This is a genomic window from Rugamonas sp. GW822-FHT03B10, assembly GCF_058801745.1.
Genome location: NZ_JBXANP010000002.1, coordinates 205996 through 262835, shown reverse-complemented (window position 1 = coordinate 262835; position 56840 = coordinate 205996). Strand labels below are relative to the sequence as shown.

The 56840-nt window shown below is 68.3% G+C and carries 48 protein-coding genes, 2 tRNA genes and 1 pseudogene (2 of these 51 only partly in view); 22 read left to right on the top strand and 29 right to left on the bottom strand.

What is annotated here, in order from left to right:
* From rpoD to ybiB, 6 genes are all read right to left on the bottom strand, one after another.
* On the bottom strand, positions 1-98 hold the beginning of the coding sequence (gene rpoD, locus AC1RQG_RS04405; protein WP_493128681.1) for an RNA polymerase sigma factor RpoD. Its footprint begins 2149 nt before the window's first position; the window shows 98 of its 2247 coding nt (coding positions 1-98); its start codon is at positions 96-98; its stop codon lies off the left edge, out of view.
* 493 nt (positions 99-591) lie between these two features.
* Entirely contained in the window at positions 592-2388 is a 1797-nt protein-coding gene (gene dnaG, locus AC1RQG_RS04400) for a DNA primase (protein ID WP_493128679.1), read from the bottom strand.
* Positions 2389-2481: 93 nt separating this feature from the next.
* Positions 2482-2931 (bottom strand): GatB/YqeY domain-containing protein, encoded by a 450-nt coding sequence (locus AC1RQG_RS04395; protein ID WP_493128677.1) that lies wholly within the window; start codon positions 2929-2931, stop codon positions 2482-2484.
* A 161-nt stretch (positions 2932-3092) separates the two neighbouring features.
* Positions 3093-3305, bottom strand: coding sequence for a 30S ribosomal protein S21 (rpsU, locus tag AC1RQG_RS04390; RefSeq protein WP_008451879.1), 213 nt, complete (start codon positions 3303-3305; stop codon positions 3093-3095).
* 185 nt (positions 3306-3490) lie between these two features.
* Positions 3491-4702, bottom strand: coding sequence for a BaiN/RdsA family NAD(P)/FAD-dependent oxidoreductase (locus tag AC1RQG_RS04385; protein ID WP_493128675.1), 1212 nt, complete (start codon positions 4700-4702; stop codon positions 3491-3493).
* A gap of 65 nt (positions 4703-4767) precedes the next feature.
* Complete coding sequence (gene ybiB, locus AC1RQG_RS04380) at positions 4768-5754, bottom strand: DNA-binding protein YbiB (RefSeq protein ID WP_493128673.1); 987 nt, start codon at positions 5752-5754, stop codon at positions 4768-4770.
* 105 nt (positions 5755-5859) lie between these two features.
* Here ybiB and AC1RQG_RS04375 point away from each other — a divergent pair, with 105 nt between their 5' ends.
* Together AC1RQG_RS04375 and tsaD are read left to right on the top strand one after the other, a co-directional pair.
* Positions 5860-6918 (top strand): 3-deoxy-7-phosphoheptulonate synthase, encoded by a 1059-nt coding sequence (locus AC1RQG_RS04375; protein ID WP_493128671.1) that lies wholly within the window; start codon positions 5860-5862, stop codon positions 6916-6918.
* 179 nt (positions 6919-7097) lie between these two features.
* The gene (gene tsaD / locus AC1RQG_RS04370; protein WP_493128669.1) at positions 7098-8138 is read left to right on the top strand and encodes a tRNA (adenosine(37)-N6)-threonylcarbamoyltransferase complex transferase subunit TsaD; all 1041 of its coding nucleotides are present in this window, start codon (positions 7098-7100) and stop codon (positions 8136-8138) included.
* Between the two features lie 22 nt (positions 8139-8160).
* Here tsaD and AC1RQG_RS04365 read toward each other — a convergent pair.
* The 5 genes and pseudogenes from AC1RQG_RS04365 to ybaK form a co-directional block, all read right to left on the bottom strand.
* Positions 8161-9448 (bottom strand): annotated as a pseudogene (locus AC1RQG_RS04365) (metal-dependent hydrolase).
* Between the two features lie 99 nt (positions 9449-9547).
* Positions 9548-10591, bottom strand: coding sequence for a GGDEF domain-containing protein (locus AC1RQG_RS04360; protein ID WP_493128667.1), 1044 nt, complete (start codon positions 10589-10591; stop codon positions 9548-9550).
* Positions 10592-10727: 136 nt separating this feature from the next.
* A complete protein-coding gene (locus tag AC1RQG_RS04355) occupies positions 10728-11375 on the bottom strand; it encodes a DsbA family oxidoreductase (RefSeq protein ID WP_493128665.1) in 648 nt (215 codons plus the stop codon).
* Positions 11376-11498: 123 nt separating this feature from the next.
* The gene (plsY, locus tag AC1RQG_RS04350; RefSeq protein ID WP_493128663.1) at positions 11499-12128 is read right to left on the bottom strand and encodes a glycerol-3-phosphate 1-O-acyltransferase PlsY; all 630 of its coding nucleotides are present in this window, start codon (positions 12126-12128) and stop codon (positions 11499-11501) included.
* A gap of 214 nt (positions 12129-12342) precedes the next feature.
* Positions 12343-12834, bottom strand: coding sequence for a Cys-tRNA(Pro) deacylase (gene ybaK / locus AC1RQG_RS04345; RefSeq protein WP_493128661.1), 492 nt, complete (start codon positions 12832-12834; stop codon positions 12343-12345).
* 39 nt (positions 12835-12873) lie between these two features.
* Here ybaK and AC1RQG_RS04340 point away from each other — a divergent pair, with 39 nt between their 5' ends.
* Positions 12874-13914, top strand: a complete 1041-nt coding sequence (locus AC1RQG_RS04340) for an endonuclease/exonuclease/phosphatase family protein (RefSeq protein ID WP_493128659.1) — start codon at positions 12874-12876, stop codon at positions 13912-13914.
* Here the strand turns inward: AC1RQG_RS04340 and AC1RQG_RS04335 are convergent.
* Complete coding sequence (locus AC1RQG_RS04335) at positions 13884-16337, bottom strand: sensor domain-containing protein (protein WP_493128657.1); 2454 nt, start codon at positions 16335-16337, stop codon at positions 13884-13886. The genes AC1RQG_RS04340 and AC1RQG_RS04335 overlap by 31 nt on opposite strands.
* Before the next feature lie 497 nt (positions 16338-16834).
* On the opposite strand from AC1RQG_RS04335, the gene AC1RQG_RS04330 reads away from it, so the two are divergent.
* Together AC1RQG_RS04330 and AC1RQG_RS04325 are read left to right on the top strand one after the other, a co-directional pair.
* A complete protein-coding gene (locus AC1RQG_RS04330; RefSeq protein WP_493128655.1) occupies positions 16835-18046 on the top strand; it encodes an efflux RND transporter periplasmic adaptor subunit in 1212 nt (403 codons plus the stop codon).
* A 3-nt stretch (positions 18047-18049) separates the two neighbouring features.
* Positions 18050-21178, top strand: a complete 3129-nt coding sequence (locus AC1RQG_RS04325; protein WP_493128653.1) for an efflux RND transporter permease subunit — start codon at positions 18050-18052, stop codon at positions 21176-21178.
* A 181-nt stretch (positions 21179-21359) separates the two neighbouring features.
* Here the strand turns inward: AC1RQG_RS04325 and AC1RQG_RS04320 are convergent, their stop codons facing one another.
* The 6 genes from AC1RQG_RS04320 to AC1RQG_RS04295 form a co-directional block, all read right to left on the bottom strand.
* A complete protein-coding gene (locus AC1RQG_RS04320; RefSeq protein ID WP_493129281.1) occupies positions 21360-21548 on the bottom strand; it encodes a hypothetical protein in 189 nt (62 codons plus the stop codon).
* Between the two features lie 73 nt (positions 21549-21621).
* Positions 21622-22524 (bottom strand): site-specific tyrosine recombinase XerD, encoded by a 903-nt coding sequence (gene xerD / locus AC1RQG_RS04315; protein WP_493128651.1) that lies wholly within the window; start codon positions 22522-22524, stop codon positions 21622-21624.
* Positions 22500-23021, bottom strand: coding sequence for a methylated-DNA--[protein]-cysteine S-methyltransferase (locus AC1RQG_RS04310; protein ID WP_493128649.1), 522 nt, complete (start codon positions 23019-23021; stop codon positions 22500-22502). The genes xerD and AC1RQG_RS04310 overlap by 25 nt, the downstream gene beginning before the upstream one ends.
* 392 nt (positions 23022-23413) lie before the next feature.
* Positions 23414-24694, bottom strand: a complete 1281-nt coding sequence (locus AC1RQG_RS04305; protein WP_493128647.1) for a TRAP transporter large permease — start codon at positions 24692-24694, stop codon at positions 23414-23416.
* Positions 24691-25257, bottom strand: a complete 567-nt coding sequence (locus AC1RQG_RS04300) for a TRAP transporter small permease (RefSeq protein WP_493128644.1) — start codon at positions 25255-25257, stop codon at positions 24691-24693. Before AC1RQG_RS04300 ends, AC1RQG_RS04305 begins: the two co-directional genes overlap by 4 nt.
* Before the next feature lie 107 nt (positions 25258-25364).
* Positions 25365-26351, bottom strand: coding sequence for a TRAP transporter substrate-binding protein (locus AC1RQG_RS04295; RefSeq protein ID WP_493128642.1), 987 nt, complete (start codon positions 26349-26351; stop codon positions 25365-25367).
* A 136-nt stretch (positions 26352-26487) separates the two neighbouring features.
* On the opposite strand from AC1RQG_RS04295, the gene AC1RQG_RS04290 reads away from it, so the two are divergent.
* On the top strand, positions 26488-28500 hold the full coding sequence (locus tag AC1RQG_RS04290) for a sensor histidine kinase (protein WP_493128640.1): 2013 nt from the start codon (positions 26488-26490) through the stop codon (positions 28498-28500).
* Positions 28501-28503: 3 nt separating this feature from the next.
* Entirely contained in the window at positions 28504-29091 is a 588-nt protein-coding gene (locus tag AC1RQG_RS04285; RefSeq protein ID WP_493128638.1) for a response regulator transcription factor, read from the top strand.
* A 20-nt stretch (positions 29092-29111) separates the two neighbouring features.
* Here the strand turns inward: AC1RQG_RS04285 and queG are convergent, their stop codons facing one another.
* Positions 29112-30212: a tRNA epoxyqueuosine(34) reductase QueG gene (gene queG, locus AC1RQG_RS04280; protein WP_493128637.1), complete on the bottom strand. Its 1101-nt coding sequence runs from the start codon at positions 30210-30212 to the stop codon at positions 29112-29114.
* Positions 30213-30334: 122 nt separating this feature from the next.
* Here queG and tsaE point away from each other — a divergent pair, with 122 nt between their 5' ends.
* Genes tsaE through AC1RQG_RS04265 form a run of 3 tightly spaced genes read left to right on the top strand, consistent with a single transcriptional unit; the run spans position 30335 to position 33119 of the window.
* Positions 30335-30820 (top strand): tRNA (adenosine(37)-N6)-threonylcarbamoyltransferase complex ATPase subunit type 1 TsaE, encoded by a 486-nt coding sequence (gene tsaE, locus AC1RQG_RS04275; protein ID WP_493128635.1) that lies wholly within the window; start codon positions 30335-30337, stop codon positions 30818-30820.
* Positions 30784-32256: an N-acetylmuramoyl-L-alanine amidase gene (locus AC1RQG_RS04270; RefSeq protein ID WP_493128633.1), complete on the top strand. Its 1473-nt coding sequence runs from the start codon at positions 30784-30786 to the stop codon at positions 32254-32256. The genes tsaE and AC1RQG_RS04270 overlap by 37 nt, the downstream gene beginning before the upstream one ends.
* Before the next feature lie 23 nt (positions 32257-32279).
* The gene (locus tag AC1RQG_RS04265; protein ID WP_493128631.1) at positions 32280-33119 is read left to right on the top strand and encodes a D-hexose-6-phosphate mutarotase; all 840 of its coding nucleotides are present in this window, start codon (positions 32280-32282) and stop codon (positions 33117-33119) included.
* Positions 33120-33146: 27 nt separating this feature from the next.
* Here AC1RQG_RS04265 and AC1RQG_RS04260 read toward each other — a convergent pair whose 3' ends face one another.
* Both AC1RQG_RS04260 and AC1RQG_RS04255 read right to left on the bottom strand, forming a co-directional pair.
* A complete protein-coding gene (locus AC1RQG_RS04260) occupies positions 33147-34223 on the bottom strand; it encodes a carbonic anhydrase (protein ID WP_493128630.1) in 1077 nt (358 codons plus the stop codon).
* A gap of 137 nt (positions 34224-34360) precedes the next feature.
* Positions 34361-35005 carry a VTT domain-containing protein gene (locus AC1RQG_RS04255; RefSeq protein ID WP_493128628.1) on the bottom strand — a complete coding sequence of 215 codons (645 nt, stop codon included), beginning with the start codon at positions 35003-35005 and terminating at the stop codon, positions 34361-34363.
* Positions 35006-35192: 187 nt separating this feature from the next.
* Here AC1RQG_RS04255 and AC1RQG_RS04250 point away from each other — a divergent pair, with 187 nt between their 5' ends.
* The 7 genes from AC1RQG_RS04250 (at position 35193) to AC1RQG_RS04220 (ending at position 42185) form a co-directional block, all read left to right on the top strand.
* Positions 35193-36125 (top strand): peptidylprolyl isomerase, encoded by a 933-nt coding sequence (locus tag AC1RQG_RS04250; protein WP_493128626.1) that lies wholly within the window; start codon positions 35193-35195, stop codon positions 36123-36125.
* Between the two features lie 33 nt (positions 36126-36158).
* Positions 36159-38126 (top strand): DNA mismatch repair endonuclease MutL, encoded by a 1968-nt coding sequence (gene mutL, locus AC1RQG_RS04245; protein WP_493128624.1) that lies wholly within the window; start codon positions 36159-36161, stop codon positions 38124-38126.
* Positions 38127-38167: 41 nt separating this feature from the next.
* Complete coding sequence (gene miaA, locus AC1RQG_RS04240) at positions 38168-39124, top strand: tRNA (adenosine(37)-N6)-dimethylallyltransferase MiaA (protein WP_493128622.1); 957 nt, start codon at positions 38168-38170, stop codon at positions 39122-39124.
* A gap of 124 nt (positions 39125-39248) precedes the next feature.
* A tRNA-Met gene (locus AC1RQG_RS04235) sits at positions 39249-39325 on the top strand.
* 47 nt (positions 39326-39372) lie between these two features.
* A tRNA-Met gene (locus AC1RQG_RS04230) sits at positions 39373-39446 on the top strand.
* A 130-nt stretch (positions 39447-39576) separates the two neighbouring features.
* Entirely contained in the window at positions 39577-39939 is a 363-nt protein-coding gene (locus AC1RQG_RS04225; protein WP_493128620.1) for a hypothetical protein, read from the top strand.
* Positions 39940-40028: 89 nt separating this feature from the next.
* The gene (locus AC1RQG_RS04220; RefSeq protein WP_493128618.1) at positions 40029-42185 is read left to right on the top strand and encodes a TonB-dependent receptor plug domain-containing protein; all 2157 of its coding nucleotides are present in this window, start codon (positions 40029-40031) and stop codon (positions 42183-42185) included.
* Between the two features lie 66 nt (positions 42186-42251).
* On the opposite strand, the gene AC1RQG_RS04215 is transcribed toward AC1RQG_RS04220, so the two are convergent.
* From AC1RQG_RS04215 to AC1RQG_RS04190, 6 genes are all read right to left on the bottom strand, one after another.
* Positions 42252-42776, bottom strand: coding sequence for a TPR end-of-group domain-containing protein (locus tag AC1RQG_RS04215; RefSeq protein ID WP_493128616.1), 525 nt, complete (start codon positions 42774-42776; stop codon positions 42252-42254).
* Between the two features lie 65 nt (positions 42777-42841).
* Complete coding sequence (gene pcaC / locus AC1RQG_RS04210) at positions 42842-43225, bottom strand: 4-carboxymuconolactone decarboxylase (protein WP_493128614.1); 384 nt, start codon at positions 43223-43225, stop codon at positions 42842-42844.
* A gap of 37 nt (positions 43226-43262) precedes the next feature.
* Positions 43263-44045 carry a 3-hydroxybutyrate dehydrogenase gene (locus AC1RQG_RS04205; protein ID WP_493128612.1) on the bottom strand — a complete coding sequence of 261 codons (783 nt, stop codon included), beginning with the start codon at positions 44043-44045 and terminating at the stop codon, positions 43263-43265.
* Between the two features lie 20 nt (positions 44046-44065).
* Positions 44066-45451, bottom strand: coding sequence for a GntP family permease (locus tag AC1RQG_RS04200; protein ID WP_493128611.1), 1386 nt, complete (start codon positions 45449-45451; stop codon positions 44066-44068).
* 577 nt (positions 45452-46028) lie between these two features.
* Positions 46029-47594: a sigma-54 interaction domain-containing protein gene (locus AC1RQG_RS04195; protein ID WP_493128609.1), complete on the bottom strand. Its 1566-nt coding sequence runs from the start codon at positions 47592-47594 to the stop codon at positions 46029-46031.
* Between the two features lie 17 nt (positions 47595-47611).
* Positions 47612-48649: a helix-turn-helix transcriptional regulator gene (locus AC1RQG_RS04190; RefSeq protein WP_493128607.1), complete on the bottom strand. Its 1038-nt coding sequence runs from the start codon at positions 48647-48649 to the stop codon at positions 47612-47614.
* A gap of 101 nt (positions 48650-48750) precedes the next feature.
* Here AC1RQG_RS04190 and AC1RQG_RS04185 point away from each other — a divergent pair, with 101 nt between their 5' ends.
* On the top strand, positions 48751-49572 hold the full coding sequence (locus AC1RQG_RS04185; protein ID WP_493128605.1) for an alpha/beta fold hydrolase: 822 nt from the start codon (positions 48751-48753) through the stop codon (positions 49570-49572).
* Here AC1RQG_RS04185 and AC1RQG_RS04180 read toward each other — a convergent pair.
* On the bottom strand, positions 49535-50311 hold the full coding sequence (locus tag AC1RQG_RS04180) for a hypothetical protein (protein WP_493128603.1): 777 nt from the start codon (positions 50309-50311) through the stop codon (positions 49535-49537). The two genes, AC1RQG_RS04185 and AC1RQG_RS04180, sit on opposite strands and share 38 nt — an antisense overlap.
* Before the next feature lie 153 nt (positions 50312-50464).
* The gene (locus AC1RQG_RS04175) at positions 50465-51616 is read right to left on the bottom strand and encodes a zinc-binding dehydrogenase (protein WP_493128602.1); all 1152 of its coding nucleotides are present in this window, start codon (positions 51614-51616) and stop codon (positions 50465-50467) included.
* A gap of 245 nt (positions 51617-51861) precedes the next feature.
* Between AC1RQG_RS04175 and AC1RQG_RS04170 the strand changes: the two genes are divergently transcribed.
* The 4 genes in view from AC1RQG_RS04170 to AC1RQG_RS04155 are tightly spaced (at most 56 nt apart) and all read left to right on the top strand, a layout consistent with a single transcriptional unit that may run on beyond the window.
* The gene (locus tag AC1RQG_RS04170) at positions 51862-52698 is read left to right on the top strand and encodes an SDR family NAD(P)-dependent oxidoreductase (RefSeq protein ID WP_493128600.1); all 837 of its coding nucleotides are present in this window, start codon (positions 51862-51864) and stop codon (positions 52696-52698) included.
* A 35-nt stretch (positions 52699-52733) separates the two neighbouring features.
* The gene (locus AC1RQG_RS04165; protein WP_493128598.1) at positions 52734-53450 is read left to right on the top strand and encodes a hypothetical protein; all 717 of its coding nucleotides are present in this window, start codon (positions 52734-52736) and stop codon (positions 53448-53450) included.
* Positions 53451-53506: 56 nt separating this feature from the next.
* Positions 53507-54541, top strand: coding sequence for an AraC family transcriptional regulator (locus AC1RQG_RS04160; protein ID WP_493128596.1), 1035 nt, complete (start codon positions 53507-53509; stop codon positions 54539-54541).
* A 55-nt stretch (positions 54542-54596) separates the two neighbouring features.
* Positions 54597-56840: the 5' portion of a sulfatase family protein gene (locus AC1RQG_RS04155; RefSeq protein WP_493128594.1), read on the top strand. Its footprint extends 174 nt past the window's final position; the window shows 2244 of its 2418 coding nt (coding positions 1-2244); it begins with the start codon at positions 54597-54599; the stop codon falls past the right edge of the window.

Below are 56840 nucleotides of genomic sequence, written 5' to 3'. Positions count from 1 at the left end.
GCGACGCGCGCTTCCGGCTTGTCCGTCGCTTTCGCAGACTTGGCGGTCACTTTGCTGGGCTTTGCAGCCGCTTTGGATTCAGGTTTCTTGGTTGGCACAGGCGCTTTCGATTACACAACGACTTGCTTATTTAGGATAAAGTTCTTGCGGCCCTTGTGGAGCCTCTGTCTTCGAACTTGCCGACCACACAAGTCCGACAATACTGCGACTTACTTACACCTTGTTGGGCACGATCCGCGTCCACAACAGATTCCCTGCCGACGACCGGGACGGCCGTTTTCGGCAGAAATTCTACTGCATTTGACATGCGTGTGGGGGCTGGAGCCATGACTGGTTCACGGGCGAACGGAACATTCGCCATCGGCCGCACGTTGATGCGCCGGTTCAACCAAAGCCGGCCCTGGCCGCCGACGCTGCCTTACCGCGCCGATCAAGAGCCTAACTTGCTAAAAAACAAACACACTCTGAACTGAAAAACGATGCCAAAATAGACAACACTTAGCGTTTTATTATAGCACGCACATTTTCAATTTCCAGAGGGCAGGCGCCCGCCCCACCCGCTGTCACATCATGGCCGGCCCCGGCAAGCGCCTAGCGGTGCGACAACTCCGCTTCTGCCTCGCGCAACAACTGATCTTGCTTCGAGGTAATCTCGCGGTAGCGCACGCCGAGCTCGTCGGACGACAGGCCGGCCGCCAGCAAATCATGCAACTCCTGCTTCAAGGCGTCGTTCTTGACCTGGCGGATGGCGCCACGCAGGAACAACCGCACCGCGTCGAAATCGGACTCGGGCTCCTTGACGATCTCGGCGATGATCGCGTCGTACTCGTCGCCCTGCGACTTCAGATGTTGCGCAAAAGCAGCAAAACCACCGTTCGGGCCCATCGCCTGCGCCTGCGCCACGAGCTGGGCCAGCCGTTCGGCCGGTTCCGCGCCGAAATAGTTGAACGCGGCCAGCGCGTCGGCGTCGATGTCGAGCGCCAGCGGCGGGTGCGCCACCAGCAGGCGCACGATCTGCAATTCCAGGCCCACCGGCACCGGCCGGCCGCTGCGCGGCGGCGCCTGGCGCGCCACGGCCACCGGCTTGGCCAGCTCGAACAAGGCCTCGATCTCGGACGGCGTGCTTTGCGTCAACTGGGCCAGCGCGCGCACGATCTGCAAGCGCAAGGCCGACGGCGCCATCGCCTGCAGCAGCGGCTTGGCGTCGAACTGGGCGCGGGCCCGGCCTTCCGGTCCGTTCAAATCATGCTCGCCGACCACTTCCTTGATCAGGAACTGCGACAGCGGCATCGCCTCGTGGATCTCCTGCTCGAACGCCTCGGCGCCGTGCGCGCGCACATAGCTGTCCGGATCATGCTCGGTGGGCAGGAACAGGAACTTGATGGTCTTGTTGTCCGACACGTGGGGTAGGCACGCCTCCAGCGCGCGGCGGGCGGCCCGGCGGCCGGCCTTGTCGCCGTCGAAACTGAAGATCACATTGTCCGTTTGCCGCAACAGTTTCTGCACGTGGTTGGTGGTGCAAGCCGTGCCCAGCGTGGCCACCGCCTGCGGGAAGCCCATCTGGGCCAGCGCCACCACGTCCATATACCCTTCCGTCACCAGCACGTAGCCGGCGTCGCGGATGGCCTGGCGCGCCTCGAACAAGCCATACAACTCGAAGCCCTTCGAAAATAATGGCGTTTCCGGCGAATTCAAGTATTTCGGTTCACCATGGTCGAGCACGCGGCCGCCGAAGGCGATCACCTGGCCCTTGGTGTTCTTGATGGGGAACATGATGCGCTCGCGGAAGCGGTCGTAGCGCTTGCGGTTGCCGCCGTCCTCGTCCACCTTGTCGATCACCAGGCCCGATTCGGCCAGCACCACGGCCTCGTAGTCGGGGAACACGGCGCGCAGGTTGTCCCAGCCGGCCGGCGCGTAGCCGAGGCCGAAGCGGGCCGCGATCTCGCCCGTCAGCCCGCGGTTCTTCAGGTAGGCGATGGCGTTGGTGGCGCCGCGCAACTGGGCGCGGTAGAAGTCGCAGGCGCGCGTCATGGCGTCCGTCAGGGCCATGCTGTGGGCCTGCATCTGGGCCCGCTGGGCCGGCGGGATCTTGTCGTCCTGCTCGGGCACCACCATGCCCACGTTCTGCGCCAGTTCCTTGACGGCGTCCACGAAGCCCATGCCCGAATATTCGATCAGGAAGCCGATCGAGGTGCCGTGGGCGCCGCAGCCGAAGCAGTGGTAGAACTGCTTGGTGGGGCTGACCGTGAAGCTGGGCGACTTTTCACTGTGGAACGGGCACAGGCCCATGAAGTTGGCGCCGCCTTTTTTCAGCTGCACATAGCGTCCCACGATGTCGACGATGTCGACCCGGTTCAGCAAATCGGAAATGAAAGATTGCGGTATCACGTGCTGGCGCGGCCTTGTTTGGGATCAGACTATACCGCCGCGCCCGGCCCGGCCTTGCGGCGGCTCAAGGTGCGGCGGCGAACTTCTCAACTATTACGCGGGGCTCAAGGCCTTCTTCACCAACGCCGAAACCACCGTCATGTCGGCGCGGCCAGCCAGCTTGGGCTTGACGATGCCCATCACCTTGCCCATGTCCTGCGGACCGGCGGCGCCCGAGGCGGCCACGGCGGCGGCCACTTCGGCCGCGATCTCCTCGTCCGACAGGCCGGCCGGCATGTAGGCCGACAGCACGGCCAGTTCCACCTTCTCGATGTCGGCCAGGTCGGCGCGACCGCCGGCTTCGAACTGGGTGATCGAATCCTTGCGCTGCTTGATCATCTTTTCCACGATGGCGATGGTCTGGGCGTCGTCCAGCTCGATGCGCTCGTCCACTTCCTTGCGCTTGATCTCGGCGATCAGCAGGCGGATGGTGTTGAGCTTGCCGGTTTCCTTGGCGCGCATGGCGGCCTTCATATCTTCGGTGATTTGTGCTTTCAAGCTCATGGCGGACTTCCTATCAAAATAAACAGTTTATAAATGAGAAAACCCGCTGCGGCGAACCGGAGCGGGTAAGCGACTCATCTGGACTAACGGCATCCAAACGCTGCACAACATGGCCCGAGGCGACATAAGCCGCACTGCCGGGGCCAGCTGCCAGAACAGTCTTAGAACAGTTTCTTAGGCAGTTGTTGGCTGCGGATGCGCTTGTAGTGACGCTTCACGGCAGCAGCCAGCTTGCGCTTGCGCTCAGCCGTTGGCTTTTCGTAGAACTCGCGTGCGCGCAGTTCGGTCAGCAGACCGGTTTTTTCGATGGTGCGTTTGAAGCGACGCATTGCGACTTCGAACGGCTCGTTTTCTTTAAGGCGAATAGTGGTCATGTAAAAATTCAAACCGTTGAGGTTATAGGAAGAAAGAGACTATAGCAGCTTTTATCCAAAAATGGAAGATGCATGGCCGCCAAAGCGGCCAGCCATGCGGCTTTCAGTCAACAAAACTTAGGCCGGAGTGCAATCTTTCCCGCACCTCAAGGCCAACTGCCGCTACTTCAAGGTCGATCAGTATATCAGACTGCCTGCCCGGCCGCCACACCGGAAGCCCAAGCCCATTGGAAATTGTAGCCACCCAGCCAACCCGTCACGTCCACCGTCTCGCCCACGAAGTACAGGCCCGGCACCTTGGTGGCCATCATGGTCTGCTGCGACAGTTCGCGCGTGTCCACGCCGCCGCGCGTCACCTCGGCCTTGCGGTAGCCTTCCGAGCCGTCCGGCACCAACGTCCACTGGTTGATGGCCTGGCCCAGCCGGCGCAACTGGGCGTCCGGCAGGTCGGCCAGGCGCGCGTCCAGCGCGAAGCCGTGGGCCAGCAGCAAGCCCTCGGCCAGACGGGTGGGCAGCCATTGGGACAGCACGTTGCCCAGCTGTTTCTTGATCGTGCCCTTGCCCTCGATCAGGGCCTGGGCCAGATCCATCTCCGGCAGCAGGTTGATGACGATGGGCGTGCCCGGCTGCCAGTAGCTGGAAATCTGCAGGATGGCCGGGCCGGACAGGCCGCGGTGGGTGAACAGCAAATCCTCGCGGAAGCGCCCGCCCGTCTGGTTGCGGCCCTTGAAGCTGCCCGTCTCCACGTCCACTTCCAGCGCGATGCCGGCCAGCGGCACGAACGGCTTCCAGGCCGCCTCGTCGAACGTGAGCGGCACCAGCGCGGGGCGCGGCTCGACCAGCTTCAGGTCGAACTGGCGCGCGATGCGGTGGCCGAAGTCGGTCGCGCCGATCTTGGGGATGGACAGGCCGCCCGTGGCCACCACCACGCTGGCCGCCTCGATGTCGCCGCTGTCCGTTTGCAGCAGGAAGCGGCCATCCGGCTGGCGCTCGACGCCGGCCACCTTGCACGGCATGCGCCACTCGACGCCGCCGGCCGCGCATTCGTCCTTGAGCATCTGGATGATCTGCTCGGCCGAGTCGTCGCAGAACAGCTGGCCCTTGTGCTTCTCGTGGTAGCCGATGCGGTGCTTCTTCACCAGCGCCAGGAAGTCCTGGGCCGTGTAGCGCGACAGCGCGCTTTTGCAGAAGTGAGGATTGTCGGACAGGAAGTGCTGCGGGCCGGCGTGCAGGTTGGTGAAGTTGCAGCGGCCGCCGCCGGAGATGCGGATCTTTTCGGCCAGCCGGGTCGCATGGTCGAGCAGCACCACGCGCCGGCCGCGCTGGGCCGCCACGGCCGCGCACATCATGCCGGCCGCGCCCGCGCCGATTACCGCCACATCAAACTGTTTCGCCATGTTCTTCCCGGTCCCGCGTCATCACAAAGGCGTGATTGTACTGTGTGCGGACGGCGCGGCGTGGATCAGGCCAGTGGTTCGCTCGCGTGCTGGCGCGAGCGCAGCGTGCGCGACACCAGCAGAATCTGCGCCACCTGCTCGGCGATCGACGGCGGCACCGGCACCTCGCCGCGCAGCACGGAGGCGATCCAGGCGGCCGTGGTGGCGGCGTCCTTCTCCTCGGGCAGCGCGGGCAGTTCCTGCACCAGCGTCTGTTTGGGCACCAGCATGGTGCGCAGGCCGCCGTGGAACCAGTCGATCTGCTGGGCCTTGTTGGCGTTGGCCACCGTCTCGCCTTCCGTGCCGCGCATCAGGAAGGCGTCGCCGCGCTCGTGCAGGGCGGCCGTGGTGAAGTACTCGCCCAGCATCTCCAGGTATTCCGGGTGCGTGTACGACACCAGCCGCAGCGCCGGCTCGGCGAACGGCTGCATGATCTTGACCAGCGTGTGGGTCGAGTTGCGCACGCCCAGCACGGCGCGCAGCGCCAGCATGCGCGCCAGCTTGGGCGCCAGCGCGTCGATGGTGATGAAGGCGGCGCGGCCCTGCGCCATGGCCTCCTCGGCCTCGGCGGGGTCCTGCGCCGCGGTCACGCCCAGCGCCTCGAACACCTCGGCCGTGGCCACGCGGCCGGCGTCGCGCGCCACGCCGTGCACCAGCACCGGCACGCCCTCGCGCGCCAGCAGCATGGCCAGCAGCGCCGTCAGGTTGGCCATCTTGCGGGCGCCGTTGTAGCTGGGGATGAGCACGGGCGCGTACGGGCCGGTCGGCGCGGCCAGCGGCGCGAACGAGGCCTCGGCCGCGTCCAGGAAGCCGGCGATCTCCTCCACCGACTCGCCCTTGATGCGCATGGCCAGCAGGATGGCGCCCAGCTCAAGGTCGGACACGCGGCCGTCGAGCATGGCCTGGTACAGGTCGTGGGCGTCCTCGCGCGTCATGCTGCGGGCGCCGTTTTTGCCGCGGCCTATCTCCTTGATGAAGCGGGCGGCTGGAAAGGGGGTGTCGGGTGTCGTCATGGCCGATAGCTTACACGGAATTGACGCGGCGCAGCGACGCCGGCCCGTTCGCGCCATTTCAGCTACACTATGGCTCCCCCGGAAAAACCACAGCAGAGAACCACCATGATCTCCCCAGATATCGAAAACATCAACATCACCTCGTTCGGCCCCATGCCGTCGCCGGAAGCCCTGCACGCCAAGCTGCCGCTGACCGACCTGGCCTCGGACACGGTGATGAAGGGCCGCGAGGCGCTGCGCAACATCATCGACCGCAAGGACAAGCGCCTGTTCGTGGTGGTCGGCCCGTGCTCGATCCACGACCCGGTGGCCGGCCTCGATTACGCGCGCCGCCTGAAGGCGCTGCAGGAGGAGGTGGCCGACACCATGCTGCTGGTGATGCGCGTGTATTTCGAAAAGCCGCGCACCACCACCGGCTGGAAGGGTTACATCAACGATCCGGACATGGATGATTCGTTCCGCGTGGACGTGGGCATGGAGAAGGCCCGCCGCTTCCTGCTCGACGTGTGCGAAATGGGCCTGCCCACGGCCACCGAGGCGCTCGACCCGATCTCGCCCCAGTACCTGGGCGACCTGATCGCGTGGACCGCCATCGGCGCGCGCACCACGGAATCGCAGACCCACCGCGAGATGTCGTCGGGCCTGTCCACGCCGGTGGGCTTCAAGAACGGCACCGACGGCGACATCGGCATCGCCATCAACGCCATCCTGTCGTCGGCCCATCCGCACTCCTTCCTGGGCATCAACAGCCAGGGCAACGTGGCCATCGTGCGCACGCGCGGCAACGCCTACGGCCACGTGGTGCTGCGCGGCGGCGACGGCCGTCCCAACTACGACTCGGTGTCGATCGCCATCGCCGAGCAGGCCCTGGCCAAGGCCAAGCTGCCGGCCAACCTGGTGGTGGACTGCTCGCACGCCAACAGCTACAAGAAGCCGGAACTGCAACCGCTGGTGATGGCCGACGTGATCCACCAGATCGTCCAGGGCAACAAGTCGCTGGTGGGCGTGATGATCGAATCGAACATCGTGGCCGGCAACCAGAAGATCCCGGCCGACCTGAGCGAGCTGAAATACGGCTGCTCGGTGACGGACGCCTGCATCGACTGGGACACCACGGCCAGGATGCTGCGCGACGCGGCGGCCCAGCTGCGCCACCGCCCGTAAGAAGTCCGGCGCAGGCACGCCAGTCCTGCGCGCAACGGCACGCCGACGTCCGGGCGTCCGGGCACCCCGCCCTCGGCCCCGGCCCCGCCCCGGCGCCAGCCCGGCGCCCGCCGCCGCGCAGCCCGGCGCGGGCGCTTTCCTTTACAATGGCGGATTACCTGTTCACATCCGCACTCTTCATGATCGTTCTCGGCGTCGAATCCTCCTGTGACGAAACCGGCCTTGCGCTGTACGACACGCAACGCGGCCTGCTGTCGCACGCCCTCCATTCCCAGGTGGCCATGCACGAGGAATACGGCGGCGTGGTGCCGGAACTGGCCTCGCGCGACCATATCCGGCGCGCCATCCCGCTGCTGCAGAAGGCGCTGGACGGCGCCGGCGTCGCCATGGCCGACATCGACGCCATCGCCTACACCCAGGGCCCCGGCCTGGCCGGCGCGCTGCTGGTCGGCTCCTCCATCGCCTGCAGCCTGGGCCTGGCGCTGGACAAGCCGGTGCTGGGCGTGCACCACCTGGAAGGCCATCTGCTGTCGCCGCTGCTGGCCTCGCAGCCACCGGAATTCCCGTTCGTGGCGCTGCTGGTGTCGGGCGGCCACACGCAGCTGATGCGGGTCGACGGCGTAGGCCAGTACACGCTGCTGGGCGAAACGCTGGACGACGCGGCCGGCGAAGCGTTCGACAAGTCGGCCAAGCTGCTGGGCCTCGGCTATCCGGGCGGCCCCGCCATTTCGCGCCTGGCCGAATTCGGCGACCCGCTGGCCTACACGCTGCCGCGCCCGATGATGCACACCAAGGACTTCAACTTCAGCTTCTCGGGCCTGAAGACGGCCGTGCTGACGGTGGTGAAGAACCACCAGCAGCAGGTGCTCGCCAACATCTGCGAGCAGGACAAGGCCAACATCGCGCGCGGCTTCGTGGACGCCATCGTCGACGTGCTCACGGCCAAATGCGTGAAGGCGCTCAAGCACACGGGCCTGAAGCGGCTGGTGATCGCCGGCGGCGTCGGCGCCAACGCGCAACTGCGCGCCTCGCTCAACGAGGCGGCCGCGAAGAAGCGCTTCAAGGTCTACTATCCCGAGCTGGAATTTTGCACCGACAACGGCGCCATGATCGCCTTCGCCGGCGCCATGCGCCTGCAGATCAATCCGCAGGCGGCCCAGCGCGACTACTCGTTCAACGTGCGGCCACGCTGGCCGCTGGAAGAACTGCGCGTCATCTGAGCCCGTTCCGTTTCACGCGCCGCTAGCGCGCCGCCGATGGCACGCCGCGCTGGCCGACCGTCAACGCGGCCGGCGCCGGCGCGGCCAGCAGATCGGCGCGCGGATCATCCCAGCCGGGCACACCGCGCGGACAGGCGCTGCCGCGCAATGCGCCGAAACGCAGCGTGGTGAAATTGCCGCGCGGGGTCGCGGCGAAGCGGTAATCGGACGCCTCGCCCGCCGCCATCGCCAGGGCCGGCGCGCGCGCGAACCGCAGCCAGGCGTTGACGTGGCAATCGTCGCGCTGCAAGCGGCGCAGCGCTTGCAGGCTGGCCGTCACCTCGCTGATCTCGACGATGGCCGGCGCCAGCGCCACCCGCGCGCCATCGTCCACCAGCCGGCGCGGACAGGCCAGCGGCGCCAGCCAACCGGGCGCCAGGCTGGTCACGCCGCGCCGCATGCGGTAGCTGCCGGCCGCCTCATCGCTTTCCACCGACACGAAGTTCCAGCATAAGGGCTGCGACGGATAAGCTGTCATCGCCACGTCCAGCACGCGCGCGGCCGGGTCGGTCCGTTGCAGCGCGGCGCGGATGCGCTGGCCACCCACGTGCGAGGCCACGCCCTGCCCCGCCACATACACGCCGCACAGGCCCAGCGCCAGCAGCAGCGCGGCGCGGCCACGCGCGCCGGCCCGCCGCTGCGCGGCCCCCAGCAACGCGCCCGTGCCCAGCAGGGCCGCGCATGACGCCGCGCCCAGATAGCCCTGGGCCGTGAAGAACAACAGCGCGCACACCGGCACGGCCAGCGCCGCCACGCGCGCGCGCCGCGTGGCCAGCATCATGGCCAGCGGCGCGCCGATTGCTATCCAGTACAGCGGCTCGACGATGAATACCATGTCGCCATAGAACCAGCGGCCGTCGAACGGATAGAACGGATGCAGGCCATAGGAATTGGTGTAGTCGAGCAGCAGGTGCAGACCGAGGCCGGCGGCGATGCTGGCCGCCAGTCCCCGTCGCGCGGGCGCGCTGGAACGCAGCAGGGCGCGCGCGGCCGGCCAGCACAGCCACACCAAGGCCGCCAGCGCCAGCGCTTGCGGCAACGCGTACAGCAGCGTGTGTGTGGCCACGGTGGTTGAGCAGATAGCCCAGCGGATCGGGCAGCTGCCCGGACAGGAACAGGTCGAGGTCCGGGAAATTGCTGGCCAGCGCGCACGCGGTCAGCAGTAGGCGGCGCCGTGTGCGGGCCAGCGCGGCATCGGTCTCGGGCGGCAGGCTGCGCTCCAGCAGTTCGCCCACGCCCAGGCCGACGACGGTGTGTGTGATGTTATCCATGCACGGCATCTTACCGGATGCCGGATGGGGGCGCCGGGGGCCGCCGCCAAGCAGGGCGGCGCCTCAAATGCCGCCGGCCGCGCAGGCCGCGCAGGCAGCTCAGTAGGCGATCTGGTTGCGGCCCGACTGCTTGGCCCGCAGCAGGGCGGCGCCGGCCTGGCGCAGCAGGCTGTCGCCGTCCGCGATCTCCATGTGGTCGAACGCGCCCACGCCCACGCTGGCCGTCATCGGCAGCAGGCGCGTGGCGACCAGGTGCTGCTGCGCCTCGATCTTGATGCGCAGGTTCTCGGCCAGCTTGCAGGCGCCGTCGAACGGCGTGTTGGGCAGCACGATGCAGATTTCCTCGCCGCCGTAGCGGGCCGCGATGTCGATCACGCGCACGCTCTCGCGCAGCATGCGGCCCACGCTGGCCAGCATCTGGTCGCCCACGGCGGGGCCGTAGTTGTCGTTGACCTGGCGGAAGTGGTCGAGGTCTATCATCAACGCCGACAGCGGCGCGCGGAAGCGCTTGGCGCGCGCCGCCTCGAACTTGAGGCGCTGCAGCAGTGAGCGGCGGTTGTGCAGGCCGGTCAGCTCGTCCGTGACGGTCAGCTGCTCCAGCTCGCGCATCGATTGCGTGAGCGCCTTGTCCTTGGCGCGCAACTCGATCAGGGCCATGGCCTGGCGCGCCAGCCGCGCCAGCACCTGGCGCTGCTCCTCGCCCAGGCGGCCCGGCACCGAGTCCATCACGCACAGCGTGCCGATGGCGAAACCATCGGACGACGTCAGCGCCACGCTGCTGTACATGCGCATGAACGGCGCGTTGACGGTGAGCGGCATGTGGGCCGTGCGGTAGTCCGCTTGCAGGTCGGGGATTTCGGTGGCGCTGTCGCCGAGGATGGCCAGCGAGCAGTAGCAATCGGTGCGCGGCAGCGCGGCCAGCTCCATGCCCGTGTGGGCCTTGATCCAGACGCGCTCGGCGTCAACCAGGGAAATGAAGGAATACGGTACGTTGCATAGCCTGGCAGCGAGCTCGGTGAGGAAGTTGAATTCCTCGCTGGCGGGGGTGTCAAGGATGTTGTAACGATGCAAGGCGGCCAGGCGGAACTGGTCGGTCAGTGGTCTCGCCGTGGGCAAGACGTGGATTTTTTCTGCGGCCAGCATAAGACCCCCAAAGCAACACTATCGACGCCGACGCCGGGATAGCCGGCATGGCTGACCCGGGCCTTTTGTTACTTTGACAGTTTATCCCAAAACCGGGGCCACGAGCGGGTTCGTGACCCACGGTCAACAGCAAATTTTAAGCCTCCGTCATGATCTGCCGCAGCGCGCGCTCGAACACCTCGACCGGCTGGCCGCCCGAGATCAGGTGGCGCTGGTTGATGATGATGGCCGGCACGGAATTGATGCCGTGGCGCGCGAAGAATTGCTCGCGCTCACGCACCTCGTCCGCGTATTGATTGCTTTCGAGAATCTCCGACGCCGTGGCCGGGTCCAGTCCCGCCTCGCCGGCCAGCTGCACCAGCACGTCGTGCGCGCTGGGATCGAGGCCGCGGCTGAAATAGCCTTCCAGCAAGGCCAGCTTCAGTTCCTTCTGGCGCCCCTGCAGCTCGGCCCAGTGCAGCAGGCGGTGGGCGTCGAAGGTGTTGTAGATGCGGCTGCGCTGGTCGAGCGCGAAGTCGAAGCCCACCTCGGCCCCGCGCGCGCGGATGGCGGCCCGGGTCTGGGCTTGCTGCTCGACGCTGGCGCCGTATTTCTCCATCAGGTGCTCGGTGATGTCCTGGCCCTCGGGGCCCATGTTGGGATTCAGTTCGAACGGCTGGAAGTGCAGCGTGACGTCGGCCTCGTCGCCGATGCGGGCGATGGCCGCGTCCAGCGCCTTGAGCCCGATCGCGCACCAGGGACAGGAGACGTCGGAGACGAAATCGATGGTCAGTGGGGTAGTCATGTGGGGCCTTTGCAATGGTGACGCGCCGCGCGAGGTGCCGGCGCCCGCGCCCCAGATGGCGGCGGCGCGGCGAAATTCAAGCGGGCCGGACGGGTTGGCCCCGTGGCCGGCCCGGGCCCGCGCTTACTTGTGCTTGGCCTTGGCGGCGGCGGCGCTCTTGCTGCCGATGCGGCTTTCCTTGCCGGCCAGCAGGTTCGAGATGTTCTGGCTGTGGCGGTAGGCCAGCAGCACGCTCATGGCCACGACGGCGAACAGCTGCGGCTCCACGCCGAACAGCAGGCCGTAGTAGAACGGCGCGAACAGGGCCGCGATCAGCGCGGCCAGCGAGGAATAGCGGAACGCGAACGCCACCACCAGCCAGGTGACCAGCGTGGCCAGACCCAGCCATGGGTTCAGGCCCAGCAGCACGCCCAGCGCCGTGGCCACGCCCTTGCCGCCCACGAAGCGGAAGAACACGGGCCACAGGTGGCCCAGGAACACGGCGATCGCCACCAGCGCGATCGTCATGTCGCCCACCTGCAACTGGTCGGCGTAGCGGATGGCCAGCCACACGGCCAGCCAGCCCTTGGCGCCGTCGCCGATCAGGGTCATGATGGCGGCCTTCTTGTTGCCACTTCGCAACACATTGGTGGCGCCGGGGTTCTTGGAGCCGTAGGTGCGCGGGTCGGCGATGCCGAACAGGCTGCTCATCACGACGGCGAACGAGATCGAGCCCACCAGATAGGCGGCCACGGTCATCCATACAGTATTCATTGTGTCCCTTTGCAGATAATTCCCGGCGCGCTGGGCCGGGGGACGGTGAATATACACCAAGCCCGCCCCCGACCGGGAAAATTGTGCGGTTTTGCCAACGCCTTATGAACCAGGAAGTCGTTTCAAAACGACCATGGCTAGGCGTGGCAACGAAGACAGTGCGCGTGCACGGCGAGGTGCCACAACGACGCCATGGGCGTTTTGAAACGACTTCTCAGTCGGCCAGCGCGCAGTGCACCGGGCGCGCGTTCAGCACGTCCAGCAGCACCCGCGGCGCGATGCCGACCAGGTAGCCGCGCCGGCCGCCATTGATATAAATCGTTTCCAGGTCGAGGATCGATTGCTCGACGTAGACCGGCATGGCCTTGCGGGTGCCGAACGGCGAGGTGCCGCCCACCTGGTAGCCGCTGTGGCGCTGGGCCACCTCCGGCTTGCACGGCTCGACCGACTTGCAGCCGATGGCGCGCGCCAGGTTCTTGGTCGACACCTTGCAGTCGCCGTGCATCAGCACGATCAGCGGCTTGGCCGCCTCGTCCTGCATCACCAGCGTCTTGACCACGTGGTGCTCATCCACGCCCAGTTCGCGCGCCGACACGGTGGTGCCGCCATGCTCCTCGTAGTCGTACGGGTGTTCGCTGAAGGCCACCTTCTGCTTGCGCAGCAACTGGGTGGCCGGGGTTTCGGAAATGTGTTCTTTCTTTGCCATGCCGTGATACGCTAAACGTTCGCTAAGGAGTGTCGCATTATGCAGCAAGAAATTCGCTTTGCCACTTTCAATGTTTGCAACCTGGCCCCGCCGGGCGAGAAATTGTACGACAACCTGGCGCCGCTGACGGCGGCGCAGTACGAAGCGAAAATCGATTGGACCGCGCGCCAGCTCGACCTGCTGGACGCGGACGTGGTCGGGCTGCAGGAGGTGTTCAGCCTCGACACGCTGCGCGCGGTGCTGGCGCGCAGCCGGCGCTACGGCGGCGCCAGCGTGGCCGGGGTGGCGCCCGATCCGCTGGCCGAGCGCCTCACGCCGCAGGTGGCGCTGATCTCGCGCCTGCCGCTGGCCGCGCCGGCCACCAGCCATCCCACCTTCCCCGCCGGCGTGGCCATGCCGGCCGGCGGCCGCGACGCCGACCGCTACGCGCGCGCGCCCGTGCACGCGCAGCTGCTGCTGCCCTGCGGCGACGTGCTCGACGTGCTGGTGGTGCACCTGAAATCGAAGCGGCCCGACTACCGCAACGGCGGCAACGGCGGCAACGGCGGCAACGGCGGCCATGGCGGCAACGACGGCAACGGCAACGGCAATGGCGACGGCGGCGGCGATCCCGTGCAGTACGCCCAGGCCAACCTGCGTTCCCTGATCCGGCGCGGCACCGAGGCGGTGGCGCTGCGCGCGCTGGCCGGCGAGCTGGCGCTGGGCACGCACCGGCCGTGCGTGGTGCTGGGCGACTTCAACGACACGCTGGACGCCGTCACCACCAACATCGTGCTGGGCGCGGGCGGGCCGGGCGAGGAGCTCCGGGGCCGCCTGTTCGACTGCAACCAGATCCAGCTGCGCCAGGACCAGGCCCGCCACCTCGGCTACACCAACGTCCACGAGGGCCGCTACATGACCATCGACCACGTGCTGGTGTCGGAGCAGTTCCACCCGGCCTCGCCGCGCGCCATCGGCGCCGTGCTGGACGTGAGCTACCTGAACGACCACCTGCTGCTGCAGCGCCCGGAGGCGTCGGACCACGGCCAGGTGCTGGTGCGGCTGCGCCTTTACGGCGAGGACGGCGCCACCCGCGCGTAGCTGCCCTGGTACTGGTCGCAGCCCTGCTCGCGCAGGAAGCGCAGTTGCGTCTCCGTCTCCACGCCTTCGGCCAGCACCTTCATCTTCAGGCTGTGGGCCAGCGCGATGATGGCGCTGACCACGGCCGCCTCGGCCGGCTCGTGCTCGAAATCGTTGACGAATGAACGGTCGATCTTGAGCTTGTCGACCGGATAGTCCTTCAGGTGGCCGAGGCGCGAATAGCCGGTGCCGAAATCGTCGATCACCAGGCTCAGGCCCAGCGTGCGCAATTCCTGCAGCATGGCCATGGCGCCGCCATCCTTCATCAGCGCCGCCTCCGTGATCTCCAGCGCCAGCAGCGACGCCGGCAGCTCCGACGCCAGCAGCGCCTCGCGCACCGTGGCCGCCAGCCCGCGCTGCATGAACTGGCTGGGCGACAGGTTGACGGCCACCACCAGCGGCCGGCCCGCGTCGCGCCAGCCGCGCGCGCGGCGGCAGGCCTCCTGCAGCACCCAGGTGCCGATCGCCACCATCAGGCCGCAGTCCTCGGCCACGCCGATGAAGCTGGCCGGCGCCAGCAGCCCCAGTTCCGGATGGCGCCAGCGCACCAGCGCCTCCATGCCCTGCACCTCCCCCGTGGCCAGGTCCAGTTCGGGCTGGAACACCAGCTCGAACTGGCGTTCGGCCACGGCGCGCCGCAGGTCGTTCTCGAAGCGCACGCGCTCCGTGATCTGGACGTTCATCTCGGCGTTGAAGAACTGGTAGCGGTTGCGGCCATGCTCCTTGGCGTGGTACATGGCCAGGTCGGCGTGGCGCACCAGGGTGTCGATGTCGGCGCCGTCGTCGGGGTAGACGCTGATGCCGATCGAAGTGGTCACGTCCAGCCGGTGCTGCTCGAGCACATACTGCTGCGTGATCGCCTGCAGCACGGTGGCCGCCACGTGGGCCGCCTGGTCCACGGCGCCGATGTCGGTCAGCACGATCAGGAACTCGTCGCCGCCCTGGCGGCTCACCGTGTCCACCGCCCGCACGCAGCGCAGCAGCCGCGCGGCCACCTCGCGCAGCAGCAGATCGCCCACGTGGTGGCCGAGCGCGTCGTTGATGTGCTTGAAGCGGTCCAGGTCCAGGAACAGGACGGCCAGCATGCTGTGGTGGCGGCGCGCCGCCGTCAGGGCCAGGTTCAGGCGGTCCAGCAGCAGCGCGCGGTTCGGCAGGCCGGTCAGGAAATCGTGCTCGGCCAGATGGCGGGTGTGGGCCTCGGCCTGCTTGCGCTCGGTGATGTCCGACAGCATGCCCATGTAATTGCAGACCTGCTGGCGCGCGTCGCGGATGGCCGTCAGCGCCAGCCAGGCCGCGTAACGGCGGCCGTCGGCGCGCACCGCCCACACTTCGCCCTGCCAGTGGCCCGCCTCCTCCACGGCGGCCAGGATGCGCTGGAACTGCGACTCGTCCTCGATGCCGCAGCGGTGCGCGCCCAGCGGCTGGCCCAGCATCTGCGCGCCGTCGTAGCCGGTCACGTCGCCGTAGGCGCGGTTGACGGCCGCGATCACGTGCCGGCCGTCCGTGAGCACGATGGCGTCGCGGCTGTTCTCGAACACCTGGGCCGCCAGGCACAGCGACTGCTCGGCCTCCTTGCGGGCCGAGATGTCGCGGATCGCCGTGTAGAGCGTGTGCTGGCGGCCCAGCGTGACGGAGGTCATCAGCACCTCGGCCCAGAACGGCCGGCCCGCGCCGTTCAGGTAGCGCCAGTCGAAGCGCAGATTGCCCAGCGCGCGGGCCTGGCGCGCGCGCAGCCGGGCGGCGGCGGCCGACGCTTCGCCGTCGGCCTGGCAGGGCGGCGACAACTGGGCCAGCGTGCGCCGCAACAGGGCGTCCTTGTGGGGGTAGCCGAACAGCGCCAGCGCGGCCGGGTTGGCGTCGACGATGCGGCCGCGCCGCAGCAGCACGATGGCGTCGCTGGAGCGCGCCATCACGTGGTGGAAATGGGCGCCGACCGACAGTTGCGCGCTCTCCTCGGCCTTGCGCGCCGTGATGTCCACGTCGAGGCAGAACACCTGGTCCGGCGCCCCGGCCCGGCCGACCGGGAACATGGTGGAATAGATCCACACGGTGCGCCCGTCGGCCAGCCGCATGCACCAGTCGCGCGCGGCGCCGGGCTGGCCGGTGCGCCACACGCGGGCGATGGCCGCCGCGTAGTCGCCGGCCCGCGCGGCCGGGCGCAGCAGCGCCTCCAGCGGCCGGCCCAGCGCGTCGGCCGTGGCCACGCCGTACAGGCGCGCGCTGGTGTGGTTCCAGAACCGCACGATGCCGGCCCGGTCCACGCTGCGCACGGCCACCATGGGCGTCGCTTCGATCACGGCCACGATGCGCGCGATGACGTCCAGCGCTTCACGGCCGGTGCCTTCGTAGCGCTCGCCACCGGCGCTGTCTGCTGGGATACTCACGTTGACCTCACGAAATAAGAGTCCTTGGGGACCTCGAAAACCGTCGTTGCGCCCCCGGACCTACGAGTTCCCGCCACGGGCCACGTGGTCCGAGGCTCAGTATGGGTTCCCGCCTGCGCGGGAACGACGTACTTGCGGTGGTTCGAAGTCCCCCCCTTATCCGCGCTTATGCCATTCTTCCTTGCCCCCGCTCCGCGCGCTTGACTTCGCTCAAGAAAGCCACGTCCACCGTCCCGCGCCATAACATCGGTTGCCATAAACCAACAAATCGCGGCGCGCGGGCGGTGGCGGCCGCGGCGCTGGCATCCGTTTTTTTGCAGCTCACGCCCGTTTTCCTGCGCTTTGTCGCATTCCGGTGGCGGCCGGCGGCCCCTCTTTTTAAAGTGGCAACATGCGTTCAACGGCAGACGGAGGCAAGGGGGACAGGACTGTCCCCCTTCCAACTAGGTGTCGGCGCAGTCCTTCCCCGCCGCCCCATTCCAGAAAAAGACGACGACATGAAAATCGAGACCCTGCCTTCCCAGCCCACCTTGCGCCGCCACCGCTGGCGCGTTCCCGTGATCGCCGTGGCCGTGCTGGGTCTGGCCGGCGGCGGCTGGGCCCTGCTGCGGCCCCAGCCCACGGCCGCCCACGCCAGCGAGCAACAGGGCAAGCCGAAGGCGGACGCGCCCCCGGCGCTGGAGCTGGCCGCCACCGACGTGGCGACCATCGCGGCCCGCTCGCTGGCGCTGCGCCTGCCGCTGTCGGGCTCGCTGGCGCCGCTCAGCCAGGCCACCGTCAAGTCCAAGGTGTCGGGCCAGGTGGAGCTGACCACGGTGCAGGAAGGCATGGCCGTCACGGCCGGCCAGGTGCTGGCGCGCATCGACCTGGCCGACCTGCGGGCCCGCCTGGCGCAGCAGCAGGCGGCGCTGGACGAGGCCCAGGCCAGGCTGTCGCTGGCCAGCAAGAACGAGGCCAGCAGCCTGGCCCTGCTCAAGCAGAAATTCATCGCCCAGACCGCCTATGACGCGACCCAGAACAGCGTGGAACTGGCGCGCGCCAACGTCAAGGCGGCCGCCGCCGCCGTCGAGGTGGCCCGCATCGCCATGAACGACGGCGTGATCCGCGCCCCCATCAGCGGCATCGTCAGCAAGCGCCACGTGCAGGCCGGCGAGAAGCTGGCGCCCGACATGCCGGTCTACACCATCGTCAACCTGGCCGAGCTGACGCTGGAGGCGCAGGTGCCGGCGTCGGAGATCCCGCGCATCGCGGTCGGGCAGCAGGTGCGCTTCAACGTGGACGGCTTCCAGCAGCGCGAATTCACGGGCAAGGTGGCCCGCATCAACCCCACCACGGAGGCCGGTTCGCGCTACATGCTGGTGTACGTGGCCGTGCCCAACGCCGACGGCGCGCTGCGCGGCGGCATGTTCGCCAAGGGCAGCCTGGTCACGGCCCGCTCGGCCGTGGCGCCGCTGGTGCCGCTGGCGGCCGTGCGCACGGAACAGGGCCGGCAAGTGGTGTACACCATCGTCCAGGACAAGGTGGCCGTGCAGCCGGTGGCGCTGGGCATGCGCAACGACGACGAGGGCTATGCCGAGGTGACGGACGGCCTGGCGCCCGGCGCCAGCGTGATCGTCGCCAAGCTCGACGGCCTCAAGGCCGGCAGCCCCGTCAAGCCGCCGGCGCGCGCGGCCGCGGCGCACGCGTCGCAACTGGCGCAGAAGGACTGAGCCATGTGGATCACCAAAGTCAGCATCCAGAACCCCGTGTTCGCCACCATGGTGATGGTGGCGCTGGTCGTGCTCGGCCTGTTCTCGTACCGGGGACTGGGCCTGGAGGCCATGCCCAACGTGCAGATCCCGGTGGCCATCGTCGAGGTGCAGTATCCGGGCGCCTCGCCCGAGGCGGTCGAGAACGACATCACGCGGCCGCTGGAGGACATCATCAACACCGTCAGCGGCGTCAAGACCCTGCGCTCCAACTCGTGGGAAGGCCGGGCCGGCATCTATATCGACTTCAACCTGTCGACCAACATGGACAAGGCCATGCAGGACATCCGCGACAAGGTGGCGCTGGTGCGGCCGCGCTTCCCCAAGGAGGCCAAGGATCCGTTCATCGCCCGCGTGGAGGGCGAGAACGAGCAGCCGATCGTGCAACTGAGCCTGACCGCCGGCGCCCACTCGCTGCGTGAATTGTCGACCCTGGCCGACCAGGTGATCACCAAGCGCTTCCAGGCCGTGCCCGGCGTGGGCCAGGTGCGGTTGACGGGCACCCGCGTGCGCCAGGTGCTGGTCAGCCTGCGCCCGGCCGACATGACGGCGCAGGCCGTGGGCGTGGACGAGGTGATCGCCGCCATCCAGGCCACCAACACCAACCTGCCGGCCGGCAGCATCAGCTACGGCGCCAGCGAACAACTGGTGCGGGTCGAGGGCAAGATGAAACAGGCGCGCGAGTTCAGCAAGATCATCGTGGCGCGCCGCGCCAACGGCCCCGTGTTCCTCGACCAGGTGGCCAGCGTGGTCGACGGCGAGCAGGAGGAGCTGTCGATCTCGCGCCTGAACGGCCAGCGCGCCATCTCGATCGAGATCACCAAGCAGCAGGACGCCAACGTGGTGGCGGTGGGCACCGGCATCCAGCAGGTGGCGGCCGACCTGAAGAAGACGCTGCCGGCCGACATCGAACTGAAGGTGCTGAACGACGATTCCGTGCACGTGCAAAGCCAGCTGACCAACGTCAAGGAGACCATCATGGAAGGCGCCGTGCTGACCATGGTGATCGTGTTCCTGTTCCTGCACTCGTGGCGCAGCACCATCATCACCGGCCTCACGCTGCCGATCTCCGTGATGGCCAGCTTCATCGCCATGAAGGCGTTCGGCTTCACGCTCAACTTCCTGACGCTGATGGCGCTGTCGCTGTGCATCGGCCTGCTGATCGACGACGCCATCGTGGTGCGCGAGAACATCGTGCGCCACCTGGGCATGGGCAAGGACCACCGCCGCGCGGCCGGCGACGGCACCAACGAGATCGGCCTGGCCGTGATGGCCACCACCTTCGCCATCGTGGCCGTGTTCGTGCCGGTGGCCTTCATGCAGGGCATCATCGGCCGCTTCTTCCTGCAGTTCGGGGTGACGGTGGCGGTGGCCGTGCTGGTGTCGCTGTTCGTCAGCTTCACGCTCGACCCCATGCTGTCGTCCGTGTGGCGCGATCCGGTGCAGGACCGCTTCAAGTACGCGCCGTGGCTGGGCCGCTTCATGGCCTGGCTGGAGGGCGGCGTGCAGCGCCTGCACGGCGTGTACGGCAAGGTGCTGGCCGTGGCGCTGCGCTGGCGCAAGACCACGCTGGCCGTGGCCCTGGCCCTGTTCGTGGCCAGCCTGGCGCTGGTGCCGATGATCGGCGGCGAGATGTTCCCGGACACCGACGACGGCCGCATCTTCATGCGCTTCAAGACCCCGGTCGGCTCCAGCCTCGACTACACGGACAGCAAGGTGGCCCAGGCCGAGGCGGCGCTGAAGGGCTTCCCCGAGATCGTCGACGTGCTGTCGCGCGTGGGCACCCAGGACGGGCGCAACACGGCCGACGTGATCATGAAGCTGAGCGACCTGAAGACGCACAAGCGCCGCTCGCAGAAGGAACTGGAAAAGCTGGTGCGGGCGCGCCTGTCGAGCATCGCCGGCATCACGCTGTCGGTGGGCCAGAAACCGATCTTCATCGCCATCCTCGGCACCGACGAGGGCAAGCTGGACGCCGTGGCCCAGCGCCTGATGGACAAGATGCGGCACATCAAGGGCGTGGCCGACCTCGAATACAGCCAGGAGGGCGCCAACCCGTCCACCACCATCAAGATCAACAACGAGCTGGCCAGCGACCTGGGGCTGTCGGTGCAGCAGATCGGCGCCGCGCTGCGCCCGTTCGTGGCCGGCGACACGGTCAGCCACTGGCTGGCCGACGATGGCCAGAACTACGACGTGAACGTGCAGCTGCCCAAGTCGGGCCGGCAGAAGATCGCCGACCTGGCCGACCTGTCGCTGGCGTCGAGCAAGCTGGGGCCGGACGGCAAGCCCATCATGATCCCGCTGCGCCAGGTGGTGGCATTCGTGCCCTCGTCCAGCCCGCAGGTGCTCAAGCGCCAGGCGCTGCAGCGGCGGGTGGCCATCTACGCGGCCGTGGAGGGCCGGCCCGGCGGCGACGTGGACGCCGACATCAAGCGCGCCATGCAGCAGATCGACCTGCCGGCCGGGGTGCGCTTCGACGTGGCCGGCAGCGCCCAGGACATGGAGGAAACCATGTCGGGCGCCGCCATGGCACTCGGCATCGCCGTGATCTTCATCTACCTGGTGCTGGCGTCGCAGTTCGGCAGCTTCCTGCAGCCGGTGGCCATCATGGTGTCGCTGCCGCTGTCCTTGATCGGGGTGCTGGTGGCGCTGCTGGTGACGGGCACCACGCTCAACATCTTCTCGGTGATCGGCTTCATCATGCTGATGGGCCTGGTGACCAAGAACGCCATCCTGCTGGTGGACTTCACCAACCACGGCCAGCGCGCGGGCCTGAGCCAGTTCGACGCCATCATGGAGGCGGGCCAGGTGCGGTTGCGTCCGATCCTGATGACGACGCTGGCGATGGTGTTCGGCATGCTGCCGATGGCGATCGGCATGGGCGACGGCGGCGAGTTACAGGCGCCGATGGGCCGCGCCGTGATCGGCGGCGTGCTCACCTCCACCCTGCTGACGCTGGTGGTGGTGCCGGTGGCCTATACGTATCTGGATAATCTGGGCAAGCGGGCGGCCCGCTATTTCAAGGGCACGCCCGAGCATGGCGTGGCGGCCGTGCCGGCGGTGGCGCGGCAGGAGGCGGATGTGGCGTGACGGTGGCGCTGGCCGCAGGGTCGGCCCCGTCAAGGATCTGGCCCTAAAGCCGTCGTGCCCGCGAAAGCGGGTACCCATGGGACGCTTGATCTATGTAAACGCTGGCGTTCTATGGGGGGAATTCAGGCAATGCCTGGATTCCCGCCTGCGCGGGAACGACGTTCTGGCGGCGCGTGTGGGCTTATTCGGCGGCGGCGCCGTCGGCCGGCGTGTCATCCGTGTCCTCGCCGGCATCGGCGTCGGCGCCCTCCTCCCCGGCCGCGCCCGGATTGTTCTTCAGCTCCGCCTTGCGCCTGGCCTTTTCCTCGGCTTTCTTTTTCTTCTCTAACTCGCGTTGCCGCTTTTCATATTGGAAATTTGTCTTTGCCATTTGCATCCTCTGGTTTCACGATAATGTAATCACTCAGGCACATTATGACGCAGTTATGGCCCGCGCAACTTTTTCATCCACGCGGATGATGTTGCGCATGTAAATGCTTGAGCCGCTCGCGCGCCACGTGGGTGTAGATCTGGGTGGTGGAAATGTCTGAATGGCCGAGCAACAACTGCACCACGCGCAGGTCGGCGCCATGGTTGAGCAGATGGGTGGCGAACGCGTGGCGCAGCGTGTGCGGCGACAGGTGGGTGGCGATGCCGGCCCGCTGCGCGTGCTTCTTGATCAGCACCCAGAACATCTGGCGCGTCATGGGGCCGCCGCGGGCCGTGACGAACAGCGCGTCGTCCACCTGGCCGTCGAGGATCACGCCGCGCGCGTCGCGCAGGTAGCGCTCTATCCACTGCCGGGCCTGGGCGCCGAACGGCACCAGCCGCGTCTTGGCGCCCTTGCCCGTGACACGCAGCACGCCGTCGTTCAGGCTCAGTTCCAGCAGCTTGAGCGCCACCAGCTCGGACACCCGCAGCCCGCTCGCGTACATCAGCTCCAGCATCGTGCGTTCGCGCAGGCCCAGCGGGGTGGACACGTCGGGCGCGGCCAGCAGCGCCTCCACCTGCGCTTCGCTCAGCGTGTGCACGAAGCGGGTCGGCTGCTTGGCCGACGGCAGCCGGGCGCACGGGTCGGCCGTGATCTGCTTGTTGCGCAGCGCGTGCTGGTAGAAGCGCTTGAGCACCGACAGGCGCCGGTTCGAGGAGCTGGGCTTGGTCTCGTCGTGGCGGGCCGAGAAATAGGCGCTGATGTCGTGCCCGTCCACGGCGTGCAGGTCCGCCAGTTGCGGGCGCTGCGCCTGCAGCCAGCGCGCGAACAGGCGCAGGTCGCGCCGGTAGGCCTCCAGCGTGTTCTTGGACAGGCCATCCTCCAGCCACAGGCTGTCGCAGAAGCCGTCGATCAGAGCAGCGTTGTCTGGCGCCATGCGTACTCGCTCGCTCCCTCGTGCGCCAGCAGCCAGCGCTTGATGTCCAGGTGGTAGCTGTTCGGGTCCTCGCTGTTGGAGAAGCCGCCCAGGCCGTTGGCGGCCGTCACCCGGTGGCACGGGATCACCAGCGGGAACCAGTTGGCGCCGCAGGCCTGGCCCACGGCGCGCGGCGCCGAGCCGATGTGGCGCGCCACTTCGCCGTAGGTGCGCACGCTGCCGCGCGGGATCGAGGCGATGGTGTCCCACACCTTGTGCTGGAACGCGCTGCCCACGCGCGCCAGCGGCAGGTCGAACACGAAGTCGGGGTCCTGGCAGTAGCGCAGCACCTGCCAGGCGGCCAGTTCGGCCACCTTGTCCTGCGGCGCCTTCTCGTCGAAATGGGGCGCCAGGTAGAACAGCTCCGTCACCAGCGAACCGGCCGTGCGGATGCCGAACTTGCCAAACGGCAAGTCGAGGATGGCGGCGAAGAGTTCGCTACCCTGTTGTTTTTTCATCACTGAAGTTGTCCTTGTGGCTGTGCCCGCGTCGCGCCGGCACGACACCGGCATCCGCCATTGTAAAACCGCGGGACAAAAAAAAGCGCACCCGAAGGTGCGCTCGAATCCTGCTTCACGTTCCCGGCCGTTTGGTTCCCGCCGTAGCGCGCTTGTGGCGGCTTGCAGCGGTGATACCAACAGCATTCTGTAAAACGTGTGTCTCCTCAAATATGGCCGGCTCTTGTTCGCCGTTGTTATACCCACTCCCCACAACTAATCCTGCATGTCCTTTGCCACCCGGACGATTATCGTCATCAGTTATATGTCCGACAGCGACGCCATCATAACGTATCTGAATGGCTTTTTCCCATTTTTTTTGTCGCAGGAAAAAGACAGCAGGAGCTAATAATTTAGGAATAAATCAAATCGGGCAACCACAACGTGATCTGCGGCACATAGGTGATGAGGGCCAGGAAACCGAGCATGGTCAGCAGCCATGGCAGCACGGCCACCGTCAGCTCCGAAATGCCCATCTTGGTGATGCCGGACGCCACGTACAGGTTCAGGCCCACGGGCGGATGGCACATGCCGACCTCCATGTTGACCACGATCAGGATGCCGAAGTGCACGGGATCGATGCCCAGCTTCATGGCCACCGGGAACAGGATGGGCGCCATGATCAGCACGATCGACGACGGCTCCATGATGTTGCCGGCCAATAGCAGCAGCACGTTGACCACCAGCAGGAAGCTGACCATGCCCAGGCCCTGGTCCGTGATCCACGCCGCCATCGCCTGCGGGATGTTCTCGCTCGTCATCAGGAACGAGAACAGCACGGCGTTGGTGATGATGTAGAGCAGCATGGCCGACATCGAGGCCGAATCGAGCAGCACCTTGCCCACCTGGACCAGCTTGAGGTCCTTGTAGACGAACACGGCGATGACGAACGCGTACACGGCGGCCACGGCGGCCGCCTCGGTCGGCGTGAACTTGCCGCTGTAGATGCCACCCATCACGATCACGATCAGCAGCAGGCCCCAGGCGCTCTTGCGGAACGCCTGCCAACGCTGGCCCCACGTGGCGCGCGGCAGGCGCGGGTAGTTGTGCTTGCGGGCCAGGAACCACGTCGTCAGGCCCAGCAGCGTGGCCAGCAGGATGCCCGGCACCACGCCGGCCGTGAACAGCTTGCCCACCGAGGTGTTGGTGGTGACCGAATACATCACCATCACGATCGACGGCGGGATCAGGATGCCCAGCGCGCCCGAGGTGGTGATGACGCCGGCGCCGAATTTCTTCGGATAGCCCTGCTTGATCATGGCCGGCAGGATGATGGAGCCGATCGCCACCACCGTGGCCGGGCTGGAGCCGGAGACGGCGGCGAACAGCGCGCACGCCATCACGCCGGCCAGCGCCAGGCCGCCGTGGAAGTGGCCGACCATCGAGCTGGCGAAGTTGATCATGCGCCGCGCCACCCCGCCGTGGGTCAGGAAGTTGCCGGCCAGGATGAAGAACGGGATCGCCATGACCTCGAAGTTGTCGATGCCCGAGAACAGCTTCTGGGCCACGATCTCGGCCGGCACGCTGGTCATGGTGAACAGGAAGGTGAGCACCGTCAGGCCGAGCGAGATGGAGATCGGCATGCCGGTCAGCATCAGCACGATCAGCAGCACGAAGATGATGGCGGCGTTCATGGCTTGCCCCCTTCCGGCGCCACCAGGTCGTCCAGCCCCTCCACGTGGGCCACGTCATGCTTGGGCAACTGGCCGGTGCGCACGAAGTGCAGCGCCACCTGCAGGAAGCGGAAGCACATCAGGCCCGAGGCCAGCGGCACGCCCAGGTAGACGATCCACATCGGCATCTCCATGTCCGGCGAGGTCTGGGTGGTGAGCGACATCTTGTACACGTAGTTGGCGCCCAGCGCGCAGATCACGCCGGTGAACAGGGCGCCGGCCAGCAGGCCGATCACCACGAAGCGGCGGTACCAGGCCGGGTTCATGCGGTTGATGGCCACGTCCACCCCCACGTGGATGCCGGTGCGCACACCGTAGGCGGCGCCGAACTTGGCCATCCACACGAACATGTAGATGCATAGTTCCTGCGCCCAGCTGGTGTTGATCTGGAGCAGTTGGTCCTGCAGCCACGGGATGGGCAGGCCGGACAGGTAGCGGTGGATCACGGCCAGGAAGATGATGACGGTCGCGGCGGCCATCAGCGACGCGATCAGCCATTCTTCGAGCCTGTCGAGATATTTCATGGCGGTCTTTCCAAAGGAAGTGATGGCGGGACGGCGCAGCGCCGCCCCGCGGACCGGGCCCCCGGTATGTGCCCGGCGGGGCCAGGCGATGGCGCGTCAGGACAGGCTTACTTGGCCGCTTCCTTGTTGATGGCCGAGATCAGGTCCTTGCCGATCCGCCCCTCCATCTGCTTCTGCACCGGCAGCAGCGCGCGGCGCCACTCGGCCTGCTCCTGCACGCTGAGCGTGTAGATGGTGGTCTTGCCGGTCTTCTTGATGGCGTCCAGCGCCATGTCGTTGTCGCGCTGGGCGATCGCCTTCTCGAACGTGGTGGCCTCGCGCATCGACTTCTCCAGCGCGGCGCGGATGTCGGCCGGCAGGCCGTCCCAGAACTTCTTGTTGACGATCACCGCGTAGCCCAGATAGCCGTGGTTGGACACGGTCACGTGCTTCTGCACCTCATGCATCTTCTGGGTGTACATATTGGACGGCGGATTCTCGGTGCCGTCCACCACGCCCGTCTGCAGGGCCTGGTACACCTCGGAGAACGCCAGCACCTGCGGATTGGCGCCCAGCGCGCGCATCTGCGCGTCGAGCACCTTGGACGACTGGATGCGCATCTTCAGGCCCCGGAAGTCGGCCGGCGTGTGCAGCGGCTTGTTGGCCGACATGACCTTGAAGCCGTTGTCCCAGTACGCCAGGCCCGTGATGCCCTTCGGTTCCAGCTTCTTCAGCAGGCCCTTGCCGATCTCGCCCTCGGTCACGTTGTACAGGGCCGTCTTGCTGGGGAAGATGTAGGGCAGGTCGAACGCCTCGAACTCCTTCACGCCCAGCGGGCCGAACTTGGCCAGCGACGGCGCCAGCATCTGCACCGCGCCCAGCTGCAGCGCCTCCAGCTCCTCCTTGTCCTTGTACAGCTGGCTGTTCGGATAGACCTCGACCTTGACGCGGCCGTTGGTGGCCTTCTCGGCCAACTGCTTGAAGCGCTCGGCCGCCTGGCCCTTGGGCGTGTCGGTGGCCACCACGTGGCTGAACTTGATGACGATGGGGGCTTCGGCGTAGGCGTTCACGCACAGGGCCGCGCACAGGGCGGCCAGGGTGGCTTTCAGTTGCATGCTGTCTCCAGGGTTATGGGTATCCGAAAATACTTTATTATCGTGTCTGCTGTCGATTCTCAACAGTAGTATCCGGACTCGCAACTGTGGAAAACCACAATGGCGGCGTCCGCCCAACTGGATAACCTTGCCGGCAATGAGCACCGTCCCCATCCCCGCGCGTCGTCCGCAGTTCAGCAACACGCTGCGCTGGCTGCTGCCGGTGGTGCTGGTGCTGCTGTTCCTCACCATCCTGATCTGGCTGCCGTGGCAGGCGCGCGAGATGGAGAGCAACGAGCGCCAGGAACAACTGATCGCCGACACGCTGTGGGTCGAGCAGACCATCCGCTTCCAGCTGGGGCGCGACGAGGAGAGCCTGCGCGCGCTGGGCGCCGACATCGGCAACGGCCACCTGACCCCGACCCAGCTGCGCGAACGCATGGCGCAACTGCTCAGCAACGGCCACGAACTGCTGCGGGTGCAATGGCTCGACCCGCAGGGCCGGTGGCTGGCCGGCAGCGACGACGGCGCGCCGCTGTCGGAAGCCTCGCGCACCACGGCCGACATCGCGCGCCGCACCCACAACGCGCTGTACGCGCAGCCGGAGGTCGCGGCTCCCGCCCCGCGCGCGCCGCCGGCCGCCGTGCTGATGGACTACCACGTGCCGCTGTACCGGGGCGGCGTCTACCTGGGCAGCCTGGTGGCGACCTACCAGGCCAGCGCGCTGCTGGAGGAAATGGTGCCGTGGTGGTTCGCGCAGGAGAACCAGATCACCCTGATCGACCGCGACGACCGCGTGCTGGCGCAGCGCGCCGCCGCCGGCCCCGGCCACGGCGTGTACACCCACAAGCGGGCGCTGGACCTGCCGGGCGTGAACATCACGCTGGTGACGGACAGCGTCAAGAGCGCGCCGCGCCTGCTGCCCAACCTGCTGGTGGGCTCGGTCATCGTGCTGTCGCTGGGATTGCTGTGGAGCCTGCTGGCCCTGTGGGGCCACATCACGCGCCGGCTGGCGGCCGAGGGCGCGCTGCGCCAGCAGATGTCGTTCCGCACGGCGATGGAGAATTCGCTCGTCACGGGCCTGCGCGCGCGCGACCTGGAGGGCCGCGTCACCTACGTCAACCCCGCGTTCTGCCAGATGGTGGGCTACCCGGCCGAGGAGCTGATCGGCAAGCTGCCGCCCATGCCCTACTGGGCGCCGGAGGCGATGGCCGAGTACCAGCAGCGCTTCGCCAGCGTGCTGGCCGGCACCGTCACGCCCCAGTTCGAGACCATCTTCCAGCGCTCGGACGGCACCCGGGTGCCGGTGCTGATCTTCGAGGCGCCGCTGGTGGACAAGGACGGGCGCCAGACCGGATGGATGGGCTCCATCCTCGACATCTCCGACCGCAAGCGCATCGAGGAACTGAACCGCCAGCAGCACGAGAAGCTGCAGACCAGCGCGCGCCTGGCCACCATGGGCGAGATCGCCTCCATGCTGGCCCACGAACTGAACCAGCCGCTGGCCGCCATCTCCAGCTACACGACGGGCGCGCTCAACGTGCTGGAGCGGGCCGCGGCCAGCGGCGCGCCGGTCGACGGCGCCATGCTCAAGCCGGCGCTGGAGCAGGCGTCGGCCCAGGCCCAGCGGGCCGGCCAGATCATCCGCAGCGTGCACGCCTTCGTCAAGAAGCGCGAACCGCAGCGCGAGCAGGTGGCGCTGCCGGCCCTGCTCGACGGCATACGGGCGCTGATCGAGCTGCAGGCGCGCCGCTTCTACGTGGCCATCCACACCGACATCCCGGACGACCTGCCGCCGCTGCGCATCGACCGCATGATGATCGAACAGGTGCTGCTGAACCTGACCCGCAACGCCATCGAGGCCATGGCCCACATCCCGCCCCAGCGCCGCGTGCTGACCCTGCGCGCCGCCTGCGACGCGGCGGCCGGCCAGGTCAGCGTGGCCGTGATCGACCAGGGCCACGGCATCCCGCAGGACGTGGCCGAGCGCCTGTTCTCGCCGTTCTTCTCGACCAAGGCCGAAGGCATGGGCATGGGCCTGAACATCTGCCGCACGGCGATTGAATTCCACGGCGGCGCGCTCACCCACCGCGCCAACCCGGATGGCGGTACCATCTTCACATTCACCTTGCCGGCCGTGCCGGTGGCCACGCTCACGGGAGGAACCTGAACCATGCTGCACATAGTCGACGATGAAGAGGTGGTGCGCGACGCGCTGTCCTGGCTGGCCGGCTCGCGCGCGATCGCGGCGCGCGCCTACGACAGCGCGCAGGCGTTCCTGGCCGAGGTGGCGCGCGGCCAGTTCGACCCGGACGGCGACTGCGTGCTGCTCGACGTGCGCATGCCGGACGTGAACGGCGTGGCCGTGTTCGACCAGCTGGCCGCCAGGGGCCTGACGCAGCGCCTGCCCGTGATCTTCCTGACCGGCCACGGCGACGTGCCGATGGCGGTGGACACGCTCAAGCGCGGCGCCTTCGACTTCTTCGAGAAGCCGTTCAACGACAACGAGCTGATGGACCGGGTGCAGGAAGGGCTGGCCGGCTCGCGCATGGCCGGCGCGCGCGCGGCGGTGCAGGCGCGCCTGGCCACGCTGTCGGCGCGCGAGCGCGAGGTGCTGGACCTGATCCTGGCCGGCAAGATGAACAAGGTGGTGGCCGACCAGCTGGGCATCAGCATGCGCACGGTCGAGGTGCACCGCGCGCACATCTTCGACAAGATGCAGGTGAAAACGGCGGTTGAGCTGGCGGGGCTGCTGAAATAACGGCGGCCAGGGCCGCTGTCCTAGTCGTGCGCGGCCTCGTGCCGCGCCAGCGCCCACGCCACGTGCTCGCGCACCAGTTCCGACGGATGGTCGCGGCGCGACCGCAGCGCGGCCACGATGCGCGCGTCGCCGCGCGCGCCGGCCGCCGCCGCGTTGCCCAGGCCGACGGCGAGGTTGCGCAGCCAGCGCTCGTGGCCGATGCGCCGTATCGGGCTGCCGCTCAATCGCGCGTCGAACTCCTCCTCCGTCCACGCGAACAGGTCCACCATGTCCGCCGCGCCCAGGCCGTTGCGCTCGTCGAAGTCCGGCAGCACGGCGCGCTGGGCGAACTTGTTCCACGGGCAGACGGTCTGGCAATCGTCGCAGCCGTACACGCGGTTGCCGATCAGCGGCCGCATGTCCTCGGGGATCGCGCTTTTCAGTTCGATGGTCAGGTAGGAGATGCAGCGCCGCGCATCGAGCTTGCCGGGGCCGACGATGGCCTGGGTCGGGCACACGTCCAGGCACGCCGTGCACTGGCCGCAGTGGGCGCCGGTGGGCCGGTCCACCGGCAGCGGCAGGTCGACCAGGATCTCGCCCATGAAGAAGGTGGAGCCGGCCTCGCGGCTGATGAGCAGCGTGTGCTTGCCGCGCCAGCCCAGCCCCGCCTTCTCGGCCAGCGGCAATTCCATCACGGGCGCCGAGTCCGTGAACACGCGGTAGCCGAATTCGCCCGTGCCGGCGCGGATGCGGTCGGCCAGCTGCTGCAGGCGGGCCCGCAGCACCTTGTGGTAGTCGCGGCCCCGCGCATACAGCGAGATCACGGCCGCGCCGGGATCGGCCAGGCGCGCCGTCTCGCGCTCGCGCCAGTCGTCCGGGGTGGAAGCCGGCAGGTAGTCCATGCGGGCCGTGACCACGCGCACCGTGCCCGGCACCAGCTCGGCCGGACGCGCGCGCTTCATGCCGTGGCTGGCCATGTAGTCCATTTCGCCGTGCATGCCCGCGTCCAGCCACGCCCGCAGGCCCGCCTCGGACGCGGTCAGGTCGATGTCGGTGATGCGCACCTCGGCGAACCCCAGTTCGCGGCCCCATTGCTTGATGCGGGCGGCAAGTTCGGCTAAATTGGCTTCGGACAGGGACATGGCGGCAGGCTGGCGGTTACAATGCAGGCAGGCGGGCCTCGCGGCCCATCCCGGATACGGACTCGAACGCGAAGACGTTGATCTCAGACGCTATGCGTTCATCTCACACGCTATTTTAATTGATGCAGCACTTTCAAGCCCATCTCCACGACGAAGCCGGCACCTGCGCGCTGGGCGCCTCGCTGGCGCGCGCGCTCGCGCCCGGCCTGACCATCCACCTGCACGGCGACCTGGGCGCCGGCAAGACCGCCCTCACCCGCGCCCTGCTGCACGCGTCCGGCTACGAAGGCACGGTCAAGAGCCCCACCTACACGCTGTCCGAACCGTACCGCGTGCGGCTGGACGGGCGCGACGTGAACGTGATCCACTTCGACCTGTACCGCATGGGCAGCCCCGAGGAATTCCTCGACGCGGGCTTCCGTGAGGATTTCGACGGTGACAACATCTGCATCGTCGAATGGCCGGAAAAGGCGGACACCGTGCTGCCGCCGCCGGACCTGAATCTGTACCTGCGCGTCGCCGGCGACGGCCGTGATGTAGAATTGCAGGCAACCACCGCCTTGGGTAACTCATGCCTCGAACGCCTCCATTTCGCGCCCAACCTGTGAGCGGCGCCGCGCCCCGGGCCATGCGGCGCACCATCCTGAAAGCCGGCGGCACGCTGCTGCTGTCGGTGCTCGCGCCGCTGCCGGCGCGCGCCGCGCAGATCCTGGCCGTGCGCGTGTGGCCGGCCGACGACTACACGCGCGTGACGCTGGAGAACGATTCCAGCCTGAAGGCCACCCATTTCATCGTCAAGGACCCGGAGCGGCTGGTGGTCGATATCGAGGGCCTGGAACTCAGTCCCACGCTCAAGAGCCTGGTGGCCAAGATCCAGTCCAACGATCCCTACATCAAGCAGGTGCGCGTGGGCCAGAACCGGCCCAACGTGGTGCGGCTGGTGTTCGACCTGAAGGAGGAGGTGACGCCGCAGGTGTTCACGCTGGCGCCGGTGGGCAATTACAAGCACCGCCTGATCTTCGACCTGTATCCGGTCAAGGCGGTCGACCCGATCGCCGCCATGATCGAAAAAGGCAACTGGTCGGACGACGCGCCCAAGGCGCCGCCAACGGCGGCCGGCGGCGAGGCGCCGCGCGACAACGGCAGCGCCGGCACGCCGCCGTCGCCGGCCGCGAACGGCGCGGCCACCGGCCCGGACCTGGCGCAAACGCCTAGGACGGACGGCAAGCCCGATGGTAAGCCCGATGGCCGCGCCGACGCGAAGGCCGCCATCAAACCGGAGGACCGTTTCGAGGCCCGCAGCGAAGCCAGGGCCGGCCCCGGCCAGAAGATGGTGCGCATGCTGACCATCGCGCTCGATCCCGGCCACGGCGGCGAGGACCCCGGCGCCTCCGGCAGCAACGGCAGCCACGAGAAGGACATCGTGCTGGCCATCGCCAAGCGGCTCAAGGCGCGCATCGAGGAGCATCCGAACATGCGCGTGATGCTGACGCGCGACGCCGACTACTTCGTGCCGCTCGGCACGCGGGTGGAAAAGGCGCGCAAGGTGCAGGCCGACCTGTTCGTCTCGATCCACGCCGACGCGTTCGTGGAGCCGACGGCGCGCGGCTCGTCCGTGTTCGTGCTGTCGGAAAAAGGCGCCAGCTCCAGCGCCGCGCGCTGGCTGGCCAACAAGGAGAACCTGGCCGACACCATCGGCGGCGTCAACGTCAAGAGCCACGACCGGCAACTGGCCAGCGTGCTGTTCGACCTGTCCACCACGGCCCAGATCAACGACAGCCTGAAACTGGGCAAGGCCGTGCTGGGCGAGATCGGCGGCATCAACCGCCTGCACCGGGGCGCCGTCGAGCAGGCCGGCTTCGCCGTGCTGAAGGCGCCCGACATCCCGTCCATCCTGGTCGAAACGGCCTTCATCTCGAACCCCGAGGAGGAGGCCAAGCTGCTCGACAACGCCTACCAGGACCAGCTGGCCGACGCCATCGTCAAGGGCATACGGCGCTACTTCGCCAAGAATCCGCCGCTGTCGAAGAACCGCCTGACCTGATTTCACACCCGAGGATCATCCCGATGACAGTAGTGACGATGGTGAAGTACGGCCACTTGCCGGCCGTGCGCCTGACCGCGCCGGACGGCGCGCAAGCGACGGTGGCGCTGTTCGGCGCCCACCTGCTGTCCTGGCGGACGGCCGATGGCAGGGAGCACCTGTTCTGCAGCGCCCGGTCGGCGCTCGACGGCAGCAAGGCCATACGCGGCGGCGTGCCCGTCATCTTCCCCCAGTTTAACGCGCGCGGCGACGGCCAGCGCCACGGCTTCGCCCGCACCAGCCTTTGGCGCCTGGACGGCAGCGGCGCCGACGATGGCCACGCCTGGGCCGAATTCGCGCTGACGCAATCGGACCTGGCCACGCCCGTGGCGCAGGCCTGGCCCCATGCGTTCGAACTGCGCCTGCGCTTCACCCTGGGCGGGCCGGCGCTGGACCTGGAATGCTCGGTGCGCAACACGGGCGCGCACGCGTTCCCGTTCGGCGTGGCCTTGCACACCTATTTCGACGTGGGCCGGCTGGACGCCGCCGCCATCGAAGGCTTGCAGCACTGCCGCTACACGGATCACCATATGGCCACGCTGGAACAGCAGGAGGCGGTGCTGCGCTTCACGGAAAAGACGGACCGCCTGTACCAGGCGCCGCCCGCGCTCACGCTGCGCACGGCCACAGGCGCCCTGCGCCTGGAGCAGCAAGGGTACAGCGAGTGGGTGGTGTGGAATCCGGGCGCGGCCGACGCCGCCGCGCTGGCCGACCTGGCCGACGATGAATACCTGCGCTTTGTCTGCATCGAGCCGGCCCGGGTCGACCAGCAATTGCTGGCGCCGGGCGCGCAGTGGGTGGGACGGCACCGGATCAGCTGCTGAACCGGCCGCCAATTCGTCGTGTGAAGGCTAGTTCGATTCCTTGACGATGCGGCCCGACGAGGGCTGCACGGGACGGGCGTTGAGCGGATACAGGCGGCTGAACAGCGCCATCTGCGCCGGCGACGCCTGCACCGGCTCCTTCATCACCAGCCACAGCACGCCCTCCGTGCACGGCGGCGTGGTGAGCGAACCCATGAAGGTGTAGTAGTCGCGCCGGGCCGGGATCAGGTCCATCGGATCGAGCACGATGGACGGCGCCACCGTCTCGAACTTCTCCAGCGGCAGGTTGTTCCACACGGTCTGGATGGTCGGCTGCGGCTTGCCCCGTTCCAGCAGCAGCGCCAGCACGGCCAGGTGGCCTTCCGCGTCCTTGTGCACCAGGTGCACCACCATCTCGTAGCCCCTGCCGTTGATGCGCTCCTCGGACGGCCGGTGGAAATGGAACTGGATCAGCTCGTACATGCGGTTGGCCACCGTGATGAAATTGCCGCCGCTGACCATCACCTGCACGGTGTGGCCGTTGTCCGTCACGTTGAACGACGACGGCTTGTAGTCGAAGGTGATCTGTTCCAGGTCCACCTTCATGCCGTCGCGGATATCGATCGGCGACTGGCGGTTGCCGGTGCTGCACTTGGCCCATTCGGGATTGATGCGGCCCCAGTTGGCCGGGCCGCTCTCGCCCTCATACGACCAGTGGTTGCTGTAGACCTTGGGAGTGGCCGCCACCACCGCCGCGGCGGCGGCGGCGGCCTTCTTGGCCTTGGCCTGCTGCGCCACGCGGGCGGCCTGGTTGGCGCGCATGATGGCCAGCCGGGCCGCGATCTTGGCCGACAGCTCGGCCTCGGCCTGCTCCTCGCGCGCGCGCTCGGACATGGCGCTGGCGCGCACCGGCGCGCCCGAGCGGGCCGGCACGGCGGCCGAGGCCGACGCCGGCAGGGAGGCCACGCCCGCAGCGGCGGCGCTGGCCGCCACCGGCGAGTGCGGACGGATCGAGTCTATCGGTTTGGGGACGGAATTCTTGGCCGACGGCGTGATGCCCGGATCGGCGGCGCTGGCTGTCGCGGCGACGATACTGCAGGCTATCAGGGCGATCAGTGTACGCATGGGTATGGGGGAAAGTGAGAATTACATTCCTGTATACGGATGCAGTGCGGCAAAACTTGAGCCGCGCAGGCCCTGCGCGCGCGAATAATTTGCTTTGGGGCACGCCGTGGCCGGTCCACGGCGCGCGCCGCGTGTCGTCAGCGGCCCAGCACGCGGCGCGACAGCTTCCACATGCCGCCCAGCGCCATCGGCACCACGGCCACGCCGACGCCGAACAGCACGATCTCCGTCAAGTGCTCGCGCACCACCGTGATATTGCCGAAGAAGTAGCCGGCCGTCGTCAACAGCAGCACCCACAGCGTGGCGCCGGTGATGTTGTAGATCTGGAAGCGCGCATGCGTCATGTCCGACACGCCGGCCACGAACGGGGCGAAGGTGCGCACCACGGGCACGAAGCGGGCCAGCACGATGGTCTTGCCGCCGTGCTTTTCGAAGAACGTATGGGTGCGGTGCAGCGCCTGCTTGTTGATCCAGCGGTAATCATGGGTGAACACGCGGTGGCCGATGGCCTCGCCTATCCAGTAGTTGAGCGTGTTGCCCGTCACGGCGGCCGTCACCAGCAGCAGCATCAGCAAGCCCAGGTCCATCTTGCCCACCGCGCACAGGGCGCCGGCGATGAACAGCAAGGTGTCGCCGGGGAAGAAGAACAGCACCACCAGCCCCGTCTCGCAAAAGATGATGGCGAACAGCACGGCGTACACGAGGGTGCCGTATTGCTGCACCAGCAGGTCCAGCGTCTTGTCGACATGCAGCAGCATGCCGAAAAATTGCATCAAATCCATATTCGTCCCATAAAGGTAGCGCCGGAATCATACACCACCGGCCGCACTCCTGCCGCGATCGCCGGCGGATATTTGTGTTTCCAATTTAATCATCTTTCCGATTACAATCGGCGCAGCGCACGCCACCCGCCGCGCACCTGATGGCGCTACCGCGCCACCGCCCCGCCACACTCCGAGGAGAGCCTGGATGCACACCCCATTTTCCCTGACCATCGGCCGCGCCGCCGCGCTGGCGCTGGCCGTGGCCACCGTGCCCGCGCTGGCGGCCAACCCCGCCGCCGGCCTGCCCGTCAAACCCACCGTCGCCGACATCGTCAAGGCGTCCAGCCCGGCCGACTGGCGCCCGCTGGACACGGACAACACGCTGTACATGGAGCTGCCCGGCGGCCGCGTGGTGATCGAACTGGCGCCCGACTTCGCGCCGCTGAACGTGGCCAACATCAAGCTGCTGGCGCGCGAGCACTATTACGACGGCCAGGCCGTGGTGCGCTCGCAGGACAACTACGTGGCCCAGTGGGGCGACGCCGACGAGGCCCATCCCAAGCCGCTCAAGACGGCCAGGGAGAAGGTGCCGGGCGAATTCACCGTGCCGATGAAGAACGACCGCCACTTCACGGCCCTGCCCGAGCGCGACGGCTACGCGCCGCAGGTGGGCATCTCGAACGGCTTCCCGGCCGGGCGCGACCCCAAGGCCGGCCGCACCTGGCTGGCGCACTGCTACGGCATGGTGGGCGTGGGCCGCGACGTGGACGACGACAGCGGCAACGGCACCTCGCTGTACGCGGTGACGGGCCACGCGCCGCGCCACCTGGACCGCAACATCACGGTGGTGGGCCGCGTGGTGTCGGGCATGGCGCTGCTGTCGACGCTGCCGCGCGGGCACGAGGCGATGGGCTTTTACGGCGCCAATGAAGTCCATCCGCCGATCACCTCGGTGCGGCTGGCGGCCGACGTGCCGGAGGCCGCGCGCAGCCACCTGGAGGTGATGCGCACCGACACGGCCACCTACCAGGCCGCCGTGGAGGCCCAGCGCAACCGGGGCGGCCCGTGGAACAAGTACGCGGCCGGCTACGTCGAACTGTGCAACGTGCCCATCCCCGTGCGCGAGCAGGCGAAGTAATCGGCGGCGGCGGCAGCCGGTATAATCGCCCCCATGAACGCGCCCGACCCGACCCAACGCCCCCTCCGTCCCATCCAGGCCCTGCCGGACAAGCTGATTTCCCAGATCGCCGCCGGCGAGGTGGTGGAGCGGCCGTCGGCCGTGGTCAAGGAGCTGCTCGAGAACGCGCTCGACTCGGGCGCCACCCAGATCACGGTGCGGCTGGAGGAAGGCGGCGTGAAACGCATCGCCATCACCGACAACGGGCGCGGCATCCCGCCCGACCAGCTGCCGCTGGCCCTGGCGCGCCACGCCACCTCCAAGATCGCCTCGCTCGACGACCTGGAGAACGTGGGCACGCTGGGTTTCCGCGGCGAGGCGCTGGCCTCGATCGCGTCGGTGGCGGCCATCACCATCACCACCCGCACGGCCGACGCGCCCCACGCGTGGGAGATCGCCGGCTCGCACCTGGGCGCCGTGTCGCCCTCGTCCGGCGCCCACGGCACCACGGTGGACGTGAAGGACCTGTACTACAACACGCCGGCCCGGCGCAAATTCCTCAAGTCCGAGCAGACCGAATTCGGCCACTGCGCCGAGGTGGTGCGCCGCATCGCGCTGGCGCGGCCGGACGTGTCGTTCTCGCTCAGCCACAACGGCCGCACCATCGACCACTGGAACGTCACGGAGATGGCCAAGCGCAGCGCCCATATCCTGGGCGACGGCTTCGCCGAGGCGCGCCTGCCGATCGACGAGGCGGCCGGCCCGCTGCGCCTGCACGGCTACGCCGGCCTGCCCACGGCCTCCAAGGCGCGCGCCGACGGCCAGTTCTTCTACGTGAACGGGCGCTTCGTGCGCGACAAGCTGCTGGTGCACGCCGTCAAGGCGGCCTACGCCGACGTGCTGCACGGCGACCGCTTCCCGTCCTACGTGCTGGCCCTGGAGATCGACCCAGCGCTGGTGGACGTGAACGTCCACCCGTCGAAGATCGAAGTGCGCTTCCGCGACAGCCGCGCCGTGCACCAGTTCGTGTTCCACGCCGTGCAGCGGGCGCTGGCCCAGACCTCGGCCACCTCGCACGGCAGCGTGCCGTCGCCGCTGCCGGCGGCCGAATCGCTGAACCCGGGCGACAACTGGCGCGGCCAGGCGCAGCAGGCCTCGTTCGGGCCGCTGCTGGCGCCCGGCTACGCGCCCACCTTCTCGCCCTCGCCGTTCGGCCCGGCGCGCCAGTCCGGCGCCGGGGTGGCGCAGAGCACGGAGCGCTACGGCGCCCTGTTCAGCGGCGCACAGGCCGGCGACGAATGGGCGGCTGCCATCGCTTCGGCTCTCCCGGGCAGCATGGCCACGACGGCCTCCCCGGACAGCACGGCGGCCATGCTCGCGCCGGCCGCGCCTTACGTGGCCTCGCCCGCCGCCATGGCGCAGGAGGAATTCCCGCTCGGCTTCGCGTTGGCCCAGCTGCACGGCATCTACATCCTGGCCCAGAACAGCAAGGGCCTGGTGCTGGTGGACATGCACGCGGCGCACGAGCGCATCCTGTACGAGCAGCTCAAGAACGCGCTCGACGACCAGGTGGCCGGCCAGCAGATGCAGGTGCAGCCGCTGCTGATCCCCGTCACGTTCTACGCCGAGGAGGTGGAAGTGGGCACGGCGCAGGAACACCAGGAAACGCTGCAGGCGCTGGGCTTCGACATCGCCGCCCTGTCGCCCACCACGCTGGCCGTGCGCTCGGTGCCGGTGCTGCTGAAGAACGCGGACGCCCAGACGCTGGCGCGCGACGTGCTGCGCGACGTGCGCGAATTCGGCGGCTCGCGCGTGCTGATCGAGCGCCGCAACGAGCTGCTGGGCACCCTGGCCTGCCACACGGCCGTGCGCGCCAACCGCATCCTGTCGACCCAGGAAATGAACGCGCTGCTGCGCCAGATGGAAAGCACGGAGCGCGCCGACCAGTGCAACCACGGCCGCCCGACCTGGGTGCAGGTGGAGATCGGCGCGCTCGACAAGCTGTTCCTGCGCGGCCAGTAGTTTCCACCATCAAGCGCCGCCCTCACATAGAAGCAACCATCATGCATCATCAAGCACCACGCCCGCTGGCCGTCGCCATCATGGGCCCCACCGCGTCCGGCAAGACGGCCGCCGCGCTGGCCATCGCCGAGCGCATCGACTGCGAAATCATCTCGGTCGATTCGGCCCTCGTCTACCGCGGCATGGACATCGGCACGGCCAAGCCCACCCGCGCCGAGCAGGCCGCCGTGCCGCACCACCTGATCGACATCATCGACCCGCTGGACGCCTATTCCGTGGCCCAGTTCCGCGACGCCACGCTGCGCCTGGTGGCCGACATCACGGCGCGCGGCAAGCTGCCGCTGCTGGTGGGCGGCACCATGTTGTACTTCAAGGGCCTGACCGACGGCCTGGACGACCTGCCCGGCGCCGATCCGGCCCTGCGCGCGGAACTGGAGGACCAGGCGGCCCGCCACGGCTGGCCGGCGCTGCACGCGCGCCTGCACGCGCTGGACCCGGTCACGGCCGCGCGGCTGGCGCCCAACGACGCCCAGCGCATCCAGCGCGCGCTGGAGATCTGCACGCTGGCCGGGCGCCCCATGTCCGAACTGCTGGCCCAGCGCGAGAGGACGGAGCTGCCGTTCGAGCTGCTGTCGTTCGCGCTGGAGCCGTCCGACCGCGCCGTGCTGCACGAGCGCATCGCGCGCCGCTTCGACCTGATGCTGAAGGAAGGCGACGATGGCGGCCTGCTGACGGAGGTGGAGATGCTGCGCCGGCGCGGCGACCTGCATCCGGGCCTGCCCTCGATGCGCTGCGTGGGCTACCGCCAGGCGTGGGAATACCTGGACGGCCATATCGACTTCGCCACGCTGCGCGAAACCGGCATCGTGGCCACGCGCCAGCTGGCCAAGCGCCAGCTGACGTGGCTGCGCGCCATGCCGCAGCGCGTGGTGCTCGACTGCCTGGCGCCCAACCCGGCCGCCGCCATGCTGGCGCGGATCGAGGCCCAGCGCGGCTGAGCGCACCTCGTGTCAATGTGACAATCAACGCGCGCCACGGAGCAGGCGCGCAAGAAAAAGACGTAAAATGTTCCGGCCAGTCTTGACAGGCCGGCGCCCAGCTTGGATAATGCTGGGCGTTGTCGGTGATATAGCTCAGTTGGTTAGAGCACAGCATTCATAATGCTGGGGTCGGTGGTTCAAGTCCACCTATCACCACCAAGATTTCTTCGAAGATGGTCTGATCGTGATCAGGCCATTTTTGTTTCGGTGATATAGCTCAGTTGGTTAGAGCACAGCATTCATAATGCTGGGGTCGGTGGTTCAAGTCCACCTATCACCACACCAGAATCCGGAAGCCGTTGTCCCGCAAGGGTCAACGGCTTTTTTGCGTCCGCGCGGCCGGCCCGGTGCGCCCGCCAATTGATGCCGCGTGGGTAGGCGGCCGGGGCGCCGATGCTAGAATGTCAAACATGCCAATGTTTCGACTCACCCGTCTGCGTGTCCTGCTCGTGCTGCTGTCGTATCTGGCGGCGCTGGGCGTGGCGATCGCGGCGCCCATCGTCCATCCCAAGCGCATGGACCTGGTCTGCAGCGGCACCAGCTTCAAACTCGTCGACCTCGAAGCGCAGGCCGATGGCGGTGGCGGCGGCAAATCCCACACGCTCGATTGCGCCCTGTGCGTACCGGGCGGCATCCTCAACACCTTCCCTGTCGCCGGCCCGCAGCCGCCCCATGATGTGCTGGCCTACGTGCTGCGCGCCATTCCGGCCGCCCGGCTAGCCTCCATCACCGCCGCGCCGCTGCCGGCGCGCGGCCCGCCGCACTTCGCCTGATTCCCTCCCTGATCGTCCGTTTTCCCGGTCCGCGCGCGGCCCGGGCTCGCGCGCGTGCGCGCGTCATTCACAGAATCGAAGGAATACAAATGCAAGCGAAGTGGAACAAACCCTGGTTGATGGTATCGCTCGCGGCCGCCCTGCCGCTGTCCGCCCAAGCCGAGGACAGCCCGGAGGTGCCGGAAGTGGTGATCACGGCGCCGCGCGGCGCGGCCCTGGCCGACACCGTCCGGCATCGCCACGATGCGGCCGACACGGCATCGCTGTTGCGCAGCGTGCCCGGGGTCGGCCTGAACGGCGCCGGCGGCCTGTCCAGTCTGCCGTCCCTGCACGGCCTGGCGGACGACCGCCTGCGGATCCAGGTGGACGGCATGGACCTGGTGTCGGCCTGCGCCAACCATATGAATCCGCCGCTGTCGTACATCGCGCCGGCGCAGGTCGACGGGCTGGAAGTGCTGGGCGGCGTGGTGCCCGTGAGCGCCGGCGGCGACAGCATCGGCGGCACCATCCGCGTGCGCTCGGCCGAGCCGCGCTTCGCGGCGCCGGGCCAGGGCGTGCTGACCGAGGGCCGGGCCAGCGCCTGGTTCCGCGACAACGGCAACGCGCGCGGCGGCGACCTCGAAGCGGCCCTCGCCACCGAGACGCTGAGCGTGCGCTACAACGGCGCCACCGCGCGCGCCGACAACTACGTGGCCGGCGGCGACTTCAAGTCCGCCACCCTGCCGACCGGGCGTCCGCACGCGCTGCCGGCCGACGAGGTGGGATCGACCGGCTACCGCTCCAACAACCAGGCGCTGGCCGTGGCGCTGCGCGCGGGACGGCAACTGGTCGAGCTGCGGCTGGGGATGCAGCGCATGCCCTACCAGGGCTTTCCCAACCAGCGCATGGACCTGACCGGCAACGACAGCGAACAGGTCAACCTGCGCCATCTCGGCGATTACGACTGGGGCAGCGTGGAGACGCGCCTGTACCACGAGCACACGCGCCACGCGATGCAGTTCGGCCCCGACAAGCAGTACTGGTATGGCGCCAAGCGCGACATCCCCGGCATGCCGATGGACACCGCCGGCCACACCACGGGCGCCAGCGTGCGCGCCGAGGTGCGCGCGTCGGCACGCGACACGCTGCGCGTGGGCGCCGAGCTGCTGCGCTACCGGCTCGACGACTGGTGGTCGCCGTCCGGCGGCGGCATGGCGCCCAACACGTTCTGGAACATCCGCGACGGCAAACGCGACCGCGCCGGCTTGTACGGCGAATGGGACGGGCGCTGGAGCGCGCAATGGTTCACGCAACTGGGCTTGCGCGCCGAGCGCGTGGCCAGCGACGCCGGCAGCGTGCAAGGCTACAACGCCATGAGCGACGCCGACGTCGCCGCCTTCAACGGCCGCAGCCACGGCCGGCACGACCACAACCTCGACCTCACCGCGCAGGCGCGCTACACGCCCGACGCGGCATCGGAGTACGCCATCGGTCTGGCCCGCAAGAGCCGCAGCCCCAATCTGTACGAGCGCTATAGCTGGGCGACGGACGGCATGTCGATGAACATGGTGAACCTGTCGGGCGACGGCAACGGCTACGTGGGCGACCCGGACCTGCGGCCGGAGGTGGCGCACACGCTCAGCGCCAGCGCGGCCTTCCACGACGCGGCCCGGCAGCGCTGGAGCGTGACGTTCGCGCCCCACTACACCTACGTGGACGACTACATCGACGCGCGCTGCCTGCGCACCTGCCGTCCGCAATCGTTCGTGTTCCTGCGCTGGACCAACCAGGATGCGCGCCTGTATGGCGCCGACCTGTCCGGCCGCCTCCGGCTCGACGCCGGCGGCCACGGCACGGTCACGGCGACGGCCACGCTGAGCTACCTGCGCGGCAAGAACAACAGCACCGGCGACAACCTGTACAACATCATGCCGCTCAACGCCCGGCTGGCGCTGGAGCAGACGCTGCGGCGCTGGACCAACACGGTCGAGGTGGAGGCGGCAGCGGCCAAGGACCGCGTGTCGGCCGTGCGCAACGAGCTGAGGACGGCCGGGTATGGGCTGCTCCACCTGCGCTCGCGCTATGCGTGGCAACGCGCGCAGCTGGAGGTGGGCGTCGAGAACGTGCTGGACCGGGCCTACGACCTGCCCTTGGGCGGAGCCTACGTCGGCCAGGGCAAGACGATGTCGCAGACGGGCACCCCTTACGGCATCGCCGTGCCCGGCAAGGGCCGCAACGCCTATGTGGCCGTGACAGTCAGCTATTGAGCGTCGCGGCGGAGGGGGCGGGGACCGGACGCGCTGATCGGCCGCAGGGCGGTCGGCGCGCGGGCCTTACCTGGCCGGCGCCGGTTTGCGGTATTTGGCCACCAGCGCCTGGAAGCGGGGATTGTCGCGCAGGGGGTCGAGGTCGTTGTCCATGTCGAGCTGGTCGAAGTAGCTGAAGCCGGCCGCGAAGCTCGCTTCCAGTTCGCGCAGCGCGTCGTCCGTGCGGTGCTGCTTCAAGCGCAGGATGGCCGTGTTGTAGGCCACCAGCGGCTGCTGCGGCGCATGGGCGCGGGCCGCCTGCAAATCCTTCTCGGCCTCGTCCAGGTTGCCCTGTTCGATGTGGCTGATGGCCAGATTCATCAACTCGTTGACGGTCTTGCTGCCGGCCAGCACCGGGCCCGCCTCCGGTGGCGGCGCCGGATGGGCGGCCGGGTCGTTGGCCGTTTCCTGCGTGGCAGGGCGAAACTTGGCGTAGTACAGGCCCGCCCCCGCCACCAGCACCAGCACGGCGGCCGCCGCCGCGACCATAGGCCGGGCCATGCCCGCTTGCCGTGCGCGCGCCAGGCCGCGCGCGCCGGAGAGTGCACCCATCAATTTCACCATCGTCGTCCACCTTTCCCGTTTTTTCCCTATCTTCACAGGTGGGCGCTCCGGCGTCAATCCTTCGCTGCGTCCATCGCCTGCACGACTTCCTGCGCGGCCCGGAACGCGTCCACCGCCAGCGGCGCGCCGCAGTAGACAGCCGCGTGCAGCAGCACTTCCTGGATTTCCTTGATGGTGGCGCCGTTGTTGATGGCGCCGCGCACGTGGCCCTTGATCTCGTGCGCGCGGCCCAGCGCCGTCAGCATCGACAGCGTCAGCAGGCTGCGGGTTTTCAGGTCCAGGCCATCGCGGCACCAGACCGTGCCCCAGGCGTTGCGGGTGATGAATTCCTGCAGCGGCATGGTGAACTCGTCGGCGTTGGCGAACGCCCGCTCGACGAAATCGTCGCCCATCACCTGCTTGCGCTTTTGCAGGCCGTCGTTGAATTGCTGGTCCATGGCACTCTTCCTTTGCGTTGAATTGAGGTTATCCCCGCTATTGTGCCACCCAGCCGCCGTCCATGTTCCAGGCCACGCCGCGCACCTGGCTGGCGGCGTCGCCGCAGAAGAACACGGCCAGCGCGCCCAGTTGCCCGGGCGTGACGAACTGGCCGGACGGTTGCTTCTGCGCCAGCAGCGCCGCGCTGGCCTCCTCGCCGCTGATGCCGCGCTGGGCCGCCAGCGCGTCCACCTGGTTCTGCACCAGCGGCGTGAGCACCCAGCCGGGGCAGATGGCGTTGCAGGTGATGCCGGTCTGCGCCAGTTCCAGCGCCACCGCCTTGGTCAGACCCACCACGCCATGCTTGGCCGCCACGTAGGCCGATTTCTGGGCCGAGCCCACCAGCCCGTGCACCGACGCCACGTTGATGATGCGGCCCCAGTTGCGCTCCTTCATCGACGGCAGCGCCAGCCGCGTGGTGTGGAAGGCGGAGCTGAGGTTGATGGCGATGATGGCGTCCCACTTCTCGACCGGGAACGCGTCCACGTCGGCCACGTGCTGGATGCCGGCGTTGTTGACGACGATGTCGATGCGGCCGAAGCGCGCCAGCACGGCCGCCATCATCGCCTCGATGTCGGCCGCGCGCGCCATGTCGGCCGGCTGGTACGCGGCCTGCACGCCGTGGGTCTGCTCGATGCCGGTGCGCAGCGCTTCGATCTCCTGCGCGTCGCCGAAGCCATTGAGCACGACGTGCGCGCCGCTGGCGGCCAGCGCCTGGGCGATGCCCAGGCCGATGCCGGAGGTGGAGCCCGTGACGAGGGCGACTTTGTCTTTCAACATAACGGTGGCGGAGGTCATGATTAGTAGATCCCGGTGAGCAGGAAGGCGGCGATCACGACGAACACGGCGGCCGTCTTGATCATGGTGATGGCGAAGATGTCGCGGTAGGACACGCGGTGCGTCAAGCCGGTGACGGCCAGCAGCGTGATCACGGCGCCGTTGTGGGGCAAGGTGTCCATGCCGCCGCTGGCCATGGAGGCCACGCGGTGCAGCACCTCCATCGGAATGTGGGCGGCCTGCGCGGCCTGGATGAAACTGTCGGCCATGGCGGCCAGCGCGATGCTCATGCCGCCCGAGGCGGAGCCGGTGATGCCGGCCAGCGCGGTGACGGTGACGGCTTCGTTGAGCAGCGGATTGGGCACGCTCTTGAGCGCGTCCGACACCACGAGGAAGCCCGGCAGCGCCGCGATCACGCCGCCGAAACCGTATTCGGAGGCCGTGTTCATGGACGCCAGCAGCGCACCGCTGATGGCCGCGCGCGAACCGTCGGCCAGGTGGGCGATCACACGCTGCCAGGCGAAGGCCAGCACCACGAGGATACCGGCCAGCAGCGCGCCCTCCACCGCCCAGATGGCCACCAGCTTGCTCACGTCCACCACCAGCGGATGGCCGGGCAGGTTGGCCGTGAAGCTGACGCCGAACACCTTGGGGATGGCCAGCGTGAAGGTCTTATTGAGCACGCCCACCAGCACCAGCGGCAGCAACGCCAAGAGCGGATGCGGCAGGCGGTCGAGCGCCACGGTGGCCGGTTCGTTGTGGTGGCCGCTGCCATAGCCTTCGCCGGCGGCGGCGGCCTGGCGGCGGCGCCACGACAGGTAGCTCAGGCCGACGATCAGGATGAACACCGAGCCGATCACGCCCAGCCACGGCGCGGCCCAGGTGTCGGTCTTGAAGAAGGTGGTGGGGATGATGTTCTGGATCTGCGGGCTGCCCGGCAGCGAATCCATGGTGAAGGTGAACGCGCCCAGCGCGATGGTGCCGGGGATCAGGCGCTTGGGGATGTCGCTCTGGCGGAACATCTCGGCCGCGAACGGGTAGACGGCGAACACCACCACGAACAGCGACACGCCGCCGTAGGTGAGGATGGCGCACACCATGACGATGGACAGCATGGCGCGCTCGCGCCCCAGCACGCGGATCACGGCCGACACGATCGCTTGCGAGTAGCCGGACAGTTCGATCAGCTTGCCGAACACGGCGCCCAGCATGAACACGGGGAAGTACAGCTTGACGAAGCCGACCATCTTTTCCATGAAGATGCCGCTGAACATGGGCAGCACATAGGACGGGTCCGTGAACAACACGGCCAGCAGGGCGCACACGGGCGCGAACAGGATGACGCTGTAGCCGCGATACGCGACCAGCATCAGCAGGGCCAGGGCGGCCAGCACGATGACGAAACTCAAGGGTAGTCTCCAATACAGGTGGTTCAAATGGCGGAACATGCCGGCCGACGGCTCTGCTGGCCGCTGCGATCCGGAATGCGCGCAGCGGACGATTGCAACGATCGTGCCATGCGCGCCAAGTGCTTGTTTCAAAAGTGAAAGTTGTCGCAGCCCCCAAGATGGGCGGTTGCGCGGATGGGCGGAACGGCGGTTTCGTCTCGTTGACGAGACGATCATGGGTGCGGCCGGAAGGTCTTCGCCTTGTGCACCGCATCAATACGCCAGTCTCGCCAACGAGACTACGGTCTTGTCTGCGAGACTCGGCACTTTTACAAGGTACTGCTGTGGAGCGGGAGGCTCCCTGTGGATTCCATTCTATTCCTCATTCTGGTTTGTTCTGCATCCTTCTCTTTTGATCGGCAAATGCGGAATAGGATCAAACCGAAGAAAGCAGAAGAAAACAGAAGCGGAAATAGAAGCTTCGCCACAGGGGGCCACAGCGCCGGACAGGGACTATCTCCGCGCCCATTTCTCTTGCGAATACAAGTGGCAGCCGTACGGAAGACGGATTCAGGTACGGCAACGTGCGACCCGGCTGCTAACCTTGCTGCCCTTCCCTGGCCAGCGCCGCCACCCGCTTGTACATGGCCGCGCGCGACAGGCCCAACAACCGGGCGGCGGCCGGCACGTTGCCGCCGGCGGCGGCCAGCGCGTCGCGCACGATGGTGCGGTCGAACTGCGCCAGCGCCTCGGCGTACGGGCGCATGGCGGACGCGGCGGATGCGGCGGATGCGGCACCCGCACCAGCACCGGCACCGTCGCCGCCGCCGGCTGACGCGCCGGAAACTCTGTCGCCCCTGTCCGCCCTGTCGGCCATGTTGCCCATGCTGCCCATGCTGCCCATGCTGCCCATGTCGGCCATGTTGGCCACGTCCGCCGGCAGCATGGCGGCGAAATCGTCCACGTCGAGCCGCGCGCGGTCGCTCAGGATGCAGGCCCGTTCCAGCACGTTGCGCAGTTCGCGCACATTGCCCGGCCACGGGTAGCGCGCCAGCAGCGCGCAGGCGGCCGGCGTGACGGCACGGCGCCGCATGCCGTTGCGTTCGAAGATCTGCTGCAGCAGCGCGTCGCACAGGGGCGCCAGATCCTCCAGGCGCGCGCGCAGCGGCGGCAGCTGGATCGGCAGCACGTTGAGGCGGTAGTACAGGTCGGAGCGGAAGCGGCCCTGCGCCACCAGCGCCGGCAGGTCGACACTGGTGGCGGCGATCACGCGCACGTCGATCTTGAGCACCTTGTTCGAGCCGAGCAGCTCGATCTCCTGCTCCTGCAGCACGCGCAGCAGCTTGCCCTGCACGGCCAGCGGCATGTCGCCGATCTCGTCGAGGAACAGGGTGCCGCCGTCGGCCAGCTTGAACTTGCCCTCGCGGGCCTTCTTGTCCGCGCCCGTGTAGGCGCCCGGCGCCACGCCGAAAAATTCGGCCTCCAGCAGCGACTCCGGCACGGCCGCCATGTTCACGCCGATGAAGGGCGCGCCGGCGCGGGCCGACATGGCGTGGATGGCGTTGGCCAGGATCTCCTTGCCGGTGCCCGTCTCGCCCAGCAGCAGCACGCTCACATCCTGCTGCGCGGCGCGCCGGGCCTGGCGCTTGATCTCGACCGTGGCCGGCGCCGCGCCCACGAACTGGTCCAGCGTGTATTTGGCGCGCCGGTGCTCGGCCAGGCCGCGCCGGGCCGCGTCCAGCTCCTGCTGCAGGGTGGCGAACTTGGCCACCAGCGGCTTGAGGTGGGCCAGCCGTTCGTACAGCACGAAGCCGACCGCGCCCACCACGACGCCGCCGGCGTCGCGCAGCGGCAGGCGGGTGACGACGAACGACTGCTGGCCGAACTCCATGATGTCGAGCAGGATGGGCTGGGCCGTGCGTATCACCTCGCGCAACAGGCTGTTGGGGATGACCTGCTCGATGTCGCGCCCCAGCACCTGCTGCGGGTCGCGCAGGCCCAGCATCGACATGTATTTGTCGTCGATCCAGCTGATGCGGCCCTGGCAATCGACGGCGATGGCGCCCTCGTACAGGCTGTCGAACTGGTCGAACAGGGCACGCATGGCGTGCTGGCGCACGGCGGCCGAGGAGTCGGAAAAATGGGTGGTCGGGTGCTCGGACATGGGATGGGATGCTCCTGCTAGCGGACGTCGGGGGCGGCGGCCTGGCGCCAGGCGCGCGGGCTGCAGCCCGCTTCGGCCTTGAAGGCGTGGCTGAAATTGGCCACGTCGCTGTAGCCAAGGCGGTAGGCGATCTGCGACACCGGCTGTTGCGGGTCGCGCAGCAGCGCGCAGGCGCGCTGGTGGCGCACCTCCTTGGCCAGCGCGCGCAGCGAGGTGCCCTCGCCCTCCAGCGTGCGCGCCAGCGTGCGCGTGCTGACGTTGAGCAGGCCGGCGAAATCGGCGATGGTGGGCTGGTAGCCCTCGGCCGCCTGCAGCATCAGCCGGATCCAGCCGCTGCAATCGCCGGCCCGGCCGATACCGCCCTGCAGCGTGTCGAGGTCGGCCAGGTCATGGCCGCCGCCCGGCGCGGTCCGCCAGCGCAGCGGCATCTGCAGCGTCGCCTCCGGCAGCACCACCCGCGCCCGCGGCAGGTTGCCCTCGCTGAAGTGGACGCGCGCCGACTTGAGTTCCGCGTAACGCCGCGCGTGCGGCGGCGCGGCGATGGACAGGTAGATGTCGTAGGCCGGCAGGCGATCGCCCAGCGTGGCCAGCAGATAGGGATGGGTCGAGGCCACGTACAGCTCCATCACCATCGCCATGGTGTCGGCCTCCATCGGCGCGGCGGGCCGGAACGTCACCTCGCCGCCGCTGGCCAGGCGCCGGAAATGGACGACGAACACGGGCGACATCAGCCGGAAATAGCGGGTGAACACCTGCAGCACCTGTTCGGTCGAGGTGCAGCGGCGGATCAGCGGCACCAGCGGGCCGTGGTCGTCCGGCGTCACGGCCAGGCCCATGGCGAAACCGAGGTCGGTGCGGCCGGTGCGCCGCGCCGCCTCCGTCAGGATGCGCTCGAACACGGCCATCGGCAGCGCGTGGCCCGGCTGGCCCAGCACGGCCTCGCTCAAGCCCAGCCCGGCCAGCCGCCCGCGCAGCCAGCCGCGCGCGTCCTCGTCCAGCACGGACAGCAGCTGCGCCAGATAGCGCGACGGCAGGATCGGTTCATACAAGGGCATGGCGAAAGCGGCTTTGGCAGAAAATCACAAGTATAGACCGGATCGGCTTCCTACAATGGCGCTAGCGCACCACCCATTACAACGCATAACAGGAGACCGCCGTGTCCTTTTCCTCCCGCCGCCTGCTGGTCAATGGCATCCACCTCAACGTCGTCGTCGAAGGCAGCGGGCCGGACGTGATGCTGGTGCACGGCTTCCCCGACAACCACAGCGTCTGGCGCCAGCAGATCCCGGCCCTGGTGGCGGCCGGCTACCGCGTGATCGCGCCCGACACGCGCGGCTGCGGCGACTCGGACATGCCGCCGGCCACGCGCGACTACGCGATCGACAAGGTGGTCGCGGACCTGGTGGGCGTGCTCGACGCGCTCGGCGTCGCCAAGGTCAAACTGGTGGGCCACGACTGGGGCGCGGTGCTGTGCTGGATGCTGGCGATCGGCCATCCGGAGCGGGTCGAGCGCTACGCCGCGCTGTCGGTCGGCCACCCCACGGCCTACGCGCGGGCGCCGCTGGAGCAGAAGCTCAAGGGCTACTACATCCTGCTGCTACAGCTGCGCGGCCTGGCCGAGTGGGGACTGCGGGCGCGCGACTGGACGCTGTTCCACCGTCTCATGAACTTCCCGGCCGGGTCGCGCCACTGCGTCGAGCCGCTCCGGCGGCCGGGCCGGCTGCGCGCGGCCATCAACTACTACCGCGCCAACCTGGGCCTGATCCTGCCCAGGCTGCACCCGTCGGTGCCGATGCCGGTGATGGGCGTCTACAGCAGCGGCGACAACTTCCTGTGCGAGCAGCAGATGCGCGTCACGGAAAAGTACGTGGACGGCCCGTGGCGCTACGAACGGATCGAGGGCGCCAACCACTGGCTGCAGCTGGACGCGCCCGAGCGCGTCAACGCCCTCTTGCTGGATTTCCTGCGGGCGGCGTAGCCGGCAGATTCCACTTGCGGTCGATGGCGCGCTTGACGCCATTGCCCGCGATGATGGTGTAGCCGCTGTTGAACAGGGCGCGCGCGCGCTCGCCGTCCGGATGGGTGGTGGAAAAGCCCAGGTAGGAACCCTGCGGCACGGCCTGGAAGGCGAACGCCACCCCCTCCACCTGCGCCTCGCGCAGCACCACCTCGTCGGTCTTGATGTCGTCCATCATGGTCAGCGCCAGATCGACCCGGCCGGCGGCCAGCTTCTTCAAATTGATCGCCTCCGAACGGGCCGGCACCAGCCGGACGCCGCGCCGCTCCAGCGCCATCACCTCGGGCGGATACTCGTAGCCGTTGACGATGGCCACCCGCGTGCCGGGCGCCAGCTGGTCCATCGCGCGGGCGCGCACGGGGTGGGCGGTGCTCTGGAAAAAGCGCGGATAAGCCAGGAACAGGGGCACGTCGGCGAAGCGCACCTTGCCATGCAGTTCGGGCGCGTCGGCCATGCTGAAGCAGCCGGCCACGGCGCCGGCCATCACATAGGTCTTGCAACGGGCGTAGGGCACCACGTTCAGCTTGACCTCGGTGTGGACGGCGGCGAAGGCGGCCGCCACCAGCTCGTTGGCGTAGCCGCTGCCGTCGGCGTTGGACCAGGGCGAGGCCGCGTCCTCGACCATCAGTTCGATGGGCGCGGCGGCGCACGCCAGCGGCAGCAGCAATGGCAGGACTAGACGACGGGTCAACCGGAACATACCGCACTCTCGCTTTACACGCCATGCAATCGGGTCGTCGCGCGGCGGGCGGCTTCCGGCGACGATGCTACCGGACGATTATAGCGTTGGCGCCGGCGTCGGGCGCAACGAATTCGGGGCCCGCCTGACCCCGGCGTGGCAAACGCGGCGCGCTCAGGCCGCGGCGCGCGACGGGTCGATCAGGATCTTGGCGTGCAGCCGCGGGTCGCCCAGGTCGGTGAAGGCCTGCTCCACCCCGTCCAGCCCCACCACGCCCGTGATCAGCGGCGCGCACGACACCTTGCCCTCGGCGATCATGTGCAGCGCGTCGCGGTATTCGAGCGGCGAGTAGCCGAGCGCGAAGCGCAGGTCGACCTCCTTGTGGATGGCCATGGCCGGCTCGAACTGGTCGAGCTGCATGCACACGCCCACCACCACGATGCGCGCGAACATGGGCGCGCCCTCGATGATGTGGCGCAGCACGCCGGGCACGCCCACGCATTCGAAGATGACGGGATGTTTGGGGTTGAGGCCCAGCGCCTCGGCCACGCGCCAGGCGTGCCACCAGGGCAGCGGCAGCTTGCCCAGTTTTTCGCGCGTGCCCACGGCCAGCTCCAGCAAGCCCTCCAGGCCGTTGACGAAGCCGTACTCCTCCCAGTTGGCGTAGGGCGACTGTTCGGCCGGGTCGATCACGATGTCGGCCCCGCACTGGCTGGCCAGCCGGCGCCGGGCCGGCGAGAAGTCGCTGGCGATCACGGTCCGAACGCCCTGCGCCTTGAGCATGCACACCACGGCCAGGCCCACCGGACCGCAGCCGATCACGACGGCCACGCCGTTCCTGGGCACCTGGCCTCGGCGCACGGCGTGCCAGCCCACGGCCATCGGCTCGGTCAGGGCCGCCATGTCGGCCGACAGCCCGTTCGGCACCGGCATCATCATGGCCTCGTCCACCACCACCCGCTCGGCGTAGGCGCCGGGCGTGCGCACGGACAGGCCCACCATGTCGATGCCGTCGTCGTGGCGCAGCACGGGCATGGCGCACACGCGGGCGCCGGCGCGCACCTTCCGGTCGCAGCCGGGGCCGTGCTCCAGCACCTCGCCGCAGAACTCGTGGCCGAACACGAGCGGATCGTGCGCGCGCGTCATGTTGCGGTAGCCGATGCGCGACAGCAGCTGGCCCATGTGGTCGCAATGGTGGCGCATGTGCAGGTCCGAGCCGCAGATGCCGCAGCGCAGCACCCGCAACAGCACCTGCCCCTCGCCGGGCACGGGATCGGGACGCTCTTCGACACGCAACTGCTGGTTCTGGCAAACGACGGCTTTCATGGATTCGGGCTTTCTCGGTGGACGACGGATGGCCAGATCGTAGCGTCGTCGCGCCCCGAAAACTTGTGATTATCTGCCAAGCTGCTGGCCGCCGATGGCGGCCGATGGTTGCCGATACTTGCGCACTCAAGTAATTCCATCCGCGCCCGGATGGCAGGAAATCACAAGTTTTCCGGCGAAGGCGGCCACATAATCGCTCCATCCAACGACCGCCGCGCAGACGGCAGCCACACCACGAGGAGACCATGGCCGTTCCCGATCTACACAACAAGCACGTGCTGGTGACCGGCGCCGCCAGCGGCATCGGCCGCGAGACGGCGCTGGCGTTCGCGCTGCACGGCGCCAGCCTGCTGCTGTCCGACATCCACCCCGACGCGCTGGAGGCGACGGCGCAGCAGGTGCGGGCGCTGGGGGCGTCGTGCCGCACCTTCGTCGTCGACGTGGCCGACGCCGGCGCCATGGCGCGCTTCGCGGCCGACGTGCACGCGGCCGTGGGGCCGCTCGACGTGCTGGTCAACAACGCCGGCATCGCCTACCTCGGCCCCTTCCTGCACACGCCGCTCGACTGGTGGCACAAGGTGCTGCAGGTGAACCTGATGGGCGTGGTGCACGGCTGCCACTTCTTCGTGCCGGCCATGCTGGGCGCGTCCGGCCCGCGCCACGTGGTCAACGTGGCCTCGGCCGCCGCCCTGGCGCCGGCCTGCAACATGAGCGCCTACGCCGCCTCCAAGCACGCCGTGCTGGGCCTGTCGGACAGTCTGGCGCTGGAGCACGCCGGCTCGCACGTGGGCTTCTCCGTGATCTGCCCCGGCGTGATCAACACCCCGATCGCCGCCATGGGGGCCGGCAACGTGGCCCGCATCATCACGGCCGGCCAGGTCGAGAAGCTGGGCCAGTACTACCGCGACAACGGCGCGCCGCCGGCCGTGGTGGCCGACGCCATCGTCGACGCCGTGCGCAGCGGCAGGGGCATCGCCCTGCCCGGCCCCTACGCCCGCATGATCTACCACCTGCGCCGCCTGTCGCGCGCGCTGCTGATGAAACTGATCCTCGTCGATTCGAAAAAAATGGGCTGGCTGTGAGCCGCCCCCATCCAACGCAACGGAGCCATCGCGCCATGTCCTTCAAACTGACCCAAACCCGCCTCGGCATCGTGTTCGCCGTCCTGTTCCTGGCCTTCTGCGTGTGGCAGAACCCCGGCATGGTGATCGACAACCGCCTGAGCGCCGCCGAGATCGACGCCGCCGTGCGCTACGTGGACGAGAAGCTGCCGTTCGACGCGGCCGACAAGCCGGCCGTGCTGAGAAGCCTGCGCGCCTGGGGCGAGGCCGACGACGGCCAGCCCGTCTACATGCTCAACCTGATGCGCTATTTCGACCGCCTGCACACCATGCCCGGCGCGCCCCGGCTGAGCGGCACGCCGCAACAGGCCAACGCCGAGTACGAGGACCGCGCGACGCGCCTGCTGCTCAAGGCCGGCGGCTACGCCCTGTACGCGGGCAACACCCAGGGCCCCAACCTGATCGAGCACCGCGCCGGCCTCGACCACTGGAGCCGCGTGCTGCTGGTGCGCTACACCAGCCGCCGCGCCTTCCTCAAGCTGCTGACCGATCCGGCCTATGCGCCGATCGAGCCGTACAAGATGCTGTCGCTGGAGCTGATCCTGGCGCCCACCTCGTCCGAGGTGATCATCCCGGACGCGCGCTTCGTGCTGGGCGCCGCGCTGCTGGCCGTGTTCCTGCTGCGCGGCTGGCTGGGCGCGCGGCGCCAGGCGGCAGCGGCGCAACAGTCGGTCCCGCAAAAGGCCGCGGACCGCGTCGGCAAGCTGGCCTGACGGAACGGGCCATGCTAGTGTTGACGCAACCCGGGCACCCAACCTCCGGAGGCGCTATGAAAAGCAACGAACTGTTCGTGCCGGCCCGTTATTTCGCCCAGCTGATCGACTACGTGGAGGCCAACGGCACGCCCTGCCGCGACGCCCTCAGCACGGCCCAGATCCGCTCGCTGAACGACCTGCACGCCCGGCTCACCACCAGCCAGATCGACACCCTGGTGATGGAGGTGGCGCGGCTCACGGGCCGGGGCGACCTGGGCTTCGAACTGGGCCGGCTGATCAAGCTCAATTCGCACGACATCGTCGGCTATGGCCTGATCAGCTGCGCCACCATCGACCAGGCGCTGCACTTCGCCGCGCGCTACTACCGGCTGATCATGCCCCTGTTCACGCTGCGCTACCAGCGCCGCGGCAACGTGGCCGAGGTGCTGTTCCAGCCGGTGACGGCGCTGCACCGCGCCACCGTCGGCTTCTATCTGGAGATGCTGGCCCTGTCGGCCCACGTGCAGCTGATGGCCCTCAGCCAGGGCCGGGTCGGCCCCTACGAGATCCACATGGCCATGCCGGAGCCGGCCCACGCGCAGCGCTACCGCAGCCTGCAGCCGGCCCGCGTCCACTTCCGCGAGGGCGGCATGCCGACCGTGCGCATCGTCATGGCGGCCGACGTGCTGGACCTGCCGCTGCCCATGCACGACCAGCGCGCCTTCCGCCAGGCCGAGGCCCAGTGCAAGCAGATGATCCAGGAATGCCGCGCGCCGGGCGAGTACCGCGACTGGATCGAGATGATGCTGCGCGAGGCCAACGACCACCAGCCGACGCTGGACGACATGGCGCGCCAGCTCAACATCTCGTCGCGCACGCTGGACCGCTACCTGGAGCTGGAGGGGGTCAGCTACCGCGAGCTGGCCATGCGCACCCGCAACGAGCGCGCCAAGCGCCTGCTCGACGGCGGCAAGTTCGCCGTGTCCGAGATCGCCTACCAGCTCGGCTACTCGGACGTGGCCAACTTCAGCCGCTGCTTCAAGCGCCTGAACGGGGTGCCGCCCAGCGCCTACCGGCGCGCGCCCGAACCGCGCACGCACGCGGCCTGAGGCCGCGCCCACGCATCGAACCGCAACACCCCGAACACCACTTCCGGAGCATCGCATGAGAGTACCGCCATCCCGTCCTCCCCGTAAAACCGCGCTGTCGCTGGGCCTGATGGCCATGGCCGGCCTGCTGCCGGCCCATGCCCAGCAGCCGGGCGCGCCCGCGCCCGCGCCCGGCGGCGCGCCCGGCGACGCCCCCGCCGCCGCGCCGCGCCCGGCCACGGCGCAGCCGGGCAAGCCGCCCAACATCGTCATCATCATGCTCGACGACGCCGGCTTCGCCCAGGCCGACACGGTGGGCGGCGAGATCCACACCCCGACCCTGAGCCGGATCGCCCGCACCGGCATCGAGTACAACGCCTTCCACACCACGGCCATCAGCTCGGCCACCCGCGCCTCCCTGCTCACGGGGCGCAACCACCACCGGGTCGGCAACGGCACGGTGACCGAGGCGGCCACCGACGCCGACGGCTACACCGGCGTCATCCCCGCCACGGCGGCCACCATCCCGCAGATCCTGCACCGCCACCACTACGTCAGCGCCGCCTTCGGCAAGTGGCACAACACCCCGACCCACGAGACGGGCGCGCAGGGGCCGTACAACCACTGGCCGACCGGCTACGGTTTCGACCACTTCTATGGCTTCCTGGCCGGCGAGTCGGACCAGTACAGCCCCAACCTGGTCAACGACACCACGCTGGTCGAGTCGCCGCACGACCCCAAGTACCACTTCACGGAGGACATCGCGCAAAAGGCCATCGCCTGGATCGACCAGCAGCACGCCAGCAACCCCGATAAGCCGTTCTTCCTGTACTGGACGCCGGGCGCCGTGCACGCGCCGCACCAGGTGTTCCAGCAGTGGAGCGACAAGTACAAGGGCAAGTTCGACAGCGGCTGGGACGCCTACCGCGCGCGCGCCTTCGCGCGCCAGAAGGCCATGGGCTGGATCCCGGCCGACACGGCCAACACCCCGCGCCCGGCCGAGATGCCGGCCTGGGACAGCCTGAGCGCCGAGGAGCAGCGGTTCCAGGCGCGCCTGATGGAGGTGTTCGCCGGCTACCTCGAGCACACCGACGCCCAGGCCGGCAAGATCGTCGACGAGCTGGAACGCCTGGGCCTGCGCGACAACACCCTGATCTTCTACATCTTCTCCGACAACGGCGCCTCGTCCGAGGGCATGCAGGGCTCGATCGCCTCGCTCACGGGCCTGAACGGCATCATCACCACGCCGCAGCAGCAGATCAAGGCGCTGGACGACAACTACGGCGGCCTGGCCGCGCTGGGCGGCCCGAAAATCGAAGGCCACTACCACGCCGCCTGGGCCTGGGCCGGCGAAACCCCGTTCGTCGGCACCAAGCTGGTGGCCGGCTACCTGGGCGGCACCCGCACCCCGATGGCCATCTCGTGGCCGGCCCGCATCAAGCCCGACACGGCCCTGCGCAGCCAGTTCCTGCACGTGAACGACATCGCGCCCACCATCTACGACGTGCTCGGCTTCACCCCGCCCGCCGAGATCGACGGCAAGGCGCAGGAGCCGTACGACGGCGCCAGCCTGGCCGACACCTTCGACAACGCCAAGGCACCCGGCCACAAGCGGCAACAGTATTTCGAGATCATGGGGAGCCGGGGCGAGTACGCGGACGGCTGGATGGCGTCGGCCATGGGGCCGCGCAAGCCATGGGTGGCCGACCAGAGCGGGCTGGTGTCGCTGGCCGGCAAGCTGTCCATCGTCACCAACACCAGCTGGCTGGGCGACCACTTCGGCTGGCTCAACTGGAAACCGGAGGACGACCAGTGGACATTGTTCAACCTGAACACGGACTACAGCCAGGCCCACGACCTGGCGGCGCAGTATCCGGAGAAGCTGGCGGAACTGAAACGCAAGTTCGATGCGGACGCCCGCGACAACAAGGTCTATCCGATCGGCGCCAGTTTCGATGTGATGGTGCGGCCCCGCAAATACGACGACAAGGCCGAGTGGCACCTGAACGCCGCCTCGACCCGCATCCCGGAAATGATGGCGCCCAACATCAAGTCCCACAACAACCGCGTGACGGTGGACGTGGACTTGCCGGAGAACGCCAACGGCGTGCTGTACGCGCTGGGCGGCGCCGGCGGCGGCCTGGCCCTGTACGTGAAGGACGGCGTGCTGACCTACGAGTACAACAGCTTCAACCTGGCGCGCACCAAATTGCGCACCAAGGGCAAGCTGCCGGCCGGGCGCACCGTGATCACGGTCGACACGAAGATGACGACCTGGCGGCGCGGCGGCCCGGCCGACCTGACGCTGTCGGTCGACGGC

What these genes read in the sequence shown, in the direction of transcription:
- AC1RQG_RS04395 (WP_493128677.1), bottom strand. Translation starts at nt 2,931, where the DNA reads ATGAGCTTGAAAGCACAAATCACCGAAGATATGAAGGCCGCCATGCGC.
- rpsU (WP_008451879.1), bottom strand. Translation starts at nt 3,305, where the DNA reads ATGACCACTATTCGCCTTAAAGAAAACGAGCCGTTCGAAGTCGCAATG.
- AC1RQG_RS04385 (WP_493128675.1), bottom strand. Translation starts at nt 4,702, where the DNA reads ATGGCGAAACAGTTTGATGTGGCGGTAATCGGCGCGGGCGCGGCCGGC.
- ybiB (WP_493128673.1), bottom strand. Translation starts at nt 5,754, where the DNA reads ATGACGACACCCGACACCCCCTTTCCAGCCGCCCGCTTCATCAAGGAG.
- AC1RQG_RS04375 (WP_493128671.1), top strand. Translation starts at nt 5,860, where the DNA reads ATGATCTCCCCAGATATCGAAAACATCAACATCACCTCGTTCGGCCCC.
- tsaD (WP_493128669.1), top strand. Translation starts at nt 7,098, where the DNA reads ATGATCGTTCTCGGCGTCGAATCCTCCTGTGACGAAACCGGCCTTGCG.
- AC1RQG_RS04360 (WP_493128667.1), bottom strand. Translation starts at nt 10,591, where the DNA reads ATGCTGGCCGCAGAAAAAATCCACGTCTTGCCCACGGCGAGACCACTG.
- AC1RQG_RS04355 (WP_493128665.1), bottom strand. Translation starts at nt 11,375, where the DNA reads ATGACTACCCCACTGACCATCGATTTCGTCTCCGACGTCTCCTGTCCC.
- plsY (WP_493128663.1), bottom strand. Translation starts at nt 12,128, where the DNA reads ATGAATACTGTATGGATGACCGTGGCCGCCTATCTGGTGGGCTCGATC.
- ybaK (WP_493128661.1), bottom strand. Translation starts at nt 12,834, where the DNA reads ATGGCAAAGAAAGAACACATTTCCGAAACCCCGGCCACCCAGTTGCTG.
- AC1RQG_RS04340 (WP_493128659.1), top strand. Translation starts at nt 12,874, where the DNA reads ATGCAGCAAGAAATTCGCTTTGCCACTTTCAATGTTTGCAACCTGGCC.
- AC1RQG_RS04330 (WP_493128655.1), top strand. Translation starts at nt 16,835, where the DNA reads ATGAAAATCGAGACCCTGCCTTCCCAGCCCACCTTGCGCCGCCACCGC.
- AC1RQG_RS04325 (WP_493128653.1), top strand. Translation starts at nt 18,050, where the DNA reads ATGTGGATCACCAAAGTCAGCATCCAGAACCCCGTGTTCGCCACCATG.
- AC1RQG_RS04320 (WP_493129281.1), bottom strand. Translation starts at nt 21,548, where the DNA reads ATGGCAAAGACAAATTTCCAATATGAAAAGCGGCAACGCGAGTTAGAG.
- xerD (WP_493128651.1), bottom strand. Translation starts at nt 22,524, where the DNA reads ATGGCGCCAGACAACGCTGCTCTGATCGACGGCTTCTGCGACAGCCTG.
- AC1RQG_RS04310 (WP_493128649.1), bottom strand. Translation starts at nt 23,021, where the DNA reads ATGAAAAAACAACAGGGTAGCGAACTCTTCGCCGCCATCCTCGACTTG.
- AC1RQG_RS04305 (WP_493128647.1), bottom strand. Translation starts at nt 24,694, where the DNA reads ATGAACGCCGCCATCATCTTCGTGCTGCTGATCGTGCTGATGCTGACC.
- AC1RQG_RS04300 (WP_493128644.1), bottom strand. Translation starts at nt 25,257, where the DNA reads ATGAAATATCTCGACAGGCTCGAAGAATGGCTGATCGCGTCGCTGATG.
- AC1RQG_RS04295 (WP_493128642.1), bottom strand. Translation starts at nt 26,351, where the DNA reads ATGCAACTGAAAGCCACCCTGGCCGCCCTGTGCGCGGCCCTGTGCGTG.
- AC1RQG_RS04290 (WP_493128640.1), top strand. Translation starts at nt 26,488, where the DNA reads ATGAGCACCGTCCCCATCCCCGCGCGTCGTCCGCAGTTCAGCAACACG.
- AC1RQG_RS04285 (WP_493128638.1), top strand. Translation starts at nt 28,504, where the DNA reads ATGCTGCACATAGTCGACGATGAAGAGGTGGTGCGCGACGCGCTGTCC.
- queG (WP_493128637.1), bottom strand. Translation starts at nt 30,212, where the DNA reads ATGTCCCTGTCCGAAGCCAATTTAGCCGAACTTGCCGCCCGCATCAAG.
- tsaE (WP_493128635.1), top strand. Translation starts at nt 30,335, where the DNA reads ATGCAGCACTTTCAAGCCCATCTCCACGACGAAGCCGGCACCTGCGCG.
- AC1RQG_RS04270 (WP_493128633.1), top strand. Translation starts at nt 30,784, where the DNA reads ATGCCTCGAACGCCTCCATTTCGCGCCCAACCTGTGAGCGGCGCCGCG.
- AC1RQG_RS04265 (WP_493128631.1), top strand. Translation starts at nt 32,280, where the DNA reads ATGACAGTAGTGACGATGGTGAAGTACGGCCACTTGCCGGCCGTGCGC.
- AC1RQG_RS04260 (WP_493128630.1), bottom strand. Translation starts at nt 34,223, where the DNA reads ATGCGTACACTGATCGCCCTGATAGCCTGCAGTATCGTCGCCGCGACA.
- AC1RQG_RS04255 (WP_493128628.1), bottom strand. Translation starts at nt 35,005, where the DNA reads ATGGATTTGATGCAATTTTTCGGCATGCTGCTGCATGTCGACAAGACG.
- AC1RQG_RS04250 (WP_493128626.1), top strand. Translation starts at nt 35,193, where the DNA reads ATGCACACCCCATTTTCCCTGACCATCGGCCGCGCCGCCGCGCTGGCG.
- mutL (WP_493128624.1), top strand. Translation starts at nt 36,159, where the DNA reads ATGAACGCGCCCGACCCGACCCAACGCCCCCTCCGTCCCATCCAGGCC.
- miaA (WP_493128622.1), top strand. Translation starts at nt 38,168, where the DNA reads ATGCATCATCAAGCACCACGCCCGCTGGCCGTCGCCATCATGGGCCCC.
- AC1RQG_RS04225 (WP_493128620.1), top strand. Translation starts at nt 39,577, where the DNA reads ATGCCAATGTTTCGACTCACCCGTCTGCGTGTCCTGCTCGTGCTGCTG.
- AC1RQG_RS04220 (WP_493128618.1), top strand. Translation starts at nt 40,029, where the DNA reads ATGCAAGCGAAGTGGAACAAACCCTGGTTGATGGTATCGCTCGCGGCC.
- AC1RQG_RS04215 (WP_493128616.1), bottom strand. Translation starts at nt 42,776, where the DNA reads ATGGGTGCACTCTCCGGCGCGCGCGGCCTGGCGCGCGCACGGCAAGCG.
- pcaC (WP_493128614.1), bottom strand. Translation starts at nt 43,225, where the DNA reads ATGGACCAGCAATTCAACGACGGCCTGCAAAAGCGCAAGCAGGTGATG.
- AC1RQG_RS04205 (WP_493128612.1), bottom strand. Translation starts at nt 44,045, where the DNA reads ATGTTGAAAGACAAAGTCGCCCTCGTCACGGGCTCCACCTCCGGCATC.
- AC1RQG_RS04195 (WP_493128609.1), bottom strand. Translation starts at nt 47,594, where the DNA reads ATGTCCGAGCACCCGACCACCCATTTTTCCGACTCCTCGGCCGCCGTG.
- AC1RQG_RS04190 (WP_493128607.1), bottom strand. Translation starts at nt 48,649, where the DNA reads ATGCCCTTGTATGAACCGATCCTGCCGTCGCGCTATCTGGCGCAGCTG.
- AC1RQG_RS04180 (WP_493128603.1), bottom strand. Translation starts at nt 50,311, where the DNA reads ATGTTCCGGTTGACCCGTCGTCTAGTCCTGCCATTGCTGCTGCCGCTG.
- AC1RQG_RS04175 (WP_493128602.1), bottom strand. Translation starts at nt 51,616, where the DNA reads ATGAAAGCCGTCGTTTGCCAGAACCAGCAGTTGCGTGTCGAAGAGCGT.
- AC1RQG_RS04170 (WP_493128600.1), top strand. Translation starts at nt 51,862, where the DNA reads ATGGCCGTTCCCGATCTACACAACAAGCACGTGCTGGTGACCGGCGCC.
- AC1RQG_RS04165 (WP_493128598.1), top strand. Translation starts at nt 52,734, where the DNA reads ATGTCCTTCAAACTGACCCAAACCCGCCTCGGCATCGTGTTCGCCGTC.
- AC1RQG_RS04160 (WP_493128596.1), top strand. Translation starts at nt 53,507, where the DNA reads ATGAAAAGCAACGAACTGTTCGTGCCGGCCCGTTATTTCGCCCAGCTG.